Origin of the sequence: Planomonospora parontospora (genome assembly GCA_014647935.1) — a bacterium.
Taxonomy (GTDB): Bacteria; Actinomycetota; Actinomycetes; order Streptosporangiales; family Streptosporangiaceae; genus Planomonospora; species Planomonospora parontospora.
Genome location: BMQD01000034.1, coordinates 1 through 43683, shown reverse-complemented (window position 1 = coordinate 43683; position 43683 = coordinate 1). Strand labels below are relative to the sequence as shown.

Below are 43683 nucleotides of genomic sequence, written 5' to 3'. Positions count from 1 at the left end.
GTCGTCCGCAGCAACGCATCCGACCACACCGACCAACCCGTCCCACCCAGACCCACCTTCGTCACCGCGCACCCCCCGCGGTCATGAGGTCCGCTTTGAGGAGGGCGGCCAGTTCCGTCAGGCGGTCGTGGATGAAGAAGTGGCCGCCGTCGATGCGGTGCAGGACGAATCCGGCGGTGGTGTGCCGCTCCCAGCCGGCCGACTGCTCCACCTGAACCGCGCGGTCGAGCGCGCCGGCGAAGGCCACGATCGGTACCGGCAGCGGCGGTTCGGGACGGTACTCGTAGCCGTCCAGCCAGGTGAAGTCCGCCCGCAGCGCGGGCAGCAGCAGCTCCAGCAGTTCGGGCTCGCCGGCGACCGCCTCGGGTACGCCGCCCCCGGCCACCACCCGGGCCACCAGTTCGTCGTCGGAGACGCGGGAGAGCCCGTCGAACGCACCGGATCCGTGCAGGTGCGGCGCGCGTGCGGCGCCCGCGTACAACCGCACCGGCAGCGGCGCACCGGCCCGGCGCAGCCGCCGCACCGCCTCGAACGCGAGCCGCGCGCCCAGCGAGTGCCCGTACACCGCGTAGGGACGTCCGTCGGCGGTCACGGCGCCGGCGACCGCGGCGGTCAGCTCGTCCAGGTCGATCTCGGGCGGTTCGGCGATCCTGTTCTCCCTTCCCGGCGGCTGGACGGCCAGGACCTCCACGCCGGGGGCGAAGGAGGCGGGCCACGGGTGGAACACCCCCGCGCCCGCACCGGCGTACGGCAGGCAGAACAGCCGGACCCCCGCCTGGGGCAGCGGTCGCGGGCACCGGAACCAGCGGGCCGTCAAGGTGTTCATCGGGTGCCTCCCGGCGGGTCGATCCAGTGGCGCTGCCGTTGGAAGGGGTAGGTGGGCAGCGGTATCCGCCGTCCCGGTACGGCGGAGCCGGACGGCGGCGTCTCCGGCGCGACGGCCGAGGAGGGCAGCCGATCGGGGTCCAGCGCCGTGATCGCCTCGGCCAGGTCGCGGCATTCCACGACGACCCGGTGGGCGAAGGAACGGCGTCCTGCCGTCAGGGTGTGCGCCACGTCGGCGATCCGCAGCTCCGGGTCGGCGGCCAGGTGGTCGCGGAGCCGTGCGACCGCGGCGCGGAGCGCCCGGGGTGAACGGGCGGAGACCGGGAGCAGGTACCGGGCGCCGGGGGCGGGCGCCGGGGCCGACGGCCGTGGCGGCGCTTCGGCCACCAGGACGTGCGCGCCGGTTCCCCCGATGCCGATCGCGCTGACCCCGGCCACCCGCCTGCGGCCGCCCGGCCAGTCCGTCGTCTTGGCGGGCAGGTGGAACGGTCCGCGGTCCAGGTCGAGCTGCGGGTGGGGCGAGCCGACGTGCAGGTTGCCGGGGATCTTCCCGTGCCGTACCGACAGGACCGCCTTGATGAACCCCGCGATCCCGGAGGCGGCGTCGGTGTGGCCGATGTTGGTCTTGACCGAGCCCAGCGCGCAGTAACCGGTGCCCCGCGCGCCGGCCGCGCGGAAGGCCCGGGTCAGCGCCTCGACCTCGATGGCGTCCCCCAGCGGCGTGCCGCTGCCGTGCGCCTCCACCATGCCGATCTCGTCGGGGGGGATCCCCGCGTCACCGAGGGCCTCGGCCACCGTGGCCGCCTGCCCGGTCAGCCCCGGTACGGCGAAGCCCGCCCGGGCGGCGCCGTCGTTGCCGACCGCCCATCCGGGGATGACGGCGTACACGTGGTCGCCGTCGGCGACGGCGTCGGCGAGCCGTTTCAGCGCCACCACGCCGCTGCCGCTGGAGAAACCGGAACCGTCGGCCGCGGCGTCGAACGCCCGGCACCGGCCGTCGGGAGAGACCATCCCGCCGGGGGTGTGCCGGTGCCGGGGCCAGGTGACGGTGACGCCGCCGGCGAGGGCGAGATCGCAGCGGTGGTCGGCGAGGCTCTGGGCGGCCATGCACACCGCGACCAGGGAGCTGGAGCAGGCGCTCTGCACGGCGACCGCCGGGCCGGTCAGGCCGAACCGGTAGGCGACCTGCCCCGGCAGGTGGTCGGAGCGCTGGTGGGGCAGGATCCGCCCCTCCCAGTCGTCGGGGTCGTCGGGGGCGCCCGCGGCGGGGTTGCCGAACAGGTGGAACAGGAAGTACCGGTTGGCGGAGGTGGAGGTGAACACGCCGATCTGGCCGTCGAACCGGTCCGGATCGCATCCGGCGTCCTCCAGGGCCTCCCACGCCGTCTCCAGGAACAGCCGGTGCTGCGGGTCGGTGCGGGCCGCCTCGTCGGGGGTGAATCCGAAGAACTCCGCGTCGAAGTCCTCCACTCCGTCCAGCCTGCCTCCGGCTCTCACGTGCGCGGGGTCGGCGAGCAGTGCCGTACCGATGCCCAGCTCGCGCAGTTCCGCATCGGAGTAGTCGTGGACGGCGTCCACTCCGTCGGACAGCACGGACCAGAACGCCGCCGGATCGGGCGCGCCGGGGAACCGGCAGCCCAGACCGACCACCGCGATGTGATCGTCGAACTCACCGGGCTCGTCGGACTCGTCGAGATCGGCGAGATCGGCGGGCTCTTCGGGATCACCGGGACCACCCGGGCCTTCGAGATCGCCCAGGCCGCTCGTGCCGGAGGTGAGAGAGCCGCCCGTACCGGAGGTGCGGGGACCGGTGGTGGGGCCCGCGGCCGGTGGCGCGGCCAGGAGGCGGGCCTGCGCCCGCACCGTGGTGTGCTCGAACAGCGCCATCATCGGCACCGGCGTCCCGAGCACGTCGGTCAGCCGCTGCTGGAGCCGCCCGAGCAGCAGGGAGTGCCCGCCGGCGTCGAAGAACGGGTCGGTCACCCCGACCCGGGTCACCCCGAGTACGTCGCACCAGGCGTCGTGCACCGCGGTTTCGGCGGATGTGGCCGGGCGTTCGCCCGCGCGGGCGGTCCCGGGCGCGGGCAGGGCCCGGACGTCCACCTTGCCGGTCGGGGTGAGCGGCATCGTGTCGAGCACGACGATCACCGCGGGCACCAGGTGGTCCGGAAGGGTCTCGGCCGCGGTCCGCCTCAGGGCGGCCGGGTCCAGGACCGCCCCTTCGGCGGGCTGGACGTGGGCCACGAGCCGGTCGCCGTGGAGCGTGACAACGGCTCGGGCCACCCCGGGCCGTCCCGTCAGGTGCGTCTCCACCTCGGCCGGTTCGACGCGGAACCCGCGCACCTTGATCTGCCGGTCCAGCCTGCCCAGGCAGACCAGGGTGCCGTCGGGCAGCCTCCGGCCGAGGTCCCCGGTGCGGTAGATCCGCCTGCCGTCGTCGTCGGCGGTGAACCGTTCGGCGGTGCGTTCCGGGTCCCGCCAGTACCCCAGTGCCAGGTGGGGGCTGCGAATGGCGATCTCGCCCTCGTCCCCGTCGGGGTTCAGCAGCACCGTCTCGTAGCCCGGCAGCGGACGGCCGATCGGCACCAGAGGACCGGCCGCCGGATCGGTCGGCAACCCGGAGCCGGACGCCGGCTCGGTGCCCGGCTCGGCGTCCGGGGCGAATTCGGGCGAGTCGAAAGTGGTCCGGTGGTGCGTGACGAAGGTGGCCTCGGTCGCGCCGTAGCCGTTCACGAACAGGCAGGCGTCGGCGAAACGTCCCCGGCCCGCGGTCACGTCGGACCTGGTCACCCGCTCCCCGCCGAGCAGTACGGCGCGCACGGAGGGCAGTCGCCCGGCCGGTCCGAGGGCGTCGAGCACGTACCGGTAGAGCGTCGGAGTGGAGTGGTAGACGGTCACCTCCCGGTCGGCCAGGCGGCGTACCAGCTCGCCCGGTCCGAGGGCGCGGACGTCGATCGGCACCAGGGTCGCGCCGGTCAGCAGCGCGGGGTAGATGTCCGGTACGGAGGCGTCGAAGCTGACCGAGGCGAGCAGGCTGAGCCGGTCGCCGGAGGTGATCGAGAGGCTTTCGACCTGGTTGCCGACGCAGTGCATGAGGTTGCGGTGGCTCTGCGCCACTCCTTTGGGCGTGCCGGTGGATCCGGAGGTGTAGCGCAGGTAGGCGAGGCCGTCCGGTTCGACCGGCGTGGCCGTCGGCGTCGCCGGCGTCGCGTCCTCGACGAAGACCACCGGGCGGTGCCGGCCGGCGAGGAGGGTGCGGGCGAGCGTCTCGTGCGCACGGGTCGTGACCAGCACGGCCACATCGGCGTCGCCGAGCATGTACGCCAGCCGCGGCGCCGGATACGAGGGGTCCAGCGGGACGTAGGCGCAGCCGGAGAGCAGGGCGCCCATGATCGCGGCGATGGTGCTCGCGTCATGGCCGAGCAGCAGGCCGACGCGTGCTCCCGCGTGTCCCCCCGACGCGGCGACGAGCCGCTGGATCCCCCCGGCCGTCAGAGACAGCTCCGCGTAGGTTAACGGAGAGTCACCTGAATACACCGCAATACGGCCGGGACTTCCGCTTACAACGTCGAGGAATCGGCTGGTTACAATGTGTTGCATTACCGCAATTCCTGCATTTTGCTAACGATCTGGATTCGCCGGTAACCCGTGCCACCTCGCATAACCCCCGAGGCACGTCTCGCGGCCCGCTGACACAGGGAACGCTAAAGGCGGGGCATTTCGGATCATTAGCCGTAAGATTGCGGCGCCCGCAATCGCGGCCACATATCGCTAAGAGTGACCTTTTCGTGACGATCTCACGAAGGGTCCAAGGCGGAGGAACAGCCATGACCGCTGACGAAACTGTTCCCGTTCACAACTTCCAGGTCCTTGGACCGCTCCGCTTCACCCTGGACGGGGTGACGGTGGCACTGCCCGCCCGTCACCCCCGGATGCTCCTGGCCGTCCTCCTCCTGCACAACGGCGAGGCCGTCGCCGAAGGACGGCTGCTGGAACAGGTGTGGGGGCCCGGCGCCAGCAGCACGATCGCCCTGCGCACCGCCGTGTCCCGGTTGCGCTCCTGGCTGCACGACGAAGCCCGCGGGGTGGCGTCCATCGACCACGCCGACGGCGGCTACCGGCTGCGCCTGCCGGACCACTACGTCGACGCCGCCCGGTTCCGCGCCGCCCTGGCCGCCGACTCCGACGCCGCCGGGCTCGACCCCCACCAGCGCATGGCCGCCCTGATGAACGCGCTCGAGGAGTGGCGCGGCCCCGTCCTGGACGGCGCCCCCGAGGAGATACGGGAGGATCCGGCGGTACAGACGCTGGACGACGACCACGCCATGTGCCTGCAGAGGCTGGCCGCGCTCGCCATCTCCCTGCAGACTCCCGACCTGCTGCTGTCCAGGACCCGCGCGCTGGCCTGGTCCCGGCCGTTCGACGAGCCGCTGCACGCGCGGCTGATCGAGCTCTACGCCGCCTGCGGCCGGCCCGCCGAGGCGCTCATGGAGTACGAGCGGCTGAGATCGCGGCTGGCCGACGAACTGGGCGTCGCTCCCAGCGCGGAGGTGCAGCGCGCCTACTTCACCGTGCTGGCCCAGGACCCCCCGCAGCCGCCTCCGGCCGATCCGGCCTCCGGCAAGGGCTGGAGACACCGGCTCGCCCCCCGCCAGATCCCGGCCGACATCGCCGACTTCGCGGGGCGGGAGAAGGCGACCGCCACGCTCCTCGACCATCTCGGCGGTCTGCTCGACGACCCGGAGCGACCGGCCACGCTGGTCGCGGGCGTCACCGGCCCCGCCGGAGTCGGCAAGACCACCCTGGCCGTGCACGTCGCCCACCGGCTGATGCCGGCCTACTCCGACGGCCAGCTCTACGCCGACCTGGGGGGCACCACCTCCGCCCCCGAATGCCCCGCCCGCGTGCTCGGACGGTTCCTGCGCGCACTCGGGGTCGGCAAGCACGACGTCCCGGACGACCTGGCCGAACGCACGGCCCTCTACCGCAGCCTGGTCAGCGGCCGCCGCCTCCTGGTGGTCCTGGACGACGCCGCGCGGGAGACCCAGGTGAGACCGCTGCTCCCGGGCTCCTCCCCCTGCTCGGTGCTCATCACCAGCCGGCACCGGATGGGCGCCGTCGGCGGCGCGAAGATCGTGGACCTCGACCGGCTCCGCGAGGACCACGCCGTCCAGCTGCTGGCGAGCATCGCCGGTCACGAGCGGGTGGCCGCCGAGCCCGACGCCGCGGTCGAACTGGTCCACCTGTGCGGCGGGCTGCCCCTGGCGGTGCGCATCTGCGGGGCCCGCCTGGCCGCCCGCCCCCACTGGCCGCTCGTCAAGCTGGTCGCCCTGCTGCGCGACGAGCGCCGCCGGCTGGGCGAGTTGAGCATCGGGGACCTGACCGTGCGGGACGGCCTGGAGCAGAGCCACGGCCGGCTCGGGGAGGAGACCCGGCGGACGCTGTCCGCGCTGGCCAAGCTGGGGCCGGTCGAGTTCTCGGCCGGTACCGTCGCCGCCGTCTGCGGCCTCGACCACACCGTCGCCGGCGACCACCTCGACACCCTCGTCGAGGCCGGGTTCGCCTCGGTGGTCGGCTCCGGCCGGGCCGGTCAGGTTCACTACCGCCTCGACGACCTGGCCCGGTCGTTCGCCCTCGGCCTGGACCCGGTACGGCTCTCCCACCCCGAGAACGGCAGACCGGCTCGCCTGTACCGCTTCGGAACCCGTCGCACCGGGCCCGGCCCCGGAGCTCCCCGGAGCGGCTGCGCGGCCCGGTGACGCTCGTCGGCCACCCGCCGCGCATCCGTCCGGGGCCGGAGCGCGGCGGACTGTCCGGATCGGTCCGGACGCCGACCGGATGACGCCTTCAGCCCGCGGCCCCTGATCGTCAGGCTGGAGGGCATGACCAGCGCCCTCGTCGTCATCGACGTCCAGAACTCCTTCCTTCAGCTCCCCGACTGGCGGCACACCTCGCGGCCGGACATCGTGCACCAGGTCAACCGCCTTGCCGCCGCCGCCAGGAACGCGGGGGACGCGGTCGTGTGGGTGCTCGGCTCGCGCCCCGGGTCGGGCTCCGTCTTCGACCCGGCCCGCGGATTCGTCCGCCTGATGGACGGCATCCGGCCGCTCGACGGCGAGCCGGTCCTCACCAAGACCGCGCACAACGCCTTCACCACCACCGGCCTGCACCGGTTCCTCACCCTGCGCGGCGTCAGGAGGCTGACCGTCTGCGGCATCCGGACCGAGCAGTGCTGCGAGACCACCGCCCGCCTCGCCTCCGATCTGGGCTTCGAGGTCGACTTCGCCATCGACGCCACCGCGACCACGCCCATCCCGCACCGCGACGCCCCGGACGACGCGCCCTTCGGCGAACTCGTCCGGGACCCCCGCACCCTCGGCGTGGACGAGATCATCTCCCGCACCGCGTACGCTCTGTCGGGCCGTTTCGCCACCATCAGGACCGTGGACGAGCTCACCGGGAACTAGGAGGTGCCGGCCGTGCCCCGAGTCGTCTTCCTGCTCGTCCCGCGGGTGCATCTCCTCGACGTGGCCGGGCCCGCCCAGGTCTTCTCCACCGCCGGCGACCTCGGCCACCCCTACACCCTCACCTACGTCGCCGAGGAGCCCGAGGTCGCCACCGTCCAAGGGCTCGTCCTGCGGGCGGAGACCGCCTGGCCGTCCCTCGCCCCCGACGATCTGATCGTCGTGCCCGGCTGGCGGGGCCCGACCCGACCGGCGAGCGCCGGGACGTTGCGGCGCCTGCGCGACCACCACGCGTCGGGCGGCACGGTCGCCGGCGTGTGCGCGGGCGCCGACGCGCTGGGCCGCGCCGGACTGCTCGACGGCCGCCGCTGCACGACCCACCACACCGTCCAGGACGAGCTCGCCCGCCTCCATCCGCGGGCGGAGGTCGTGAAGGACGCGCTGTACGTCGAGGACGACCGGATCGTCACCTCGGCGGGCGTGGCCGGCGGAATCGACGCCGCGCTGCACCTGGTCGCCGCACGCCACGGACCCCGCACCGCCGGGGAGGCGGCCCGCGCCATGCTCGTCCACATGCACCGCGACGGTACGGCGGAGCAGGTCAGCCCGCTGCTGCGGTGGCGTTCGCACGTGGACGAGACGGTTCACCGCCTCCAGGACCTGATCGAGACCCGCTTCGCCGAGCGGCTGCCGCTGAGGCTGCTCGCCGAGGCCACCGGCTGCAGCGAACGGACCGTGACCAGGCTGTTCAGCCGGGCGACCGGCCTCACCCCACTGGCCTACCAGACCGCCCTGCGGCTGGAGCGCGCCGGGCACCTCCTCGAGAGGGGCGCCACGGCTGAGACCGCCGCGCGCGCGGTGGGATTCGAAGACGCCCGGGCACTGCGCAGGCTCCGCGCCCGGCCCGGCAGGACAATGCACTCGAAGGAGGCGTCATGAACGCAGGCACACCCCTGATCGACTTCACCGGGGCGACTCCGCAGCCCCGTGCGCTGGACGTCCGGTGGATTCACGGCTCACCGTCGGCCAAGCACAACACCGATCCGGACATCCAGGTCCACGCGTACGACGAGCACACGTTCATCCTGCGGCAGAACATGGCGATCGACTACGAGGCGCCGTTCCTGTTCCTGCTGTTCGGGAACGCACGGGCGGTGCTGATCGACACCGGCGCCACGGCGTCGGCCGAGTTCTTCCCCCTGCGCCGGGTGGTCGACGAACTCGTCACCGGCTGGCTCGCCCGCCATCCCCGGGAGGAGTACCACCTGCTGGTGCTGCACACCCATCCGCACGGCGACCACGTCGCCGGCGACGCCCAGTTCGCCGACCGCCCCGACACCACGGTGGTCGGCGCGGACCTGGCCACCGCCTGGGAGTACTTCGGGTTCGGCGGGGACCCCGACGCCGTGGCCCGGGTCGACCTGGGCGGCCGCGCGCTGGAGTGTCTGGCCACCCCGGGCCACCACGAGGCGGCGGTCACCTTCTACGACCGGTGGACCGGGTTCCTGCTCACCGGCGACACGGTCTACCCGGGCCGCCTCTACATCCAGGACTGGCCCGCCTTCACCCGGAGCATCGACCGCCTGATCGACTTCTGCGACCGCCGGCCGGTCACCCACGTGCTCGGCTGCCACATCGAGATGACCCGGCAGCCGGGCATGGACTACCCGATCCGCACCACCTACCAGCCCGACGAGCCCCCGCTGCAGTTGACCACCGGGCACCTGCGCGAGATCCGTGCGGCGATCGAGGAGATCGGCGACCGGCCCCGCCGGCGCGCCTGCCCCCTCTTCGTCCTCTGGCCGAACCCGTGAGCGGCACGGGCGCGCCGGACCTGCGGCCCGGTGCGCCGCCGTCAGAACGAACGCCACCTGCGACTCTCCGTCCGCCTGCTCGCCCGGCACAGCATCAGAGCCGCTCGGAGCTCGGATCCCGGCCGGCCGCAGGCTTCGGCTCCGCACGACGGCGCCGTGCGGGCGGAGCCCGGTTTCCGATCTCCACCCTCGGACAGTGGCGCATGAAGCCGACTTTCCGAAAGAACCAAATATTCAGGTGTGGCACCGTACGAAATGGGACTAGCCTCTTGCCGTGACCAAGCTCAACCAGATCCTCGCCGTCGAGAAGGGCGTCAAGTCCGACGTCCAGCGCAAGGTGACCGACGCGTATCACACGATCCAGAAGACGCCGCTGCTGTCGGGCATCTCCCGGTCCTACCAGCCGATCGACGACGAGGGTGAGCAGCTTCCGCCCGAGTCCGCCAAGGTCCAGGTCCAGGCCGAGGGCGTTCTCAAGGACGTCGGAGCGACTCTGACCCGGCTGTTCGACGTCACCGCGACGAAGGACTGGGCGAACTGCGAGGCCAGGGCGGACGTCAGGATCGACGGAACCGTTCTGCTGGCCGACGTGCCGGTGACGTATCTGCTGTTCCTGGAGAAGCAGCTGACCGACCTGCACACGTTCATCGCCAAGCTGCCGACGCTCGACCCGTCCGAGACCTGGACGCTGGACGAGAACACCGACACCTGGCGGACCGAGCCGGTCAAGACCACCCGCACCAAGAAGGTCCCCCGCAACCATGTCCTGTCCGAGGCGACCGACAAGCACCCGGCGCAGGTGCAGGTCTACAACGAGGACGTCGTCGTCGGCTACTGGACGAAGGTGTCGTTCTCCGGTGCGCTGCCGCAGCGCCGTGTCAACGAGCTTCTGGGCAGGGTCCAGAAGCTCCAGGACGCGGTGAAGTACGCCCGCGAGGAGGCCAACGGCATCGAGATCACCGACCGGCGGATCGGTGAGACCGTGTTCGGCTATCTGCTCGGGTAGCCCCATGAACCCCCGTCCCTGAGCGGACGGGTGCGCGAGGAGCGCAAGCTGAAGATGAACGTCAGACTGAACGACGGTGACAGCGGAGGTTCGACTCCTCCCCCGGGCACGAGCGGGCCCGGGTAGCCCAACCGGTAGAGGCAGCCGATCAAACTCAGACTCTCGCTCCAGAATCAGCATCGCCGTCGAGCGCCAGATCGACCGAGGTGGACTGTGATCGTTGAGATGCCGGTTCGAATCCGGCTCGGTGCTCTACCGTGCACCGGTGGCTCAATGGCAGAGCGCAACGTCGTTACGGCTGATCCACGCTCTTAAACGCCGCTGGCGCCGTGATGTGGCGGCTTCGACAGACCCCCGGGGACACGGATAGGTGCCCGGGGGTCGCTCCTTCTCCGGCGTGTCACCGCGGGAGCGGACGCCCGTTCGCCTGCCCGTCCGTCCCGCGCGCACCTGTGACGTGGTCACTTCCCGATCCCGTCGGCGAGTCCTCTGACGATGTAGCGCTGCCCGAGGAAGAACAGCAGCACCACCGGGACCGCGGCGATCGCCATGCCCGCGAAGACCACGGGGAACTCGGTGCCGTGCTTGCTCATCAGGCTCGTCAGCCCCACCGGCAGGGTCTGCACGCCGCTGCCGCTGGTGAAGACCATCGCGAAGAGGTACTCGTTCCAGGTGAACAGGATGTGCAGCAGGACCGTCGAGGTGATGATCGGCTTGCACATGGGCAGGGTGATCCGCCAGAAGGCGGTCCACCGGCCGGCGCCGTCCATCTCGGCGGCCTCGTCGACCTCGCGCGGCAGGTCGATCATGTAGGCGCGCAGGAGGAAGGTGGTGAACGGGACGCGGAAGGCCGTGTACAGGATGAGCAGCGCCCAGAAGCTGTTGTACAGGCCCATCGACTGGAACATCTTCACCAGCGGCACGAGCGCCACGGTGGGGGCGAGCATGAGCCCGCCGAGGATCAGCGCGGTGACCGTCCGGTTCATCGGGATCCGTACCCGGGTCAGCCCGTAGGCCGCCCAGGCGCTGACGAACACGGTGGCGACCGTGGACGTCACGGTGACGAGCACGCTGGTGGTCAGGTAGTCGCTCACCCCCCGGTTCCACGCCTTGCGGTAGTTGTCGAAGCTCCAGTCGACGGGGAGGGCGAAGGGGTTCCCGAAGAGCTCGGCGTTGGTCTTGAACCCGTTGAGCAGCATCCACAGCAGCGGATAGAGCACGACCACCGCGAGGCCGAGGAGGAAGGCCCACATGAACACGCGGACGATCACCCCGAGGAAGCTCAGGCGACTCACCATTCCACCCTTCTCCTGTGGGTGAACCACAGCTGCAACAGGGCGATGCCCAGTGTGATCACGAAGAGCACCGTCGCGATGGCGGCGGCGTAGCCGAAGTCGTTGCGGACGAATCCGCTGCGGTACAGCCAGGTCCCCAGCACCTGCGTCGAGTTGTTCGGCCCGCCGCCGGTCATCACCATGACCTCGTTGAACACCTGGAACGACCCGGAGACGGTCACGATCGCCATCAGCCCGGTCATCTCCCGCACCAGCGGGAGCGTCACGTGGAAGAAGCGGCGGATCGGCCCGACGCCGTCGATGGCCGCCGCGCCGTGGATCTCGGCGGGGATGCGCTGGATCGCGACGGCGAACAGCAGGGTCGAGTAGCCGAAGCCCTGCCACTGGCTCATCGCGATGATCGCGTTCATCGCGGTGCTCTCCTGGCCCAGCCAGGCCTGGGCGAGCTCCCCCAGCCCCACCGAGCGGAGCAGGTGGTTGAGCGGGCCCAGGCTCGGCTCGTAGACGAAGTAGAAGAGCAGGCCCGCGACGGTCAGCGAGATCGCCGAGGGGAGGAAGTAGACCGCCCGCAGGCCGCGCCGCCACCGCTCGCTCCGGATGCTCTCGATCAGCGCCGCGAGCACGAGCGCCCCGAACACCTGGACGGCGATGGAGACCGCCGCGTACAGCAGGTTGTTGCCGAACGAGGACCAGAAGACCGGGTCCTGCAGGAGCCTGCCGTAGTTGTCGAGCCCGATGTACTCCCGGCTCCCGCTGTAGATGTCCCACTCGAGGGTGCTGAACCACAGGTTCTGCGCGAGCGGCAGGTAGACGAAGACCCCCACCAGCACCAGGGCCGGGACGACCCACGCGAACCCGAGTGTCCTCCGCACGATGGCGCGCACCGGCTTGTCCTCCCTCCGGCCGCGGCTACTTGGCCGCCGCCGAGGCCCGGCGCACGCTCTCGAGCACCTTCTCCGGGGTCGAGCTGCCGGTGATGAGGGCCTCGCCGCCCGCCAACCACGCGTCGGCCACCTCCGGGACGGTCACCATGTCCAGCCACACGGTCAGCTTCGAGGCCTTGTTGACCATCTCGATGCCCTCGAAGACGGCCTTGCCGGAGGTCTCGGCGGTGACGGCCCCGACGACGGTGCTGGGCTGGGCGTACGGCGCGGCGGAGAGCTTCTCCGCGTTCTCCCGGCTGGTGACGAACTTCATGAAGTCGACGGCGAGCGCCACGCGCGGCGACCTGGCGTTGATCAGGTAGCCCTCGGGCGCGCCCTCGATCGCCCGGGGGTCGCCGGCGGCGCCCTGCGGGACCGGCAGCGGGAAGATGCCGAAGTCCTCCGGCTTGAGCTCCCGCTCGCCGGTGACGTTCGCGAACTCCAGGATCTCCTGGTAGTACATCGCGGCCTTGCCGTTGAGGAACTTCTCCTGCGCGGTGCTGTAGAGCACGCCGTTGGTGCCGTCGCGGGTGTCGGTGCAGTCGTCGACGAGGGTCTTGAACTGCTTGAGCGCGGTGACGTAGCCGGGGTGGTCGAGCTTGGCCGTCCCGGGGTCGAAGTCGGCGTTCAGGACGTCGCCCGGCACGTGGTAGGCGAACAGCTGCTGCAGGTAGTGCAGGGCCGGCCAGCCGTCCTTGTTGCCGAAGGTGACTGGCTCGTACCCGGCCTCGCGCAGCGGGGCGCAGCTCGCCAGGAGTTCCTCGAAGGAGGCGGGCACCTTCACCCCGGCCTTGTCGAAGGCGGCCTTGTTGTAGCCCATGAACTTGCCGTTGTTGTAGAGCGGGACCCCGTAGTACCTGCCGTCGTAGGCGAACGCCGACAGCGCCGCCGGGCTGAAGGTCGCGCCCCACGGGGTGCCGGGGCCGATCACCGCGGTCAGGTCCGCCGCCAGGCCGCCGCGGACGAAGTTCTCCGCCCAGTCGCCCGTCCAGCTGAAGTAGATGTCGGGCAGGGCGTTCGACGCGGTCAGGGTCTTGGTCTTGTCCTTGACGCTCTGGTCGGTCTCCTGGATGAGCTCGACCTCCACCTCGGGGTGCATCTTCCGGTAGTCGGCGACGACGCCCTCGAAGTAGGGACTCAGGGAGTCTCCGGCGAACTTGGTCAGGACGCTCAGCGTCCCGGAGAACTCCGGGACGGCCGCGGCGTCGACCGCGGGCGCCTTCGCCGCCGGCTCGCCGGCGCAGCCGGCGAGGGTGAGCACCGAGGTCCCGACGAGTACCGCGAACGTCGTCAGCGCGCGAGAGCGCATGGGCTCTTCCTTTCTCTCGGGGTTCTCTCGGGGAAAGAGGACCGCCGGTGCGGGGCACCTCGGATCCGCCGTGGAGGTCTGCGACACGAAGCGCTTGGTGTGGGCCGACTGTACAGACGTTCTGATACCGGTACCAGACCCAAGCACAAGATCTTTTGCGGAGAGCTCGAGGCGGCACCCGCTCATCTGATCCGCTGTGAACAGCAGAGAAGGGATCACTACGGAGAAGAAGGTGTTGACGGCGCACACCGGCCTGTGCCAGCGTGACCTCCGCGTGATACCGGTATCAGGTCACAGAGCGGCACCGGCCGCAAGCGCGCCCCCGAAAGGACGAGAAGATGCTCCGATTCGACGAGCCGGAATTCCTCCGGCAGATGGCCAGCACCGTGGCGCTGCGCCCGCAGATCGAGGGACTGGTCGACCGACTCGTGGACGAGGGGTTCGACAACCTCTTCCTCGTCGGCGCGGGCGGCACCTACGCCCAGATGTGGCCGTACGAGCACCTCGCTCGGCGCTCCTCCGCCTTCCCGGTGCGCGCCGTGATCGCGGCGGAGCTGATCGCCTCCGGTGACGCGTCCCTCGGCGAGCGCTCCGTGGCGGTCTTCCCCTCGGTCTCGGGCACGACGGACGACGTCGTCCGCGCGATCGGGTACTGCCGGGCCAGGGGCGTCCGCACCGTCGGCCTCACCGGCTACCCCGACTCCCCCGTCGCCCGGGAGGTCGACGTCGCCCTCGTCTCCGAGCCGAAGGCCTGGCCCTTCGACGCGCAGATGCTGCTGTTCATGGGCCGGCTGCTGGAGCGGCGCGGCGAGTTCGACGGCTACGGCAGGCTCGCCGACGAGCTCGCAGGCCTGCCGGAGATCCTGGTCCAGGTGGCCAGGCAGGCCGACCCGGTCGCGGCCGCCTTCGCCGAGGCGCACAAGGAGACCGACTACCACTTCCTGGTCGGCGGCGGGAACCTGTGGGGGTTCACCTACCTGTACTCCATGTGCATCCTCGAGGAGATGCAGTGGCTGCGCACCACCCGGGTGCACAGCGCCGAGTTCTTCCACGGCTCCCTGGAGCTGATCGAGGAGGACACGAGCGTCGTCATCTTCCAGGGCGAGGACGAGACGCGCGCGCTCACCGACCGCGTGGAGTCCTTCGCCAGGCGCGTCTGCAAGGACGTCACCGTCTTCGACACCCGCGACTACCCGCTGGAGGGGATCAGCCCCGAGTTCCGCGGCCTGGTCGCCCCGCTGGTGCTCGACACCGTCCTCGGCCGGGTCAGCAAGCACCTGGAGCGGGTCCGCGACCACTCGCTCGACCTGCGCCGCTACTACCGCGTCATGGACTACTGAGCACCGCCCCCGCCCGCGCACAGGAGAATCCATGAGAGTCCTCGGCTTCGGCGACAACATCGTCGACCGGTTCGTCGACCGCGGCACCGACTATCCGGGCGGCAACAGCGTGAACGTCGCCGTCTACGCCCGCCGCCTCGGTCTCGAAGCCGCCTACCTCGGGGTCTTCGGCGACGACGACCTCGGCCGCTTCCTGGGCGAGGCGATCGCCGCCGAGGGGGTCGCCGTCGACCGCTGCGTCGTGCGGACCGGTGAGACCGGCCTGTCCCTGCTGCGCGTCGACGACGGCGACCGCGTCTTCCTCGGCTGGAACGGCGGCGGGGTCACGGTGCGGGAGCCCCTGGTGCTCGACGGCGGGCTGCTCGCCTACGTCTCCTCCTTCGGCCTGGTGCACTCGAGCGTGTACTCCCGCAGCGAGAGCGAGCTGCCGAAGCTGGCCGGGCTCGGCCCGCTGGTGAGCTTCGACCTCTCCAGCGAGGAGGAGTTCCGCACCCCCGCCTACCTCGACCGGGTCTGCCCCCACGCCGACCTGGTGCTCCTGTCGTGCTCGCACCTCGACGAGGCCGCCACCCGCGGCCTCCTGGCCGAGGCCGTACGGCGGGGCGCGGGGATCGCGCTCGCCACCCGCGGCGTGGACGGGGCGATCGCCTGCGACGGCCGTGTCACCCTCACCGCCCCGGCGCTCCGGGTGGCGGGCCCGCGGGGGATCGTCGACACGATGGGCTGCGGTGACGCCTTCCTCGCCGGTTTCGCGGTCTCGCTGCTGCACGACGGCTGGGCTCCGGACGCCCCGCCGCGGCGCCGCATGATCGAGGACGCGTTGCACGCGGGAGCGCGCACGGCCTACGAGCAGTGCTTCGTCGAAGGCGCGTTCGGCCGCGGCCGTCCCGCCGTGGCTAGCATGTGGCGAGCCTCCGGACACGAGGAATGAGGGAGGGGCGCGACCCATGCCGTCTGACCGGGACGAGACACCGGCGCAACCGACGATCTCCGAGGTGGCCGCCGAGGCCGGTGTCGGCCGAGCGACCGCGGCGCGCACGCTCGGCGGGTACGGATACGTCAGCGCGGAGCTGCGGGAACGGGTGCTGGCGGCGGCCGACAGGCTCGGCTACCGTGCGAACGCACTCGCCCGCAGCGTGTCGACCGGCGTCAGCCACACCCTGGGGGTGATCCTCGCCGACATCGGCAACCCCTTCTTCGCCGGGGTGATGCGCGGCATCTCCGACACCTCCCGGGCCCGGGGGTTCGACACGATCGTGCTGAGCACCTACGAGGACCTCGAGGAGGAGGTCGCGGCGGTGAACGTGCTCATCGACAAGCGCGTCGACGGCGTCATCATCGCGTCGACCGCGGTCGGCCGGGGCGAGGTCGCGCACATCCAGGCGGCCCTGGACCGCGGCATCCCCGTCGTCCTCGTCGACCGGGCGGTCGCCTCGCTCGACCTCGACGCGGTCGTCATCGACAACCGTGACGCGGCGCGGGGGGCGGTCGAGACGCTCATCGAGGCCGGCCACCGCCGCATCGGGTTCGTGTGGGGACCGCCCGCGGCGCAGGTGCCCGCGACGCGGCGGGAACTGCTGGCGGAGGCGTCCCGCAACCTGTGGACCGACGGCGAACGCCTGCGCGGCTATCTCGACGCGCTCGACGACGCACGCATCCCCTTCGACCCCGAACTGGTGATGGTCGGCCGGAAGACCGAGGACCGGGTGACCCGGGAGGTCGCACGGATGCTCGCCCTCCCCGACCGGACGACCGCGCTGTTCTGCACCGAGACCGAGGCGGTGACGGGGGCCCTGCGGGCCCTGCGGGCGGCGGGTCTCGCCTACCCGCGCGACGTCGCGCTGATCGGCTTCGACGACAGCGCGTGGGCGGCGGTCATGGATCCGCCGCTGACCATGATCGAGCAACCCGTGCACCGGCTCGGCGCGAAGGCGGCCGAGGTGCTCCTCGACACGATCGGCGGCGCCGAGCCCGCCCGGACGATGCACACGCTCCGTTCGCGCCTCGTCGTGCGCTCTTCGGTCGCTCCGCCGCCCGGTTCCTGACCGTCCGCGCCGGAGCGGCCCGCCGGGCCGCCCGCGCCGGCTTCCGGCGGGTTCCGATCCGCCCGCGGTGCCGGCGGAGCACGGCCTTCACGGTCGTCCGGAGTGTCAGCTCCCCGCCTCCGCACGGGCCGCGACGATCCGGGCGACCTGGGCCGGCGGGATCCCGGTCGTGTCGACGACCTGCGCCTCACGGCTCAGCCAGGACAGGGCCCGGCGGTAGTCCGGAAGATGGTCGAGCCTCCACTGCCGGGCTCCGGCCTCGACGGCGTCCGTCTCGATCCGGTGGATCAGGGTGTCGTCGTCGCTGTGGAGCACGAAGTGGTGGACGGGGATGCCGGCCTTCTCCAGGCCGAGGCGGATCTCCGTCCAGTACTCCTCGACGAGGACCGTCTGCGGGATGACGAGCACACCGCCGAGGTAGGCGAGCAGCTGCACGGCGGTCTGCACGACCAGCCCGCGCCACGGGGGCCACTGCTGGAAGTTCCGGACCTCGGGCAGGCCCGGAACGGCGCGCAGCATGTAGCCCACGTACTCGGCGTCGAAGACCCTCGCCCCCGGGACGATCCCGGCGAGCTCTTCGGCGGTGGTCGTCTTGCCCGCGCCGAAGGTCCCGTTCAACCAGATGATCACGGCCTCAGCCTAGCCGCGCGGTCGCGGTGGAGCCCGGAACATTCGGTTTGTCGGTGACGATCTCTACTGTCCCGCCCATGACGAGTGCGACGCAGGCGTACAGGTACGCCTCGCCTTCTACCTTGATGAACGGGCGTCCGGGGTTGTCGACGTCCGGCGGCAGGGCCCTGCCCTCGGCGGGCACCACGCGGGTCCGCGCCGCCGCGGAGGCGGACCGGTGACCGCCTGGCAGGAGGTGCGCGACCTCATCACCGAACGCGACATGAGGGGACTGGTCGAACGCGTGGCCACGCTGTCCGAGGCCGAGCGCGCCGAGGTGGGAGGGCGGCTCCCGGAGTTCCTCAAGGAGATGCGCGAGACCGCCGCCCAGCTGGCCCGGGAGGGCCGATCGGACGGCGGCCGCCGGGATGAGGAAGACGAGTGGGCACTGAGGGAGATCCGCTGGGAGGTGAACGACGCGGTCGCCGAGTTCGGAGCGCTGCTGCGGATCGCGGGCGCGGGCACGATCACCGGTCCCGCCGCCGCGGCCGCCTGGCTGACGCGCCGCGAGCTCGCCCGCCGGTGGACTCCGCAGCCGGACCCCGCCGACGTGGTCCGGGTGACGGCCACCCGGACCGCGGCCTGGCGGGGCGAGGTGGCGCGCCGGCTCGCCGGGAGGATCCGCACGGTGCGCGATCCCGCCGTCCCGCTGGCGCTCGCGCTGCTGCGCGACTCCGGTTGCGAGCCGCCCGAGCACGACCCGCTCGTGGTCGCCTGGCTCTCCGCCCCGGCGGTCGACGACGACCCGCTGATCGGGCCGCTGCTCCCCAGGATCTTCGAGGCGCAGGGAGCGGGCCGCGCCCTGCGGGATGAGCGGTCGGCCCCCTCGCGCACCCGGTGGCTCTCCCTGTTCCAGCGGCTCCTGGCGTCCGGCCGGATCTCGCGCAAGGAGGTCCTCGACGGGTGCGTGAGCCGCTTCCTGCGTGGCGGTGACGCCCTCGACCTGCGCTTCTTCGTCCGGCTGCACGAGCTGGTCGATCCGGCTCCCGAGGAGGCCGCCGAGCGGGCCCGCGACTACCTGCGGCTCCTGCCCGCCGCTCCCGGGCCGGTGGCCGAGCTGGCGCTCGCCCGGCTGCGCCGTACCGGGCCGCACGACGCCGCCGACACCGCCGAGGCGATCGGCGCGCTGACCTTCCGCGCCGAGGCGAAGCTGGCCCGCACGGGGCTGAGCTGGCTGGACGAGGAGGTACGGCGGGCACCCGAGCGCGCCGGGGAGCTGGCGCCCGCGCTCGCCACGGCGTTCGCGCACGCCTCCTACGACGTCCAGGGTCGCGCGGCCCAGATCGCGCTCAAGCGCGCCGCCGCGTTCGGCGCCGCTCCGGAACCGATCATCGGGGCCGTCCCCCTGCTGCCTGCGGCGCTCGGCGCGCGGGTGGCCGCGGCGTTCGGCGGCGAGGCCGCGCAGGAGGAGGAGCCGGAGCCGTTCGTCCCCGCCGTGCTGCCCGTCCTCACGGAGCCCGGCCCCTTCCCCTCCCCCGCCCTGCACCCGGGCGAGCGGTACGGCCTCGGCTGGGTGGAGCTCGAGCAGTGGCTGGCCGCCTTCGTCACAGGGGCGTGGCACGACCGCGCGGCCCTGCGTGAGACGTTGGCGCCCGTCTTCGGCGGCGCGCTTCCCCGGGGATACGGCAGGGAGGGCCTCTACGCCAGGGAGCGCTGGACCTCCTGCGAGCAGTGGACCGCCGCCCTCGCCAAGGAGGTGATCGCTCCCGGTTCCGATCCCGGGGTGCCCGATCCGGAGCCCGTCGATCCCTGGGCGGGCGCGAGCTTCTCGGTGAGCGTCGTCGCCGTGCCCGCGGACGAGCGGGTGGAGACGGCGGAGGACGACGGGGCAGAGGGCGGGCCCGCCTTCGCCGACCTGCCCGGGCACGTGCGGGACGAGATCTTCCGGGGGATCGAGGAGGCCGGGGTCTCCCCCGAGCGGGTGGCGGCGCTGCGCGACGGCCTGCCCGAACCCCCTCCCGGGCCCGACGAGCCGGACTACAGCGTGTTCATCTCCTCCATGAGTCACTCGCCGCTGTTCGGCGGTCGCGGGGAACCCGATCCCGCGGTGGAGCTCCGTCGGCGGCTCCGGCTCCCGGAGCCCTCGTGGATCTCACCGCCGCACCTGTTCCTGCTGCGCCGGCTCAGCGAGATCTACACGGCGCTGCGCCGGGACGCGCTGCCGCCCGTCCTGCTGGCGACGCCCACGGTGCTGACCGGTCACCTCCACCCTGATGTGCTGGTGGACCGGTTGGAGACGTGCGCGGCCGCGGGCGCCGACCCGCTCGCCGCCGACCTGCAGCAGGCGCTGCTGCGGCTCCCCCGGGGCGCGCACCCCGGCGCCGCCGGACGCGCCGCGCGCGTGGACTCGCGGGTCGCGGCGCAGGCCGCCGCCTGGCTGGCGTCGGGCGGTCCGCCCGATCCGGAGACCGGTGTGAAGTGGGGTTACCACGAGGACGGCCGCAGACATCTCTTCGAGGAGCGCGAGCCCCGTCAGCGCGTCGGCGAGCCGCGGCTGGTGCCGGTGCTGCGCGCGGAGCCGACCGGGCACGACCTCATCGACGAGTTGCTGCGCGAGGTGCCGGACTGGTCCGGAGAGGACCACGGCGAGGGCATGGGCTGGTGGCCGTCGGTGCTGCCGTCGCACCGCGAGGTCGTCGCCGTCCAGTATCTGCCCCACCTGCTCCACCGGTGGAACCGGCCGACGGTCGATCCGCCGCATCTGGCGGCCCTGGCCGAGGCGGACGGCCCGCTCGGCGACGCGACCGCGCTCATCCTGGCCTACTTCCTGGCCGCGCGGCACGCGGAGGCGGTGCCGCTGCTGCTGCGGATGGCGTCCCGGGGGGACCTGCCCGCCGAGGCGGTGGGCCGCCAGCTCGCGTTCCTGATCCGCCGGGCCCGCTTCGAGACCCGCCCGGTGCTCGCCGCCCTGGCCGAGGCCGCCCGCCGGGGAGCACCCGGGCAGGTCTGGGAGATCCTCCGGGGCATGCTGCCGCCCCTGCTGCCCGGCGAGGGCGAGCGGCCGAACGTCACCCACTCCGAGGCGGTGGCGCTCGCCGCGGACGTGGCCGTCTGGGCCGGGGCCCGCGGTGAGATCCCGGTCGTGTCGGCGTTCGCGGCGAGCGGCCGCGGCAGCCGCTTCGCCCGGGAGTGCGAACGGCTGCGCGACCGGCTCCGCTGACCGCGGTCCGGCCGTTCACCCCAGTGGGCGGCCGGACCTCGGCCTCCGGGGGCGGCCGCCCGGAAGGCCGGGGAAGGCATGGAAAGCGTGGATAGCATCACTCGTATGAAGGATCCCCAGACCGTCACGCTTCCCCACGGCGGCAACCTGAGTTGTGACACGTGCCAGAGCGAGCTGTTCGAACACCACCGGTGGAAGCTCCAGACCACGGGGATGTCGTTCATGAACCTCGACTGGGCCAACCGCGACGCGACGTGTTTCGTGTGCACGACGTGCCGCCGTATCCACTGGTTCCACCTGTGATCCGGTTCCGTCCCTGACCGGGGGGCGCGGCCCCGCGCCCCCGGGTCCGCCCGTCCCCGCGGGATCACACCGTGTCGTCGTCCTGGGCGTGGTGGTCGTGGTCGGTCTCCCCGCGCTTCCAGTAGCCGTCGACGTCGACCTGCTCCTTGGCCAGCCCGCGTTCCAGCCGCAGGTGGCGGCGGATCGGCTTGAGGGTGTTCGCCTCACCCGCCACCCAGGCGTAGCCCGTGCCCGGCGGGAGGACGGCCGCCCGGACGGCCCGCTCCAGCAGGTCGGTCGTGCCGGGGGCGGCGTCGCCGCGGTGCAGCCAGGTCAGGGCCAGGTCGGTGCGGGTGGCGAACCGCTGTTCCTCCTCCGGGCCGGAGACCTCGGCGAACGCGACGGCCTTCACCCCGGCGGGCAGCGCCTCCAGCCAGCGACCCAGCGCAGGGACCGCCGTCTCGTCCGCGGCCAGCAGGTACCAGTCGTACACCGGCGGCACGACCTGCGAACCGCGCGGGCCGAGGACCCCGATCCGCATGCCGGGCTCGGCGCGGTCCGCCCAGGCGGAGCCCACCCCCTCGCCGTGCACGACCATGTCCACGTCCAGCTCCAGGACCTCGGGCCGGTGGTGGCGGACGGTGTAGTCGCGCGTGATCGGCTTGACGGGGGCGTCCACCCACATGTCGTCCTCGATGACGGGCGCTGTCGGCAGCTCGGCGCCGGGCTCGGCGAAGCAGAGCTTCACGTGGTCGGTCGGCGCCTGCTCGCGGAAGCCCGCGAGTTCGGGACCTGTCAGGGTGACGCGCACGGTACGGGGGGTGATCCGGACGACGCGTCCGACCTCGAGCAGCCGGTAGGCGAGGGGGTGGCGGACGATGGCGGGGCGCGGCGGGGTCACGGTTCTCGAAGTCCCTTCGGGAAGGTCGGCCCGCCCGGCACCGCGGCAGTCGCTCGGGGCAGGGCCCTTCCGGTGGCAAGCCACAGGTGATCTGCAAATTTACTTAGGATAGCCTATCCTAATTAATTCGTGGTGAGATGGCAGGACTGTGTCGGGCAGGGAGCGCTGAAACCCGTTTCCGTGGGTAGAGTGCGCGTTCATGACGGCCACCGCGAGGACGAGCCGGCGGACCGGCGGGTTCGCCAGAGGATGGGCCGGGGCGCGGCGCCGGCACGGCTGGCTCGACCACCTCGTCCGGGCCGGCGTCCACTACGACCGGACCGACGCGGGCCGCCTCTCGGCCGGGATGACCTACTACGCGTTCTACGCCACCTTCGCCCTGGCCCTGCTCGGCTTCGTGATCATGGGCCACGTGCTGGACACGCCCGCCGCGATCGGTGAGGTGGAGCGCTACCTGAGCGACACGTTCCCGCGCCTGGACGTGCAGGCGCTGCGCGACGCGCGCGACACGGCCGGGATGATCGCCTCGTTCGGCCTCCCCCTGACCGGCCTGTTCTGGATCGACTCCATGCGCTCCTCGATCCGCGCGGTCTGGGGCCTGGAGCAGTATCCCGGCAACTTCTTCCTGCGCTGGCTCATCGACCTGGGCGTGCTGGTCGCCCTCGGGCTGCTGCTGTCGATCTCGCTGGCCCTGTCGTTCGGCGCCCAGACCGCGCTGGCCTGGCTGATCGAGGCGACGGTCGGCACCGAGGCGGTGCCGGCGCGCTGGACGCTGTCGGCGGCCGCCTTCGTCCTCGGCATCGGCGTGAACCTGCTGCTGTCGACGGCGCTGCTGACACTGACGCCCCGGCTGCACCTGTCGCCCCGCCGCGTCGTCGTGCCGGCCCTGGTCATCACGGTCGGGCTGGAGCTGCTGAAGACGGTCGGGCAGGTCTACCTCAACATCAGCTCGGCGAACCCGGCGTACCAGGTGGTCGCGGGCGCGGTGGGCATGCTGCTGTTCCTCAAGCTGCTCAACATGCTCATCCTGTTCGCCGCCGCCCACGCCGCGACCGGCCGTCACGGCACGGCCGTCGACCTGACCACCCGGCGGCGCGTCGGCGAGCCGCGTACGGAGGTCGTCGACGCCCCGGCGATCCCCGAGGTCAAGGCACGTCCGCGGCGGACCGCACCCCGCCGGTACGACCTCAGGTCCCGGCGGGTGCGCTGAACCGGCGGTCTCCGCCCGGCCGACGGCCGGTCGGAGGCCGGTCGGCCGTCAGTCGGCCGTCAGCGGGCCGAACTCCCTGCGGGTGTCGATCACCTCGCCGAAGAGCTCCCACCGCTCGCCCTTGAACCGCATGAGCCGCATGGACTCGATGGGGAAGCCGTCGTCCGGTCCGGTGCTCATCGTCACCCCCGGCAGCAGCATGCCGACCTCGACTCCGGAGAGGTTGCGCATGGAGTCGCGCAGCCCTTCGCGCGTCGGGCACTTCGCCGCCTCCATCGTCTTGTGGAAGCTGCTGGCCACCGCCCAGCCGAAGGCGTGGTAGGGGACGCTCGGATCGGCGTCGGGCGCGTACTGCTTCAGCTTCGCGCGGTAGAGCGTCATCTCCGGGTCGTTCTCCCACTGCGGGTCGACGGGGTCCTTGTAGTAGGTGGCGGAGACGACGCCCTGCACGTTCTCGAAGCCCACCGGCCGGAGCACGGTGATCGAGGCGGCGACGTTGTTGACGATGTGCAGCGGGTTCCACTTCGTGTTCCTGGCGTCGGCGGCCAGCGCCTGGGAGCCGAACCTGGGCGTCGTCACGTTGAGCAGCACGTCGGCCCCGGACTGGGCGAGGTTGCGCATCTGGGGATCGACGCTCGGGTCGGAGACCTCGTAGCTCTGCTCCGCGACCACGGTGATCCCGCTGCCCTCGATGGCCTTCCGGAACCCGCCGAGCAGGTCCTTGCCGAAGTCGTCGTTCTGGTAGAGCACCGCGACCTTGGCGTCCGGCCGCTCCTGCTTCAGGTACTGCGCGTAGACGCGGGCCTCGGAGACGTAGTTGGGCTGCCAGCCGATGGTCCACGGGTGCCGCGTGTCGGTGCCCCACTTCGACGCGCCGGTCGCGACGAAGACCTGCGGCACCTTCCGCTGCCCGGCGTAGTCCCAGGTCGCCGTCGTCGAGGGGGTGCCCAGCGTCTGGAAGAGCGCGAACACCTGCTCCTGCTCGACCAGCCTGCGGGCCTCCTCGACGGCCTTGGGCGGCTGGTATCCGTCGTCGCGCACCACGAACTCGACCTTGCGTCCGCCGATCCCGTTCTGCTCCGCGTTGACGTAGTCGAAGTACGCCTTGATGCCCTTGGGGATGGCGCCGTACGCGGAGGCCGGCCCCGACAGCGGGTAGATGCCGCCGAGTTTGATGCCCGTGTCCGTGATGCCGGTGGTCTGCTGGCCCTGGCACCCGCCCGCGGCCGTCGTCGCCCCTGCTCCCGCTCCCGGGTCCTCCCGTCCTCCGCAGGCCGCCGCCGCGAGCAGCAGGCCCGCCGTCACCGCCGTACGGCCGATGGCAGACAACCGCATGTCCTACCCCTTCCGGAGGATCCTCATGGTCGAGCGCGCCAGGCGTGCCGCCAGCCCGGCGAGACCGGCCGGCGCGACGTACATCACCGCGATGATCAGCAGCCCGAAGACCACGCCGGGTGCGGCCTCGTTGACGTCCTGGGAGATGCTCGGCACGAACATCACGAACAGACCGCCGAGCAGCGGGCCCGCCAGGGATCCCAGGCCGCCGACGACGATGCCCGCCAGCAGGGTGATCGAGAGCGTGACCGAGAAGGAGTCCGGGGAGACGAACCCGATGACCCAGGTGTAGACGGAGCCGGCCGCTCCGGCGAACATCGCGCTCCAGGCGAAGGCGAGCGTCTTGTGGAACGACAGCCGCACGCCCATCACCTCGGCCGCCGCCTCGTCGTCCCGGACGGCGTGCAGGGCGCGGCCGACCCGTGAGCGCAGCAGACCGCGGGCCAGCAGGAAGGTGACGACGGCCACCGCCAGCGCCAGGAAGTACAGCCACTGGTCCTCGGCCAGCCCCGTCCACGCCGGCGGCGCCGGTTTGCCGAGCGTCAGCCCCATGGAGCCGCCGGTCACCGACTCGAACCGCTTGAGCAGCGGCACCAGGAAGACCGCGATCGCCAGCGTCACCAGGGCCAGGTAGAGGCCGTGCAGCCGTACGGCGGGCAGCCCGAACGCCAGGCCGAGCGCGAACGCCGCCGCGGCGGCGACCGGCAGGGTGGCCAGGTGGGGCGCGTCCCATCGGTCGATCATGATCGCGGTCCCGTAGGCGCCCACGGCGAAGAAGGCGCCGTGGCCGAGGGAGATCTGACCGGCGTGGCCGACGAGGAGGTTCAGGCCGAGCAGCGCCACCGCGTAGACCAGCACCATGGTGAGCTGGAAGACGTGGAAGGGCACGAGCTGGAACGGCAGGTAGCAGGCCACCGCCAGCAGCGCCGCCACCGCGAGGCGCCCCCGGTGCGCGGTGACGGCGCGGACCAGGGCGCCGCGTCGCCCGGCGGCCGGGCCCGCCGCCACCGGCTTCCCCACCGTCTCCGATTTCTCCGCCGTCATCGGCTCCCCTGCCGTCTCCGCCGGCCCGCTCATGCCCGCTCCACCGCCGCCCGCCCGAACAGGCCCTGCGGCCGCAGCAGCAGCACGCAGAGGATCACGGCCAGCGGCACGCCCACCTTGAGGTCGGATCCGACGAAGCCGACGTACGCGCCGGCGAGCGTCTCGGCGACGCCGACGACCAGTCCCCCCACCACCGCGCCGCCCGGGCTGTCGAACCCGCCGAGGGTCGCCGCGGCGAAGGCGTAGATGAGGACGCCGCCCATCATGTTGGGCTCCAGGAAGAGCAGCGGGGCCACCAGGACGCCCGAGACCGCGCCGACGGTGGCGGCCAGCCCCCAGCCGAGCGCGAGCGTCCGGCCCACCCGGACGCCGACCAGCCGGGCCGAGACGGGATCGGCCGCCACGGCGCGCATCCCCAGGCCGACCTTGGTGTGCCGGAACAGCAGGTACAGCAGGCCCATTACCGCGCCGACCACGGCCAGCACGCCCAGCGTCGAATGGCTCACGGTGAGCCCGCCGGCCTCGACCGCGCCGACCGGGAACGGGTTCGGGAAGTCCTTGATGAGGAACGACCAGATCCATCCGGCGGCGGCGTTGACGAAGATGAACAGCCCTACGGTGACGATCACCACGGTCAGCTCGGGGGCGCCCTCCACCGGGCGGATGACGACCCGCTCGATCAGCATGCCGCCGGCGAAGGACACCGCCAGCGTGAGCGGCAGGGCCGCCCAGAACGGCAGGCCCGCGGCGGTGAACTGCCAGGCGACGTAGGTGGAGAACATCGCCAGCTCGCCCTGGGCGAAGTTGACGATCCCGGTGAAGCGGTGGATGAGCACCAGGGCCAGCGCCAGGCTGGCGTAGATCGCGCCGGCGCCCAGTCCCTCGATGACCTGCTGCAGGAATCCGGCCACGGCTACACCCGGTATCCGAGGTAGGACCGGGCGACCTGCTCGTCCGCCCGGAGCCGTGCCGCCGACCCCGACAGGACGATCCGGCCGCTCTCCAGGACGTGCGCCCGGTGGGCGACGTCGAGGGCGAGATGGGCGTTCTGCTCGACGACGACCACGGTGGTGCGCTCCTGCTCGTTGACCGTCCGCACGATGCGGAACAGCTCCGCGGTGACCAGCGGGGCCAGCCCCAGGGACGGCTCGTCCAGCAGGAGCAGGCGCGGCCGGAGCATGAGCGCCCGGCCGATCGCCAGCATCTGCTGCTCACCGCCGCTGAGGCTCCCGGCCACCTGCCCCAGCCGCGCCCGCAGCACCGGGAAGTAGGCGCACACGCGTTCCAGATCGGCCTCTATCCCGTCGCGGTCCCGGCGGGTGAAGGCCCCCAGGCGCAGGTTCTCCTCGACGGTCAGCGGGGTGAACGTGCCGCGGCCCTCGGGCACGTGCGCGACGCCCAGCCGGGCGAGCGCGTCCGGCGGGCGCCCGGCCAGGGCGGTCCCGTCGAGCCGGACGCCGCCGCGCACCCGGACCATGCCCGACAGCGCGCGCAGCAGCGTCGTCTTGCCCGCGCCGTTGGGCCCGAGGATGGCGCAGATCTCCCCCCGACCCACCGCCAGGTCCACCCCGTGCAGCACTCTCGCGTCCCCGTACCCGGCGTGCAGGTCCGTGACCGTCAGGAAGTCCCCGCTCATGCGGTCCCTCCGCCCGGCCGGCCGGCGCCGGCGTGCGCCCTCCGCACCCTCCGTGCCCTGGCCCGCCCGGAACAGGCGTCCGCGTATCCTCCCCGGTGTCCGCTCCGCCCGCTCATACGGCGGCCCCGAGGTACGCCTCCATGACGCCGGGGTCGCGCCGGACCTCCTCGGGCGTTCCTTCGGCGATCCGCCGGCCGAAGTTCAGGCAGACGACCCGGTCGCAGGTGCCCATGACGAAGCCCATGTGGTGCTCGACCACGACCACCGTCACGTCGAACTCCTCGCGGACGGCGCGCAGCGTGCCGGCGAACTCCCCGACCTCCGCGGAGTTGAGCCCGTTGACGGGTTCGTCGAGCAGCAGCAGCCGGGGGCGGCCGGCCAGCGCCCGGGCGAGTTCCACCCGTTTGAGCGTGCCGAACGGCAGCCCCGCCGCGGGGTGGCCCGCGACGGCGGCCAGCGCCAGCCGGTCCAGCAGCCCGTCCGCCTCGGCGCGGAGCCGGGCCTCCTCGCGGCGCACCCGGGGCAGCCGGAGCGACGCGGCGAGGAATCCCGCCCCGCCGCGGTGGTGCGCGCCGACCAGCACGTTGTCCCGCACCGACATGCGCGGGAACAGCCCGAGGTTCTGGAAGGTCCGCGCGATGCCCGCCGCCGCGATCGCGTGCGGCGGTACGGCCAGCAGATCCGCCCCCTCGTACCGGACGGTCCCGGAGCCGGCGTCGCAGCGCCGGGTCAGGCAGTTGAACAGCGTGGTCTTGCCCGCGCCGTTGGGTCCGATGAGGCCCACCATCTCGCCGCGCCGTACGGAGAATCCCACGCCGTCCAGCGCGGTGATGCCCCCGAAGCGGACGGTGAGATCGCGCACCTCCAGCATCCGGCCTCCTGAGCGCGGCGAACGGAAGAACAATGTTCTGAAGTTGGGGTCAGCGTAGGTTCCGGGTCCGGGGACCGCATTGGGCGCGGCCGCCCAAGATGCGCCGGAAGTGTTGTCCGCCGCGCACAGCCCGCGCTCCGGACCGGTGACGAATCGTTGACCGCCCGGCTACGAAAAGGGATCATCCCGACATGCACCGTGGTCCCGGCACGGAAGCGCCCGCCACCGCGGCCTCCACCGCGCCCATCACCGCACCTACCACTGCGCCCACCATTGAGGCGGTCCGCGTCGAACGCGCGCGCATCCTCGCCGAGCTCCTCGGCGACCTGGACCGGCTGGCCGGCGCCGCGGTCGAGGCGATGCGCGCCGAGATCCCCGCCTACGCGGCCCGGGACGGCGCGTTCTGCGCCGACGTGCGGGAGCAGGTGGCCCGGCACTACCGCAGCAAGCTGGCCGTCCTGCTCGCCGACCGCACGGTGACGCCCGGGGACGTCGCCTTCACCCGCCGGGCGGCGCTGCGGCGGGCGCGGGCCGGGGTGGCCCTGGCCGACTACATCAACGCCTTCCGCGTGGGCCAGCAGGTCTTCTGGGAATCGGTGATCGAGCGCGCCGGCGCCTCCCCGGCCGGTCACGACGCGGCGCTCTCACTGGCCGCCCCGCTGATGCGCTACTGCGACTTCGCCAGCACGCACGCGGCCAACGCGTACATGGAGTTCCAGCAGTACGCCGCCGCCGAGGCGGTGCGCGAGAGCAGGGACCTGCTGGAGACGCTCCTGGCCGGGGACGCGCCCACCCGCGGCCGGCGGCTCTCCGCGGCCCAGGCCCACGGCCTGGGGCCGGACGCCTGCGTGCCGCTGCTCGTGGTGGTCGCGGTCCTGCTCCCCCGGTCCTGCGGGGCCGGTGGGCAGGACGCCGTTCCGACCGGCCCGGACCGCGGCGCCGACGCGCGGCACGCGGCGTGCGCGGCGATCGCCCGCGCCTGGGGGAACGGCGTCAGGACGCTCTCGGTCGTGCGGCACTCGGAGATCGTGGCCGTCCCCGTGCTCGGTCCGGGGACCGGTCCCGCGGAGCTGTGCGACCGGCTGCAGGCCGTACGGGAGAGCCTGCTCGGCGAGGAGATCGCCCTGGCCATGGGCGTCAGCACCGTGGTCGCCGGGACCGCCCGGATCCCGCGGGCCTACCGGGAGGCCCGCACCGCGCTGGAGCTCCTGCCCGAGGAGGGAGGGGTCGCGGCGCTGCCCAGGATCACGCCCTTCCAGTATCTGGCGCTGCGGGCCGACGACACCGCCCGGCACCTGGTGGACCCGCGGGTCTCCGCGCTCCTGGCCGAGGACCGGGCCCGCGACGGGGTGCTCACCGCCACGATCCGGGCCTTCGCCGCCGCCGACCTGAACCTGCGCGCCGCCGCGGAGCGGCTCCGGATCCATCCCAACACCGCGCAGTACCGCCTGCGGCGGATCCGCGAGCGCACCGGCCGGAACCTGCGCCGCATCGACGACCTCGTCGACCTGCTCGTCGCCATCGGGCTGCACGACTCGCTGCCGCCGGGCGCTCCCGCGAAGGAGCACCCGGGGCGGGGACGACCGGGTGCTCCCGCGTAGAAGCGCCCGGAGGAGGGGCGACCGGGTGCTCCCGCGAAGGAGCACCCGGAGCGGGGACGACCGGGCGGCCTACTTCCGGCGGACGGCGAGGAGCGCGTCGTAGGCGGGCTTGGGCGCGAGGTTCTCGTCCATGATGTTGGCCGCGCCCTCGCCCTCGAACCAGTCGGGGACCCAGGAGTGGCGGTCGGTGAAGCCCCAGACGGTGAACTCGACGCAGCGCTTGTTCGCGACGCAGGTGGAGAGCATCCGCTGGTAGTAGTCGGCCTGGGTGGCCAGTTTCTCCGCCGTCGCCGGCATCACCATGCGCACGTCGGCCTCGGTGATCGCGGCCTCCAGGCCGAGGTCGGTGAACCGGCGCATCACGCCGGCGAAGTCGCCCGGGTAGTCGTACTGGATGCCCAGGTGCCCCTGGAAGCCGATGCCGTGGATCGGCACCCGCTTGGCCTTGAGGTCCTTGACGATGCCGAGCGTGGTCTCGATCTTCTTGGCGTCCCACTCCAGGTTGTAGTCGTTGATGTAGAGCTTGGCGCGCGGGTCGGCCTGGTGCGCCCAGCGGAAGGCGTCGGCGATGTAGCCGGGGCCGAGGTGCTTGAGCCAGATGCTGTCGCGCAGCTTGCCGGTGTCGTCCACCACCTCGTTGACCACGTCCCAGGCGCGGATCTTGCCGCGGTAGCGGCCGACCTCGGTCATGATGTGGCCGCGCAGGATCTTGCGCAGTTCCTTGGCGTCGATGGCCCCGGAGTCGACGCCCTCGATCAGCCAGGCGGGGAGCTGGTTGTGCCAGACCAGGGTGTGCCCGCGCACCTGCTGCCGGTTGCGCCGGGCGTTCTCGACCACCGCGTCGGCGGCCTCCCAGTCGTACGCGCCGCGCTGGGGCTCGACCGTCTCCCACTTCATCGCGTTCTCGGCGGTGACGTGGTTGAACTCCTGGTTGAGCACCCGGCGGTAGTCGGCCTCGCCGGCGAGGGCGGTGGCGTCGACGGCCGAGCCGATGTGCACCCGGAGCGTGCGCGACAGCTCGCGCAGGTCGTCCGGGGTCCTGTCGGCGTGCGCCGGGAGGGGTGCGGCCAGCGCGAACGCGATGGCGGCCAGTCCCGACAGGAGACGTTTCATGAATGCCTCACTCGTGGTCTTCGGTGTCGATCTTGTGGCCCCCGAGGATGGTGCGACGAATCGCTGAAACTTTCGGAGATACCCCGAGATGTTTCGTGGGATGAAACGTAGATGTAACGAAGCCCCCCGTCAATGCCCCGAAATATTTCGGTCGTGTTCGCCCTGCTGGCGGGTGAAATCCCGGAGCCGGGCGGACTGTCCCGTCCCGCGCCGGGCAGGGGAGGTGGATGCGCTTCCACGCCGACCTGCACATCCACTCGAAGTACTCCCGGGCCTGCAGCCGGGACAGCGATCTGGAGCACCTCGCGTGGTGGGCCCGGCGCAAGGGCGTCACCCTGCTGGGCACCGGCGACTTCACGCACCCGGCCTGGTTCGAACACCTCCGGGAGAGTCTCGTCCCGGCGGAGCCGGGGCTGTTCCGGCTCCGTGAGGACCTGGAACGGGAGACCGCCCGCACCCTGCCCCCCGCCCTGGCCGCCGGCCCGCTCCGGTTCACCCTGTCCGTCGAGGTCGCCACGGTCTATCGCCGGGGCGGGCGCACCCGGAAGATCCACCATCTGGTGCACGTACCGGACTTCGACGCGGCGGCGGCGTTCAACCGTGCGGCCGGGCGGGCCGGGGATCTCGGCTCGGACGGGCGGCCCGTGCTCGGGATGGACTCCCGGGACCTGCTGGAGGCGACCCTGGCCTGCGGCGACGGCGCCTACCTGGTGCCCGCCCACGTCTGGACGCCGTGGTTCGGCGTGTTCGGCTCCAAGTCGGGGTTCGACACGGTCGAGGAGTGCTACGGCGACCTCTCCGGCCACGTCTTCGCGCTGGAGACCGGGCTGTCCAGCGATCCGGCCATGACCCGGCGGGTCTCCGGCCTCGACCGCCACCGGCTGGTCAGCCACTCCGACGCGCACTCCCCGCCCCGGATCGGGCGCGAGACCACGGTGTTCGAGACCGACCTGGACTACTTCGCGGTGCTGCGGGCGCTGCGGACGGGTGACGGATACGCCGGGACGGTCGAGTTCTTCCCGGAGGAGGGCCGGTACCACCTCGACGGGCACCGCAGGTGCGGGGTCCGGATGGAGCCGCGGGAGACGCGCGAGCACGGCGGGGTCTGCCCGGTGTGCGGGAAGCGGCTCACGATCGGCGTGCTGAGCCGGATCGAGGAACTGGCCGACCGCCCGCAGGACGCCCTGCCGCGGGACGCCTCCGGTTTCCGCAGTCTCGTGCCGCTGCCGGAGATCGTGGGCGAGGTCCTGGGCGTCGGCCCGCAGAGCAAGAAGGTCCTGCGGGAGATGGACGCGCTCACCGCCGCGCTCGGACCCGAGCTGGCGGTCCTGGAGGACGTGCCCGTCGGTGACATCGCGGCGCACTCCCCGCCGCTGGCGGAGGCCGTCGACCGGCTGCGCCGCGGCGAGGTCTTCCGGGACGCCGGATACGACGGCGAGTACGGCGTGATCCGGGTCCTCGGCCCCGGCGGACGGTCCGGCGGGCCGCACGGGACCGGCAGGTCGGGCGGGACCGGCAGGCCAGGCGGGTCGGGCGGGTCGGACGGGGAGTCCGCTCCCGCGCTCTTCGAGGTCGGTGAGGCCCTCTCCTCCGCCGACTGAGGCGGCGGAGGAGAGGGATCAGACCCGGGAACCGCCCAGTTCGAAGCTGGAAGGCAGGTCCGCCCGCCTGGTGATGTTCAGCTTGCGGTAGGTCCGGGTCAGGTGCTGCTCAACCGTGCTGACCGTGAGGTAGAGCTTCCCGGCTATCTCGCGGTTCGTGTAGCCGGAGGCCGCCAGGACCGCGACCCTGCGCTCGGCGTCGCTCAGGACCACGGCGGGCTCCCCCTGCTCCTGGGCCGGCGAGTCCTCGCCCCCGCCCCCGCCGTCCGACCGGGAGAGCCCCTTGACCAGGGGCTCCGCCCGGCACTCCTGAGCCACGGTCCGGGCCCGGCTGACGATCATCTCGGCGCGCCGGAACTCCCCCAGGGCGTGGTAGGCCTCGGCGAGGTCCACGAGCACCCGGGACAGCTCGTAGCGGTCCCCGGCCGACTGCAGCAGGTCTCCCGCCTGGTGGAGCAGCATCGGGCGGTGCCGCAGCTCGCCGGTGGCCGCCAGCAGCCGCATGGCCATGCCCTGGGCACGCGGCGTGGCGGGACCGCAGCGCCTGAGCTGCTCCTCGACCAGCCGGCGGGCCTCCTCCTCCCGCCCCATGCGCAGGCAGGCCTCGGCCGCCTCGACCCGCCACGGGATGAGTCCCGGCACATCGATGCCCCACTCCTCCATCAGCTCGCCGCAGAGCCGGAAATCGCGCAGCGCCAGCGCGGGGTGGTCGGTGGCCAGGCTGTACCGGCCGCGGGCGTGCAGGTAGGTCAGGCCGTAGCGCGTCTGGAACATGGCGTCGAGCACGGGACGGTCCAGCTGCGCGTGCGCGACCTCGTACCTGCCCATCGCCGCGGCGGCGACGACGAGGCTGCCCAGCGGTCCGCCCGCGGCCACGCCCCAGCTGCTGGGCGGGATGATCTCCAGCGCCGTCCGCGCGTGCTGCTCGGCGCTCGGCATGTCCCCCTGGCGGATCGCCATCTCGGCGCGGATGGCCGCCAGCCTGGCCTGCCGGCTGGGGGCGTGCCGCGAGGACGCCTCCACGCTGAACAGGTCGCACCAGGGCGCCGCCTTGTCGGGGCGCTCGCCGTACGTCAGGGCGAGCAGGGCGCTCTCCACGGTGTCCATCGACATCTCGTCCAGGCGGCAGCCGCGCAGGATCCGCTCGACCGTGTCCACCACCTTGTCCTGCGGGCCCTTGGCGAGGACCTCGGAGAGCGCGAGCGCCGTGTCCAGCCGGCGGATCGCCGCCACCGACACGATGGCGGCGTGGCCCTGCTCCGCGGTCACCGGCCGCATGTGGGACAGGAACACGGGGTGGGTCGAGCGCAGCCACGGGCGGGCGATGAGCAGCTCCGTCACCGTCTCGGGGTCCGCGGCGGCCCCGGACTCGTTCAGGTGCTCGAACACGTCCCTCGCGTCGTCGAACCTGCCGTGCCACAGCAGCGCGCGGGCGAGCACCACCGCGTCGCCTCCCCGCAGGCTGCCCCGCTGCATCGCGTCGGTCAGCTCGGCGAGATGCGCCGCGGGAGCCCCCGGGTTGATCCGCCACTCGGCCCGCACGAGCATCGTGGTGATCCTCACCCGGTCCTGCTCGTCCGTGCACTCGTGCGAGGCCAGCCGCAGGTACGCCACCGCGGACTCGACGCGGCCCTCCCGCAGCGCGCTCCTGGCCGCGTCCTCCAGGACGGGCACGACCCAGGGCCGGTCCACCCGGTCCGCCTGCAGGAGGTGGTCGGCGACGGCCGAGGCCGGCGCCCCGCCCTCATAGGCGAGTTCGGCGGCCCTGCGGTGCAGGTCCATCCTCTCCCTGGTGTCCACCTCCGCCAGTACGGCCGTGCGCGCCGCCTCGTGCCTGAACCGGCCCAGGCTGATCAGGCCCGCGGTGGTGAGGGAGCGCAGTCCCTGCGCCACGTCCCCCCGGCCGCCCCCGAGCAGCCGGTCCAGCACGTCGAGCTCGCCGAGGACCGCGAGACCGCGGGCCACCCGGACCATCCGGGGTCCGCCGCGGTGCAGGCAGGACAGCACGGCCTTGCCGTACCGGTCGCCGACGGCGGGCCCGACCGGCGCGCCGCCGGAGGAGCGCACGGAGTCCCGGTGGTCCTCCACCAGCGCCGTGATCAGCAGCGGGTTCCCGCCGCTGAACGCGTACCAGTCCTCGGAGAACCGCTCGGCCGTCTCCTGTCCCAGCTCGCGGGTGACGAACGCCGTCACCCCCGCCCGGGACAGGAGGGTGAGCGCGACCCGGCGGCAGTGGGGCTGGCGGAGCAGCTCGGTCTGGAAGAACGTCTCCGCGGAGCGGCCGTGGTCGGAGTGGCTGAAGACGACGACGATCCGCGCGAACCTGACCCGGCGTGACAGGTAGGCCAGGCAGAGCAGGGACGCGCGGTCGGCGTGGTGCACGTCGTCGACGACGATCAGCAGCGGGCAGCGCTCGGACAGCTCGAGCAGCACCATGCAGAGTGCGTGGATGATCTGGGCGTCGGCCTGCCCGAGGGTCTCCGCCTGCGGATCGCCGGACGGCATGCCGTTCATCCCGCCCGCGCCCTCGGTCAGCAGGGCCACGGCCCGCTCCCGCTCCTGCACGGTCAGCGGCGCGTCCTGGATCAGCTGCCCCAGCACGCCCAGCGGCAGGTCTCGCTCCAGGCGGGAACCCGTCGCCGTGATGGCGAGGACGCCCAGCTCGATGGCCTGTTCGGCGAAGCGGTGCAGCAGCTCGCTCTTGCCGGTCGCCACGGTGCCGCTCACCAGTGCGACCCGGCCTCTGCCCGTCGCGGCACCGGCGAGCAGCTCTTCCAGGGAGGCCAGCGCCTCGTCTCGTTCGATCAGGGCCACAGTCGGCCTCCCCCTCGTGCGGAGAAACGGTTGACGCGGATCAGAACCGCAGTTGACGGCCGGACGGGGTCCGCAGGTCCAGCTCCGCGCACGCCTTCCCCCTCGGCTTCCTGCGCCGGATGCGCCGCATGGGATCACTTCTTTCCATCATGGCCGCCCCGGAGCGGGACGACACGGAGAACGCTAGGCGGGCGCGGCTTCGGTTCGTTATCGCACCGCTATCAGCCGCGCCGGAGACTCGCCGCGCACCGCCGCCGGCGACGCTCCAGGTCCGTCAGCGCGCCGCCGCCGACCACGCGCGAGGCCCGTCATCGCGCCGCCAGCAGCCGCGCCGGAGCCGCGGCGGCCCCTGCGCTCCCCGCCGCGGGCGTGCGCCTCTGACGCGCTCTGGCGACCGCGGAGCGCACCGCCGCCAGCGAGGCCGCCTCGATCTCCTCACCGGCGCCCGCTCCCCAGACGGTCCGGCCGTCCAGCCTGCACTCGGCGTAGACGGTCACCTCCGCGCCGGGGGCCCGCCCCGGGTCCGCCCCGTGCCCCGTACGGTGCACGGCCCGCACGTCGAACCCCCAGCGGGCCAGCGCCGCGCGGACCGACTGGACGGAGTCGGCCCGCGCGGCGCCCACGTCGAACCCCGCGCCGTCGAGGTGGAGGGAGGCGGTCACCGGGTCGCCGCCGAACGCGAGCGGGACCGGCAGGCCGGAGGCCGCGAGGTACTCCCGCTCGAAGAGCTCCATGACCCGGTCCGGGGTGATCTCCCCGCCCGCCGCGTCGGCGTGCGCCTGGACCACGCCGGCGAACTCTATCTGCAGGTCGCGGGGGAGTTCGAGGCCGTGCCAGGCGCTCATGACGTAGGCCACGCCCCCCTTGCCCGACTGGCTGTTGATCCGTACGACGGCCTCGTAGGTGCGGCCGACGTCCTCGGGGGCGATCGGCAGGTAGGGCATCTCCCACGGGAGCTCCCTCCCCTCCGCCGCGGCACGCTCCTGTACGGCGAAGCCCTTCTTGATGGCGTCCTGGTGGGAGCCGGAGAAGGAGGTGTAGACCAGGTCTCCGCCGTAGGGGTGGCGCGGGTGGACGGGGATGCCGTTGCAGTCCTCCACGACCCGGCGGATCCCGTTGATGTCGGAGAAGTCGATGCCGGGGTCGACGCCCTGGGTGAACAGGTTGAGTCCCAGGGTGACCAGGCAGACGTTGCCGGCCCGTTCGCCGTTGCCGAACAGGCAGCCCTCGACGCGCTCGGCTCCCGCCAGGAGGGCGAGTTCGGTGGAGGCGACGCCCGTGCCCCGGTCGTTGTGCGGGTGGATCGACAGGCAGACGTGCTCCCGCCGGGAGAGGTTGCGGTCCAGCCACTCGATCTGGTCGGCGAACACGTTCGGCAGCGAGCGTTCGACGGTCGTCGGGAAGTTGAGGATGATCCCCCGGTCCGGCTCCGGCTGCCACACGTCCATGACCGCCTCGCAGACCTCCAGCGCGAACTCGAGCTCGGTGTCGTTGAACAGCTCGGGCGAGTACTGGAAGCCCAGGTCGCAGTCCGCCAGCGTCCGGTCGGCGTACTTCATCATCAGCCGGGTCCCCTGGACCGCGAGGTCCTTGCACTCGTCCCGGTCCATGCCGAACACCACCCGCCGGAACAGCGGCGACGTCGCGTTGTACAGGTGGATCGTGGCGCGCGGGGCGCCTTCCAGGCTCTCCACCGTGCGCCTGATCAGCTCGTCGCGGGCCTGCACGAGGACGGAGATCCGCACGTCGTCGGGGATCCTGTCCTGCTCGATCAGCACCCGGAGGAAGTCGTGGTCGTCCTGGCTGGCGACCGGGAACCCCACCTCGATCTCCTTGTAGCCCATCCCCACCAGGAGCTCGAACATGGCCAGCTTGCGGGCCGGTGACATCGGGGCGACCAGGGACTGGTTGCCGTCGCGCAGGTCGGTGGAGAGCCAGCGCGGCGCCGAGGTGACGGTCTTGCCCGGCCACGTGCGGTCAGGGAGGTTCACCGGCGGGAACGCCCGATAGCGGCTCGCCGAAGGTCTGGTGGTCTTCACTTCCGGGGTCCCTCTCTGCCGGTCTTCTGCGTCCGTCTCAGCTGTTTCGACCTCGTACTGTCGGCTCTGGCGGCCGGGGAGGCCGCAGGGCTGCTGTCGCCGCAAACGTAGGGAGGGCCGCCATCCCCTCGTTATCCGATCGCTTCCGTCCGGGCATCAGGGCGATATCAGGGCAGCTCAGACGCCCGGCCGGGCGAAGGGGCGGGTAGGGGTGCCCCGGGAGGGCCCGGCGGACGACCATGGTGGCGGGACCGTGGACGGGACCGCGAACGGGACCCGCGGACGACCCCGGCGGCGGGACCGCGGGCCCGCGCGGAGGTCGCGCATCCCCTAGCGCCCCCACCGCTGCCCTTAGCCCGGCCGGGCCACCCCGTGACATCCTTCCGGATCGTTCTGTTATGAGCGGAGCGTCCGTACGGTCCCATATGTGACCGCTAGTGAGATGCCCCGTGACCGCCCGCCCGCGAGCGGCGCCCTGCACGCGTCCCGCGCGGAGGACCACCGGGGCGGACGGCGCCGGCGGACCCGGACGGGCCCGCAGGCGCCGCCCGTGCTCCCACCCCGGAAGTCATCATGATCAAAAAAATCCTCCCCTCCTACGTGGTGTCCGTCGACACCTTCGAGGACTTCCCCGACGGGAAGCTCTTCCCCGGCGAGGAGGCCGTCGTCGGCCAGGCGGTCGAGAAACGCCGCAGGGAGTTCACGACGGCGCGGACGTGCGCCCGGAAGGCGCTGCGCATGCTCGGCAAGCCGCCGGTGGCGATCCTCCCCGGCGTGCGCGGGGAGCCCCGCTGGCCGACCGGCGTCACCGGGAGCATCACGCACTGCGCGGGATACCGCGGCGCGGTGCTCGGGGAGTCGACCCAGGTGGCGTCGATCGGAATCGACGCGGAACCGAACGAGCCGTTGCCCAACGGCGTGCTGGACGCGATAGCCCTGCCCGTGGAGAGGGAGGAGGTGGCGCGGCTGGCCCTGGCCCATCCCGAGGTGCACTGGGACCGACTGCTCTTCAGCGCCAAGGAGGCGGTGTACAAGGCGTGGTTCCCGCTGACCAACCGGTGGCTCAGCTTCGAGAACGCCTCCGTCACCGTGAACCCCCGCGACGGCTCCTTCGCCGCCCGTCTCCTCGTCGGCGGCGCGAGCGTGTACGGCGAGCCGCTCAAGGGCTTCTCCGGACGATGGCTCGCCGATCAGGGACTCCTGCTCACCGCCATCGTCGTGCCCGCGCCCGGCTCCACGCCCGGATGACGCGGCGCTCCGCCGGAGACCGTGGCTCGCGCCGAGGGAAAACGTCATAATGATCGCTACTGGCCATGTTCCTACAGACCAGGAGAAACCGTGAAGACACCAAAAAAGTGCCTCATTGGTCTTGTCGTAGGACTGGTGTTCACCCTCGCCTCCTGCGGCCTCGAACAGGCCTCGGCGGGCGCCCCTCCGGGAGAGGCGACGATCGGCGTCGGGTCGATGTACGAGCCGCAGAACCTCGACAACGCCGGCGGCGGCGGGCAGGGCGCGACCGAGGCGCTGACCGGCAACGTCTACGAGGGCCTGTTCCGGCTCACCGACGAGGGCAGGGTCGAGAACCTGCTCGCCGAGAGCCACACGGTCAGCCCCGACGGGCTCACCTACACCTTCCGGATCAGGGACGGCGTGACGTTCCACTCGGGCGCCCCCCTCACCCCCGACGACGTGGCGCACAGCATCCGGCGGGTCACCGCCGCCGCCTCCACGTCCTCGCGCAGGGGCACGCTGGACATGATCGAGAGCATCGCGGGCTCCGGCCGGGACACGGTCGTCGTCAAGCTGTCGAGCAGGTCCATCTCCTTCGTCTACAACCTGAGCCAGGTGTGGATCGTCAACGACGCGCACGAGGATCTCTCCGCCTCCGAGGACGGCACCGGCCCCTACCGGCTCGGCACCTGGAAGCGGGGGTCCTCCCTGAGCCTCGACCGGTTCGACGGCTACTGGGGCCGGAAGGCCGCCAACGCCCGGGTGGTGTTCCGCTACTTCACCGACGCGAGCGCGCTCAACAACGCGCTGCTGACGGGCGCCGTCGACGTCGTCACCGGCATGCAGAGCCCGGACGCCCTCGCGCTGTTCGACGGCGACCCCGGCTACCGGATCAGCAACGGCAAGTCGACGACCAAGCTCCTGCTGGCCTTCAACAACCGCAGGGCGCCGTTCGACAGGATGCTCGTCCGCAGGGCCGTCAGCTCCGCGATCGACGAGCGGAAGCTGCTCGACTCCATCTGGAACGGCTACGGCAGCATGATCGGATCGATGGTCCCGCCGACCGACCCGTGGTACGAGGACCTCACCCACGTGAACCCGTACGACGTGGAGCTGGCCAGGAGGCAGCTCGCCGAGGCCGGCTACCCCCGGGGCTTCACCTTCACGCTCGACACGCCCACCTACGACCCGCACCCCACGGTCGCGGCCTTCGTGAAGTCGGAGCTGGCCAAGATCGGCATCACGGTGGAGATCAACATGGTCACCGCCGACGAGTGGTACACGAAGGTGTACCGGAACCACGACTTCACCGCGACGCTGCAGGAGCACGTCAACGACCGGGACGTCCGGTGGTACGGCGACCCCGGCTTCTACTGGGGCTACGACAACCCCCAGGTCGCCCGGGAGGTGAAGCGGGCCGAGCGGGCCGGCACGGTCGAGGAGCAGACCGCGCTGCTGCGGAAGGTCGGCCGGCGGATCGCCGAGGACGCGGCCAGCAACTGGCTGTTCCTCTACCCGCAGATCGTGATCGGGTCCTCCGGCGTGTCCGGCTACCCGGTCAACGGCCTCAACGCGCAGTTCTACGTCTACGACATCGTGAAGCGCTGATCCCGCGCGATGCTCCCCTACCTGCTGCGGCGGACGCTGCTCCTGGCCGCCTCGCTGCTCCTCGCGAGCGCGGTGCTGTTCGTGCTGCTCCGGCTGCTGCCGGGCGACCCCGCCAACGCCCTGCTCTCGGTCGGGGCCACCCCGGAGCAGATCGCCGCCGTCCGGCGCGAGATCGGGTCCGACCGCCCGCTGACGGAGCAGTTCCTCTCCTGGCTCGGCCGGATGGCGGTCCTCGACCTCGGCACGTCGTTCGTCAGCGACCTCCCGGTGGGGCCGGAGATCTCCGCGCGCCTGGTCGTCACCGTGCCGCTGACCCTGCTGGCGTTCACCGTCTCCCTCCTGGTCGCGGTCCCGGTCGGCTTCGTCGCGGCCCACCGCCCCAGGAGCTGGTACGGCGCGCTGCTCAACGGCGTGTCCCAGCTCGGGGTCGCGGTGCCGGTCTTCTGGATCGGGATGCTGCTCGCCACCGTCTTCTCCCTGCACCTGCGGTGGCTGCCGGCCGGGGGGTTCCCGCAGGACGACTGGGCCGACCCGGCCGGCGCCCTCGCCTCGCTGGCGCTCCCCGTCGCCACGGTCGCGCTGGTCATGTCCGCCTCCCTGATCCGCTACGTGCGCTCCGCCGCCCTGGACGTCCTGGACAGCGACTACCTGCGGACGGCCAGGGCGCTGGGCTGCTCGCTGCCCGGGGCGATGTGGCGGCACGGTCTGCGCAACGCCGCGGTGCCCGTCGTGTCGGTCCTCGGCCTCGAACTCGCGACCACCTTCCTGGGCGCCGTCGTCGTCGAGAGCGTGTTCGCCCTGCCCGGACTCGGCAGCATGCTGGTCAGGGCGTTCGCACAGCACGACTACCCGGTGATCCAGGGCGTCCTGGTCGTCGGCACCCTCGCCGTCCTGCTGGCCGGCCTCCTCGCCGACACGGCCCAGCGGATCATCGATCCGCGGTTGCGCGACACCGCGGGCGGAGGCCGATGGTGAGCGCCCGGCGCGAACCGAAACCGATGGCGAGCGCCCGACGCGGGCGGAGGCCGATGGCGAGTGCCCCGCGCGAACGGGGTCCCGGCACGAAACGCCGGGTGCGCTCCCGCACCCTCGCCGCCGGCTGCGCCCTGGTCGGCGCGGTCGCCCTGACGGCGCTCGTCTCGCTGGTCTGGCTCCCCTACGACCCGGCCGACACCTCGGGAGGGCGGCTCGCCCCTCCCGGAGCGGCCCACCCGCTCGGCACCGACAGGCTCGGCCGGGACCTGCTGACCCAGGTGATGATCGGGGCCCGGATCGCCCTGGCGGCCGGGCTGGGGGCGACCGCGGTCGGCGGCGTGCTCGGCGTCGCCGCCGGGCTGGCCGGCGGGTTCGCCACCCGCTGGCTGGACGACGCCTTCGCGGTCCTGTCCGACATCCTGATCGCCTTTCCCGTCCTGCTCCTGGCCATGCTCATGGTCGCCGCCCGGCAGGCCTCCCTGGGCCCCGCGATCCTGGCGATCGGCCTGGCGATGTCCGTCACCGTCGCCCGGCTGACCCGGATACTGGTCAAACGGGTGCTGGCTCAGGACTTCATCACGGCGGCGCGCACCTCGGGCACGTCCTGGCCCCGGATCACGGTCGAGCACGTGCTGCCGAACATCTGGCCCACGCTCCTGGTGAGCCTGGCGCTGCACCTGGGCGTGGCCGTGCTCGCCGAGGCGACCCTCTCCTATCTGGGGCTGGGCGCGGCTCCGCCGAACGCCTCCTGGGGCCGCATGCTGCGGGAGGCCCAGACGACGGCGTTCACCGCCCCGGTCGGCGTCATCGCGCCCGGCGTGCTGCTGGCCGTACTCGTCGTCGGCGCGAACCTGGTGGCCGACGGGGTCCGGGACGTCGCGGACCCGGCCAGGAGGAGGTCATGACGGACCTGCTGGCGGTCGACGGGCTGGGCGTGCGCTCGGCGACCGGCCGCGTGCTCGTCTCCGGTCTGTCCTTCTCGATGCGCGCGGGCGACCGGCTCGGTCTCGTCGGCGAGTCGGGCTCGGGCAAGACGCTGACCGCGCTGGCGATCGCGGGCCTGCTGCCCGCCGGGATGACGGCGTCCGGCAGCGTCGTGCTGGACGTCCCCAGCCTGCCCCGGACCGAGGTCGTCGGGGCGGCGGAGCGGCGCCTGAACCGGCTGCGCGGGCGCGGCGTGACCGTCGTCTTCCAGGAACCCCTGGCCGCACTGGACCCGCTGATGCCGGTCGGCCGCCAGGTCGCCGGACCGCTCCGGCGCCGGTCGGGGCTGCGCGGCGCCGCCCTGCGCCGCGCGGTCCTCCGGGCGCTGGCCGAGGTACGGCTGGCCGACCCGGAGCGGATCGCCGGGGCCTACCCGCACGAGATCTCCGGCGGGCAGCGGCAGCGGGTCGCGATCGCGACGGCCCTCGCCTGCGAACCGGCGCTGCTGATCGCCGACGAGCCCACCTCGTCCCTCGACGTGACGGTGCAGGCCGAGGTGCTGGCGCTGCTCGGCGACCTGGTCGGCGCGCGGGGCACGGCCCTGCTGTTCATCGGCCACGACCTCGGGGTCGTCACCGGCGTCGCGGACAGGCTCCTGGTGATGAAGGACGGCGCGGCCGTCGAGTCGGGGACCGCGCGGGCCGTCACGTGCGAGCCGTCCCACCCCTACACCCGCGAGCTGGTGGCCGGCGCCCGCCGGCTCGACGACGCGCTGGGCGGGATGCTCCGGTGACCCCTCCCCTCCTGGAGGCCCGCGGTGTGGGCTTCGCGCACCGCGGCGGACCGCCCGTGCTCACCGACGTGTCCGTCTCCGTCGACGCCGGGGAGAGCGTGGCGCTGGTCGGCGAGTCCGGCGCGGGCAAGAGCACCCTGGTGCGCCTGCTGCTCGGCCTGGGCAGGCCCGGCAGCGGCCGGATCCTCTTCGAGGGAGCCGGCCTCTCCCCGCGGGACCAGCGGTTCCGGCGCGCGGTCCAGCCCGTGTTCCAGGATCCCTACTCCTCCCTCGACCCCAGGCAACGGGTGGACAGGATCGTCTCCGAGCCGCTCCGCTCGCTCGGACTGCTTCCCGGGAGGGCACGACGCGCCGAACGGGAGCACCGGGTCGCGGAGGCGCTGCACGCGGTCGGGCTGCCCGGGGAGGCCGCGCGCCGCTACCCGCACGAGTTCTCCGGCGGGCAGCGGCAGCGCATCGCCATCGCGCGTGCGATCGTCTGCCGTCCCCGGATCCTGCTGGCGGACGAACCGGTCAGCGCGCTGGACGTCTCCACCCGGGTCCGCCTCATCGACCTGCTGGCCCGGCTGCGGGAGGAGCACGGCCTGGGGATGCTGGTCGTCTCGCACGACCTCGCCGTGGTGGCGGCCCTGTGCCGGCGTGTCGCGGTGCTGGAACGCGGGCGGATCGTGGAGCAGGGGGACACCGCCGCCGTGCTCGGTTCCCCCCGCCATCCGTACACGCGGCGGCTCGTCGCCGGCGTGCCGAGACTGCCTCCCCGCGCCTGACCGGGCCACATCAGGCGCCTCGGTGTTCTCAGGCGTCCTTGATGTCGCAGAGCACCGCGCCGGAGGTCACCGTCTGCCCCACCTGCGCG

35 protein-coding genes are annotated in these 43683 nt (G+C 72.6%); 19 read left to right on the top strand and 16 right to left on the bottom strand.

The window, feature by feature from the left end:
• Positions 1-61 precede the first annotated feature (61 nt).
• Entirely contained in the window at positions 62-826 is a 765-nt protein-coding gene (locus IEZ07_RS31800) for a thioesterase II family protein (RefSeq protein ID WP_191898191.1), read from the bottom strand.
• Entirely contained in the window at positions 823-4362 is a 3540-nt protein-coding gene (locus IEZ07_RS31795; RefSeq protein WP_239321126.1) for an amino acid adenylation domain-containing protein, read from the bottom strand. The genes IEZ07_RS31800 and IEZ07_RS31795 overlap by 4 nt, the downstream gene beginning before the upstream one ends.
• A gap of 290 nt (positions 4363-4652) precedes the next feature.
• Between IEZ07_RS31795 and IEZ07_RS31790 the strand changes: the two genes are divergently transcribed.
• The 5 genes from IEZ07_RS31790 to IEZ07_RS31770 all read left to right on the top strand — a co-directional run bounded on the left by IEZ07_RS31790 (position 4653) and on the right by IEZ07_RS31770 (position 10109).
• Positions 4653-6584 (top strand): AfsR/SARP family transcriptional regulator, encoded by a 1932-nt coding sequence (locus IEZ07_RS31790; protein WP_191898189.1) that lies wholly within the window; start codon positions 4653-4655, stop codon positions 6582-6584.
• Between the two features lie 123 nt (positions 6585-6707).
• Entirely contained in the window at positions 6708-7292 is a 585-nt protein-coding gene (locus tag IEZ07_RS31785; protein WP_068904302.1) for a cysteine hydrolase family protein, read from the top strand.
• Between the two features lie 12 nt (positions 7293-7304).
• Entirely contained in the window at positions 7305-8228 is a 924-nt protein-coding gene (locus IEZ07_RS31780) for a GlxA family transcriptional regulator (protein WP_191898188.1), read from the top strand.
• A complete protein-coding gene (locus IEZ07_RS31775; RefSeq protein ID WP_191898187.1) occupies positions 8225-9103 on the top strand; it encodes an MBL fold metallo-hydrolase in 879 nt (292 codons plus the stop codon). The genes IEZ07_RS31780 and IEZ07_RS31775 overlap by 4 nt, the downstream gene beginning before the upstream one ends.
• A gap of 274 nt (positions 9104-9377) precedes the next feature.
• Positions 9378-10109 (top strand): DUF7873 family protein, encoded by a 732-nt coding sequence (locus IEZ07_RS31770; protein ID WP_191898186.1) that lies wholly within the window; start codon positions 9378-9380, stop codon positions 10107-10109.
• A gap of 461 nt (positions 10110-10570) precedes the next feature.
• Here the strand turns inward: IEZ07_RS31770 and IEZ07_RS31765 are convergent, their stop codons facing one another.
• From IEZ07_RS31765 to IEZ07_RS31755, 3 genes are read right to left on the bottom strand one after another with little or no spacing between them, the layout of a single operon-like run.
• Positions 10571-11407 (bottom strand): carbohydrate ABC transporter permease, encoded by an 837-nt coding sequence (locus tag IEZ07_RS31765; protein ID WP_068904293.1) that lies wholly within the window; start codon positions 11405-11407, stop codon positions 10571-10573.
• Positions 11401-12288, bottom strand: coding sequence for a carbohydrate ABC transporter permease (locus IEZ07_RS31760; protein ID WP_191898185.1), 888 nt, complete (start codon positions 12286-12288; stop codon positions 11401-11403). Before IEZ07_RS31760 ends, IEZ07_RS31765 begins: the two co-directional genes overlap by 7 nt.
• 25 nt (positions 12289-12313) lie before the next feature.
• Complete coding sequence (locus IEZ07_RS31755; protein WP_191898184.1) at positions 12314-13636, bottom strand: ABC transporter substrate-binding protein; 1323 nt, start codon at positions 13634-13636, stop codon at positions 12314-12316.
• A 338-nt stretch (positions 13637-13974) separates the two neighbouring features.
• Between IEZ07_RS31755 and IEZ07_RS31750 the strand changes: the two genes are divergently transcribed.
• The 3 genes from IEZ07_RS31750 to IEZ07_RS31740 are packed head-to-tail and all read left to right on the top strand — an operon-like array spanning position 13975 to position 17021.
• A complete protein-coding gene (locus IEZ07_RS31750) occupies positions 13975-14976 on the top strand; it encodes an SIS domain-containing protein (RefSeq protein ID WP_191898183.1) in 1002 nt (333 codons plus the stop codon).
• A gap of 31 nt (positions 14977-15007) precedes the next feature.
• Entirely contained in the window at positions 15008-15907 is a 900-nt protein-coding gene (locus IEZ07_RS31745; RefSeq protein ID WP_191898182.1) for a PfkB family carbohydrate kinase, read from the top strand.
• A 16-nt stretch (positions 15908-15923) separates the two neighbouring features.
• Positions 15924-17021, top strand: coding sequence for a LacI family DNA-binding transcriptional regulator (locus tag IEZ07_RS31740; RefSeq protein ID WP_068904282.1), 1098 nt, complete (start codon positions 15924-15926; stop codon positions 17019-17021).
• A gap of 105 nt (positions 17022-17126) precedes the next feature.
• On the opposite strand, the gene IEZ07_RS31735 is transcribed toward IEZ07_RS31740, so the two are convergent.
• A complete protein-coding gene (locus tag IEZ07_RS31735) occupies positions 17127-17651 on the bottom strand; it encodes a P-loop nucleotide/nucleoside kinase family protein (RefSeq protein ID WP_191898181.1) in 525 nt (174 codons plus the stop codon).
• 4 nt (positions 17652-17655) lie between these two features.
• Complete coding sequence (locus IEZ07_RS31730) at positions 17656-17838, bottom strand: hypothetical protein (RefSeq protein WP_191898180.1); 183 nt, start codon at positions 17836-17838, stop codon at positions 17656-17658.
• Positions 17839-17868: 30 nt separating this feature from the next.
• On the opposite strand from IEZ07_RS31730, the gene IEZ07_RS31725 reads away from it, so the two are divergent.
• Both IEZ07_RS31725 and IEZ07_RS31720 read left to right on the top strand, forming a co-directional pair.
• The gene (locus IEZ07_RS31725; protein WP_191898179.1) at positions 17869-20850 is read left to right on the top strand and encodes a DUF6493 family protein; all 2982 of its coding nucleotides are present in this window, start codon (positions 17869-17871) and stop codon (positions 20848-20850) included.
• A 105-nt stretch (positions 20851-20955) separates the two neighbouring features.
• Positions 20956-21153 (top strand): hypothetical protein, encoded by a 198-nt coding sequence (locus IEZ07_RS31720; RefSeq protein ID WP_191898178.1) that lies wholly within the window; start codon positions 20956-20958, stop codon positions 21151-21153.
• Between the two features lie 64 nt (positions 21154-21217).
• Here the strand turns inward: IEZ07_RS31720 and IEZ07_RS31715 are convergent, their stop codons facing one another.
• Positions 21218-22033, bottom strand: a complete 816-nt coding sequence (locus IEZ07_RS31715) for a siderophore-interacting protein (protein ID WP_191898177.1) — start codon at positions 22031-22033, stop codon at positions 21218-21220.
• Between the two features lie 199 nt (positions 22034-22232).
• Between IEZ07_RS31715 and IEZ07_RS31710 the strand changes: the two genes are divergently transcribed.
• On the top strand, positions 22233-23243 hold the full coding sequence (locus IEZ07_RS31710) for a YhjD/YihY/BrkB family envelope integrity protein (RefSeq protein ID WP_191898176.1): 1011 nt from the start codon (positions 22233-22235) through the stop codon (positions 23241-23243).
• Positions 23244-23291: 48 nt separating this feature from the next.
• Here IEZ07_RS31710 and IEZ07_RS31705 read toward each other — a convergent pair whose 3' ends face one another.
• The 5 genes from IEZ07_RS31705 to IEZ07_RS31685 form a co-directional block, all read right to left on the bottom strand.
• Entirely contained in the window at positions 23292-24578 is a 1287-nt protein-coding gene (locus tag IEZ07_RS31705; RefSeq protein ID WP_191898175.1) for an ABC transporter substrate-binding protein, read from the bottom strand.
• 3 nt (positions 24579-24581) lie between these two features.
• Positions 24582-25655 (bottom strand): branched-chain amino acid ABC transporter permease, encoded by a 1074-nt coding sequence (locus IEZ07_RS31700; RefSeq protein WP_239321123.1) that lies wholly within the window; start codon positions 25653-25655, stop codon positions 24582-24584.
• On the bottom strand, positions 25652-26533 hold the full coding sequence (locus IEZ07_RS31695) for a branched-chain amino acid ABC transporter permease (protein WP_191898174.1): 882 nt from the start codon (positions 26531-26533) through the stop codon (positions 25652-25654). Before IEZ07_RS31695 ends, IEZ07_RS31700 begins: the two co-directional genes overlap by 4 nt.
• Positions 26534-26535: 2 nt before the next feature.
• Complete coding sequence (locus tag IEZ07_RS31690; protein ID WP_191898173.1) at positions 26536-27258, bottom strand: ABC transporter ATP-binding protein; 723 nt, start codon at positions 27256-27258, stop codon at positions 26536-26538.
• Positions 27259-27370: 112 nt separating this feature from the next.
• Positions 27371-28129: an ABC transporter ATP-binding protein gene (locus tag IEZ07_RS31685; protein ID WP_191898172.1), complete on the bottom strand. Its 759-nt coding sequence runs from the start codon at positions 28127-28129 to the stop codon at positions 27371-27373.
• Positions 28130-28320: 191 nt separating this feature from the next.
• On the opposite strand from IEZ07_RS31685, the gene IEZ07_RS31680 reads away from it, so the two are divergent.
• Entirely contained in the window at positions 28321-29730 is a 1410-nt protein-coding gene (locus IEZ07_RS31680) for a PucR family transcriptional regulator (RefSeq protein ID WP_191898171.1), read from the top strand.
• A 69-nt stretch (positions 29731-29799) separates the two neighbouring features.
• On the opposite strand, the gene IEZ07_RS31675 is transcribed toward IEZ07_RS31680, so the two are convergent.
• Positions 29800-30843 carry an endo-1,4-beta-xylanase gene (locus IEZ07_RS31675; protein WP_191898170.1) on the bottom strand — a complete coding sequence of 348 codons (1044 nt, stop codon included), beginning with the start codon at positions 30841-30843 and terminating at the stop codon, positions 29800-29802.
• Positions 30844-31070: 227 nt separating this feature from the next.
• On the opposite strand from IEZ07_RS31675, the gene IEZ07_RS31670 reads away from it, so the two are divergent.
• Positions 31071-32444 (top strand): endonuclease Q family protein, encoded by a 1374-nt coding sequence (locus IEZ07_RS31670; protein WP_239321120.1) that lies wholly within the window; start codon positions 31071-31073, stop codon positions 32442-32444.
• Between the two features lie 18 nt (positions 32445-32462).
• On the opposite strand, the gene IEZ07_RS31665 is transcribed toward IEZ07_RS31670, so the two are convergent.
• Entirely contained in the window at positions 32463-35258 is a 2796-nt protein-coding gene (locus tag IEZ07_RS31665) for an ATP-binding protein (RefSeq protein ID WP_191898169.1), read from the bottom strand.
• Positions 35259-35566: 308 nt separating this feature from the next.
• Positions 35567-37297: a 2-isopropylmalate synthase gene (leuA, locus tag IEZ07_RS31660; protein WP_191898168.1), complete on the bottom strand. Its 1731-nt coding sequence runs from the start codon at positions 37295-37297 to the stop codon at positions 35567-35569.
• A gap of 573 nt (positions 37298-37870) precedes the next feature.
• Here leuA and IEZ07_RS31655 point away from each other — a divergent pair.
• The 6 genes from IEZ07_RS31655 to IEZ07_RS31630 all read left to right on the top strand — a co-directional run bounded on the left by IEZ07_RS31655 (position 37871) and on the right by IEZ07_RS31630 (position 43594).
• Complete coding sequence (locus IEZ07_RS31655; RefSeq protein WP_191898167.1) at positions 37871-38545, top strand: 4'-phosphopantetheinyl transferase family protein; 675 nt, start codon at positions 37871-37873, stop codon at positions 38543-38545.
• Between the two features lie 135 nt (positions 38546-38680).
• The gene (locus IEZ07_RS31650; protein ID WP_301549366.1) at positions 38681-40135 is read left to right on the top strand and encodes an ABC transporter substrate-binding protein; all 1455 of its coding nucleotides are present in this window, start codon (positions 38681-38683) and stop codon (positions 40133-40135) included.
• 9 nt (positions 40136-40144) lie between these two features.
• On the top strand, positions 40145-41110 hold the full coding sequence (locus IEZ07_RS31645) for an ABC transporter permease (protein WP_191898166.1): 966 nt from the start codon (positions 40145-40147) through the stop codon (positions 41108-41110).
• 98 nt (positions 41111-41208) lie between these two features.
• Positions 41209-42015, top strand: coding sequence for an ABC transporter permease (locus IEZ07_RS31640; protein ID WP_239321114.1), 807 nt, complete (start codon positions 41209-41211; stop codon positions 42013-42015).
• The gene (locus tag IEZ07_RS31635; RefSeq protein WP_191898164.1) at positions 42012-42827 is read left to right on the top strand and encodes an ATP-binding cassette domain-containing protein; all 816 of its coding nucleotides are present in this window, start codon (positions 42012-42014) and stop codon (positions 42825-42827) included. Before IEZ07_RS31640 ends, IEZ07_RS31635 begins: the two co-directional genes overlap by 4 nt.
• Positions 42824-43594, top strand: coding sequence for an ABC transporter ATP-binding protein (locus IEZ07_RS31630; RefSeq protein WP_191898163.1), 771 nt, complete (start codon positions 42824-42826; stop codon positions 43592-43594). The genes IEZ07_RS31635 and IEZ07_RS31630 overlap by 4 nt, the downstream gene beginning before the upstream one ends.
• Positions 43595-43683: the final 89 nt, after the last annotated feature.

Coding starts and splice junctions, on each gene's coding strand:
- IEZ07_RS31635 (WP_191898164.1), top strand. CDS start 42,012: ATGACGGACCTGCTGGCGGTCGACGGGCTGGGCGTGCGCTCGGCGACC.
- IEZ07_RS31790 (WP_191898189.1), top strand. CDS start 4,653: ATGACCGCTGACGAAACTGTTCCCGTTCACAACTTCCAGGTCCTTGGA.
- IEZ07_RS31645 (WP_191898166.1), top strand. CDS start 40,145: ATGCTCCCCTACCTGCTGCGGCGGACGCTGCTCCTGGCCGCCTCGCTG.
- IEZ07_RS31800 (WP_191898191.1), bottom strand. CDS start 826: ATGAACACCTTGACGGCCCGCTGGTTCCGGTGCCCGCGACCGCTGCCC.
- IEZ07_RS31775 (WP_191898187.1), top strand. CDS start 8,225: ATGAACGCAGGCACACCCCTGATCGACTTCACCGGGGCGACTCCGCAG.
- IEZ07_RS31655 (WP_191898167.1), top strand. CDS start 37,871: ATGATCAAAAAAATCCTCCCCTCCTACGTGGTGTCCGTCGACACCTTC.
- IEZ07_RS31680 (WP_191898171.1), top strand. CDS start 28,321: ATGCACCGTGGTCCCGGCACGGAAGCGCCCGCCACCGCGGCCTCCACC.
- IEZ07_RS31720 (WP_191898178.1), top strand. CDS start 20,956: ATGAAGGATCCCCAGACCGTCACGCTTCCCCACGGCGGCAACCTGAGT.
- IEZ07_RS31700 (WP_239321123.1), bottom strand. CDS start 25,655: ATGAGCGGGCCGGCGGAGACGGCAGGGGAGCCGATGACGGCGGAGAAA.
- IEZ07_RS31750 (WP_191898183.1), top strand. CDS start 13,975: ATGCTCCGATTCGACGAGCCGGAATTCCTCCGGCAGATGGCCAGCACC.
- IEZ07_RS31675 (WP_191898170.1), bottom strand. CDS start 30,843: ATGAAACGTCTCCTGTCGGGACTGGCCGCCATCGCGTTCGCGCTGGCC.
- IEZ07_RS31705 (WP_191898175.1), bottom strand. CDS start 24,578: ATGCGGTTGTCTGCCATCGGCCGTACGGCGGTGACGGCGGGCCTGCTG.
- IEZ07_RS31670 (WP_239321120.1), top strand. CDS start 31,071: ATGCGCTTCCACGCCGACCTGCACATCCACTCGAAGTACTCCCGGGCC.
- IEZ07_RS31755 (WP_191898184.1), bottom strand. CDS start 13,636: ATGCGCTCTCGCGCGCTGACGACGTTCGCGGTACTCGTCGGGACCTCG.
- IEZ07_RS31710 (WP_191898176.1), top strand. CDS start 22,233: ATGACGGCCACCGCGAGGACGAGCCGGCGGACCGGCGGGTTCGCCAGA.
- IEZ07_RS31765 (WP_068904293.1), bottom strand. CDS start 11,407: ATGGTGAGTCGCCTGAGCTTCCTCGGGGTGATCGTCCGCGTGTTCATG.
- IEZ07_RS31740 (WP_068904282.1), top strand. CDS start 15,924: ATGCCGTCTGACCGGGACGAGACACCGGCGCAACCGACGATCTCCGAG.
- IEZ07_RS31785 (WP_068904302.1), top strand. CDS start 6,708: ATGACCAGCGCCCTCGTCGTCATCGACGTCCAGAACTCCTTCCTTCAG.
- IEZ07_RS31745 (WP_191898182.1), top strand. CDS start 15,008: ATGAGAGTCCTCGGCTTCGGCGACAACATCGTCGACCGGTTCGTCGAC.
- IEZ07_RS31685 (WP_191898172.1), bottom strand. CDS start 28,129: ATGCTGGAGGTGCGCGATCTCACCGTCCGCTTCGGGGGCATCACCGCG.
- IEZ07_RS31690 (WP_191898173.1), bottom strand. CDS start 27,258: ATGAGCGGGGACTTCCTGACGGTCACGGACCTGCACGCCGGGTACGGG.